The sequence below is a fragment of the Gracilimonas sp. genome (assembly GCF_040218225.1).
Classification (GTDB): Bacteria; Bacteroidota; Rhodothermia; order Balneolales; family Balneolaceae; genus Gracilimonas.
Genome location: NZ_JAVJQO010000004.1, coordinates 288357 through 346027 on the forward strand (window position 1 = coordinate 288357; position 57671 = coordinate 346027).

The 57671-nt window shown below is 42.5% G+C and carries 54 protein-coding genes and 2 tRNA genes (2 of these 56 cut by a window edge); 34 read left to right on the top strand and 22 right to left on the bottom strand.

Features of this window, described 5'->3' with window-relative positions; genetic code table 11:
• From RIB15_RS05245 to ribB, 6 genes are all read left to right on the top strand, one after another.
• On the top strand, nucleotides 1–575 hold the final stretch of the coding sequence (locus tag RIB15_RS05245; protein ID WP_350201099.1) for an acetyl-CoA C-acyltransferase. It extends 733 nt beyond the left edge of the window; only the last 575 of its 1308 coding nucleotides appear in the window; its start codon lies beyond the left edge, outside the window; it ends in the stop codon at nucleotides 573–575.
• Nucleotides 576–773: 198 nt separating this feature from the next.
• Complete coding sequence (gene fadJ, locus RIB15_RS05250) at nucleotides 774–2891, top strand: fatty acid oxidation complex subunit alpha FadJ (protein WP_350201100.1); 2118 nt, start codon at nucleotides 774–776, stop codon at nucleotides 2889–2891.
• 305 nt (nucleotides 2892–3196) lie between these two features.
• Nucleotides 3197–4816, top strand: coding sequence for a BCCT family transporter (locus RIB15_RS05255; RefSeq protein WP_350201101.1), 1620 nt, complete (start codon nucleotides 3197–3199; stop codon nucleotides 4814–4816).
• Between the two features lie 11 nt (nucleotides 4817–4827).
• Complete coding sequence (locus RIB15_RS05260) at nucleotides 4828–5739, top strand: universal stress protein (protein WP_350201102.1); 912 nt, start codon at nucleotides 4828–4830, stop codon at nucleotides 5737–5739.
• A gap of 358 nt (nucleotides 5740–6097) precedes the next feature.
• On the top strand, nucleotides 6098–6418 hold the full coding sequence (gene yajC, locus RIB15_RS05265; RefSeq protein WP_350201103.1) for a preprotein translocase subunit YajC: 321 nt from the start codon (nucleotides 6098–6100) through the stop codon (nucleotides 6416–6418).
• A 101-nt stretch (nucleotides 6419–6519) separates the two neighbouring features.
• On the top strand, nucleotides 6520–7719 hold the full coding sequence (gene ribB, locus RIB15_RS05270) for a 3,4-dihydroxy-2-butanone-4-phosphate synthase (RefSeq protein WP_350201104.1): 1200 nt from the start codon (nucleotides 6520–6522) through the stop codon (nucleotides 7717–7719).
• Here the strand turns inward: ribB and RIB15_RS05275 are convergent.
• The 3 genes from RIB15_RS05275 to ileS are packed head-to-tail and all read right to left on the bottom strand — an operon-like array spanning nucleotide 7716 to nucleotide 11893.
• Complete coding sequence (locus RIB15_RS05275) at nucleotides 7716–8312, bottom strand: signal peptidase II (protein WP_350201105.1); 597 nt, start codon at nucleotides 8310–8312, stop codon at nucleotides 7716–7718. The genes ribB and RIB15_RS05275 overlap by 4 nt on opposite strands.
• 10 nt (nucleotides 8313–8322) lie before the next feature.
• Nucleotides 8323–8724, bottom strand: coding sequence for a TraR/DksA family transcriptional regulator (locus RIB15_RS05280; RefSeq protein WP_350201106.1), 402 nt, complete (start codon nucleotides 8722–8724; stop codon nucleotides 8323–8325).
• A gap of 10 nt (nucleotides 8725–8734) precedes the next feature.
• Nucleotides 8735–11893 carry an isoleucine--tRNA ligase gene (gene ileS, locus RIB15_RS05285; RefSeq protein ID WP_350201107.1) on the bottom strand — a complete coding sequence of 1053 codons (3159 nt, stop codon included), beginning with the start codon at nucleotides 11891–11893 and terminating at the stop codon, nucleotides 8735–8737.
• Between the two features lie 194 nt (nucleotides 11894–12087).
• On the opposite strand from ileS, the gene RIB15_RS05290 reads away from it, so the two are divergent.
• Genes RIB15_RS05290 through RIB15_RS05310 form a run of 5 tightly spaced genes read left to right on the top strand, consistent with a single transcriptional unit; the run spans nucleotide 12088 to nucleotide 15535 of the window.
• Nucleotides 12088–12603, top strand: coding sequence for a low molecular weight protein-tyrosine-phosphatase (locus tag RIB15_RS05290; protein WP_350201108.1), 516 nt, complete (start codon nucleotides 12088–12090; stop codon nucleotides 12601–12603).
• Between the two features lie 3 nt (nucleotides 12604–12606).
• A complete protein-coding gene (locus RIB15_RS05295) occupies nucleotides 12607–13461 on the top strand; it encodes a fructosamine kinase family protein (RefSeq protein WP_350201109.1) in 855 nt (284 codons plus the stop codon).
• Nucleotides 13454–14194 (top strand): helical backbone metal receptor, encoded by a 741-nt coding sequence (locus tag RIB15_RS05300; RefSeq protein WP_350201110.1) that lies wholly within the window; start codon nucleotides 13454–13456, stop codon nucleotides 14192–14194. The genes RIB15_RS05295 and RIB15_RS05300 overlap by 8 nt, the downstream gene beginning before the upstream one ends.
• 43 nt (nucleotides 14195–14237) lie before the next feature.
• A complete protein-coding gene (locus RIB15_RS05305) occupies nucleotides 14238–15155 on the top strand; it encodes a carboxylesterase family protein (protein ID WP_350201111.1) in 918 nt (305 codons plus the stop codon).
• On the top strand, nucleotides 15155–15535 hold the full coding sequence (locus RIB15_RS05310) for a DUF1801 domain-containing protein (RefSeq protein WP_350201112.1): 381 nt from the start codon (nucleotides 15155–15157) through the stop codon (nucleotides 15533–15535). The genes RIB15_RS05305 and RIB15_RS05310 overlap by 1 nt, the downstream gene beginning before the upstream one ends.
• Before the next feature lie 14 nt (nucleotides 15536–15549).
• On the opposite strand, the gene RIB15_RS05315 is transcribed toward RIB15_RS05310, so the two are convergent.
• Complete coding sequence (locus RIB15_RS05315; protein WP_350201113.1) at nucleotides 15550–15819, bottom strand: hypothetical protein; 270 nt, start codon at nucleotides 15817–15819, stop codon at nucleotides 15550–15552.
• A 142-nt stretch (nucleotides 15820–15961) separates the two neighbouring features.
• Here RIB15_RS05315 and RIB15_RS05320 point away from each other — a divergent pair, with 142 nt between their 5' ends.
• The gene (locus RIB15_RS05320) at nucleotides 15962–16360 is read left to right on the top strand and encodes a response regulator (protein ID WP_350201114.1); all 399 of its coding nucleotides are present in this window, start codon (nucleotides 15962–15964) and stop codon (nucleotides 16358–16360) included.
• Between the two features lie 102 nt (nucleotides 16361–16462).
• On the opposite strand, the gene RIB15_RS05325 is transcribed toward RIB15_RS05320, so the two are convergent.
• From RIB15_RS05325 to RIB15_RS05335, 3 genes are read right to left on the bottom strand one after another with little or no spacing between them, the layout of a single operon-like run.
• Nucleotides 16463–17467 carry a YhdH/YhfP family quinone oxidoreductase gene (locus RIB15_RS05325; protein ID WP_350213998.1) on the bottom strand — a complete coding sequence of 335 codons (1005 nt, stop codon included), beginning with the start codon at nucleotides 17465–17467 and terminating at the stop codon, nucleotides 16463–16465.
• Nucleotides 17464–18831 carry an aldehyde dehydrogenase gene (locus RIB15_RS05330; RefSeq protein ID WP_350201116.1) on the bottom strand — a complete coding sequence of 456 codons (1368 nt, stop codon included), beginning with the start codon at nucleotides 18829–18831 and terminating at the stop codon, nucleotides 17464–17466. The genes RIB15_RS05325 and RIB15_RS05330 overlap by 4 nt, the downstream gene beginning before the upstream one ends.
• Nucleotides 18831–19652 (bottom strand): SDR family oxidoreductase, encoded by an 822-nt coding sequence (locus RIB15_RS05335; protein WP_350201117.1) that lies wholly within the window; start codon nucleotides 19650–19652, stop codon nucleotides 18831–18833. Before RIB15_RS05335 ends, RIB15_RS05330 begins: the two co-directional genes overlap by 1 nt.
• 117 nt (nucleotides 19653–19769) lie before the next feature.
• Between RIB15_RS05335 and RIB15_RS05340 the strand changes: the two genes are divergently transcribed.
• From RIB15_RS05340 to RIB15_RS05370, 7 genes are all read left to right on the top strand, one after another.
• Nucleotides 19770–20852 carry a Kelch repeat-containing protein gene (locus tag RIB15_RS05340; protein WP_350201118.1) on the top strand — a complete coding sequence of 361 codons (1083 nt, stop codon included), beginning with the start codon at nucleotides 19770–19772 and terminating at the stop codon, nucleotides 20850–20852.
• Between the two features lie 128 nt (nucleotides 20853–20980).
• Nucleotides 20981–22636 carry a M28 family peptidase gene (locus RIB15_RS05345; protein ID WP_350201119.1) on the top strand — a complete coding sequence of 552 codons (1656 nt, stop codon included), beginning with the start codon at nucleotides 20981–20983 and terminating at the stop codon, nucleotides 22634–22636.
• Nucleotides 22637–22863: 227 nt separating this feature from the next.
• Entirely contained in the window at nucleotides 22864–25110 is a 2247-nt protein-coding gene (locus tag RIB15_RS05350; RefSeq protein WP_350201120.1) for a PAS domain-containing sensor histidine kinase, read from the top strand.
• Entirely contained in the window at nucleotides 25107–25505 is a 399-nt protein-coding gene (locus tag RIB15_RS05355; protein WP_350201121.1) for a response regulator, read from the top strand. The genes RIB15_RS05350 and RIB15_RS05355 overlap by 4 nt, the downstream gene beginning before the upstream one ends.
• 141 nt (nucleotides 25506–25646) lie before the next feature.
• Nucleotides 25647–26870 (top strand): MFS transporter, encoded by a 1224-nt coding sequence (locus RIB15_RS05360; protein ID WP_350201122.1) that lies wholly within the window; start codon nucleotides 25647–25649, stop codon nucleotides 26868–26870.
• Between the two features lie 87 nt (nucleotides 26871–26957).
• The gene (locus RIB15_RS05365) at nucleotides 26958–27596 is read left to right on the top strand and encodes a DsbA family oxidoreductase (RefSeq protein WP_350201123.1); all 639 of its coding nucleotides are present in this window, start codon (nucleotides 26958–26960) and stop codon (nucleotides 27594–27596) included.
• Nucleotides 27597–27773: 177 nt separating this feature from the next.
• Nucleotides 27774–28910 (top strand): DUF2911 domain-containing protein, encoded by a 1137-nt coding sequence (locus tag RIB15_RS05370; RefSeq protein ID WP_350201124.1) that lies wholly within the window; start codon nucleotides 27774–27776, stop codon nucleotides 28908–28910.
• Nucleotides 28911–28957: 47 nt separating this feature from the next.
• Here the strand turns inward: RIB15_RS05370 and RIB15_RS05375 are convergent, their stop codons facing one another.
• On the bottom strand, nucleotides 28958–29332 hold the full coding sequence (locus RIB15_RS05375; protein ID WP_350201125.1) for a DUF2784 domain-containing protein: 375 nt from the start codon (nucleotides 29330–29332) through the stop codon (nucleotides 28958–28960).
• Nucleotides 29333–29353: 21 nt separating this feature from the next.
• Nucleotides 29354–30112, bottom strand: coding sequence for an enoyl-CoA hydratase/isomerase family protein (locus RIB15_RS05380; RefSeq protein WP_350201126.1), 759 nt, complete (start codon nucleotides 30110–30112; stop codon nucleotides 29354–29356).
• A gap of 173 nt (nucleotides 30113–30285) precedes the next feature.
• On the opposite strand from RIB15_RS05380, the gene RIB15_RS05385 reads away from it, so the two are divergent.
• Nucleotides 30286–30945: a phosphoadenylyl-sulfate reductase gene (locus tag RIB15_RS05385; RefSeq protein WP_350201127.1), complete on the top strand. Its 660-nt coding sequence runs from the start codon at nucleotides 30286–30288 to the stop codon at nucleotides 30943–30945.
• 80 nt (nucleotides 30946–31025) lie between these two features.
• Nucleotides 31026–33209, top strand: coding sequence for a T9SS type A sorting domain-containing protein (locus RIB15_RS05390; protein ID WP_350201128.1), 2184 nt, complete (start codon nucleotides 31026–31028; stop codon nucleotides 33207–33209).
• 18 nt (nucleotides 33210–33227) lie between these two features.
• On the opposite strand, the gene cutA is transcribed toward RIB15_RS05390, so the two are convergent.
• Complete coding sequence (cutA, locus tag RIB15_RS05395) at nucleotides 33228–33569, bottom strand: divalent-cation tolerance protein CutA (protein ID WP_350201129.1); 342 nt, start codon at nucleotides 33567–33569, stop codon at nucleotides 33228–33230.
• Between the two features lie 153 nt (nucleotides 33570–33722).
• Here cutA and RIB15_RS05400 point away from each other — a divergent pair.
• The 5 genes from RIB15_RS05400 to RIB15_RS05420 all read left to right on the top strand — a co-directional run bounded on the left by RIB15_RS05400 (nucleotide 33723) and on the right by RIB15_RS05420 (nucleotide 38533).
• A tRNA-Leu gene (locus tag RIB15_RS05400) sits at nucleotides 33723–33806 on the top strand.
• A 67-nt stretch (nucleotides 33807–33873) separates the two neighbouring features.
• Entirely contained in the window at nucleotides 33874–35157 is a 1284-nt protein-coding gene (gene tig / locus RIB15_RS05405) for a trigger factor (RefSeq protein ID WP_350201130.1), read from the top strand.
• An 18-nt stretch (nucleotides 35158–35175) separates the two neighbouring features.
• Nucleotides 35176–35829, top strand: coding sequence for an ATP-dependent Clp endopeptidase proteolytic subunit ClpP (clpP, locus tag RIB15_RS05410; protein WP_350201131.1), 654 nt, complete (start codon nucleotides 35176–35178; stop codon nucleotides 35827–35829).
• 28 nt (nucleotides 35830–35857) lie between these two features.
• Nucleotides 35858–37114, top strand: coding sequence for an ATP-dependent Clp protease ATP-binding subunit ClpX (gene clpX, locus RIB15_RS05415; RefSeq protein ID WP_350201132.1), 1257 nt, complete (start codon nucleotides 35858–35860; stop codon nucleotides 37112–37114).
• An 81-nt stretch (nucleotides 37115–37195) separates the two neighbouring features.
• Nucleotides 37196–38533 carry an ATP-binding protein gene (locus RIB15_RS05420; protein WP_350201133.1) on the top strand — a complete coding sequence of 446 codons (1338 nt, stop codon included), beginning with the start codon at nucleotides 37196–37198 and terminating at the stop codon, nucleotides 38531–38533.
• Here RIB15_RS05420 and RIB15_RS05425 read toward each other — a convergent pair.
• The 7 genes from RIB15_RS05425 to porQ form a co-directional block, all read right to left on the bottom strand.
• Nucleotides 38518–39093 carry a sigma-70 family RNA polymerase sigma factor gene (locus RIB15_RS05425; RefSeq protein WP_350201134.1) on the bottom strand — a complete coding sequence of 192 codons (576 nt, stop codon included), beginning with the start codon at nucleotides 39091–39093 and terminating at the stop codon, nucleotides 38518–38520. The two genes, RIB15_RS05420 and RIB15_RS05425, sit on opposite strands and share 16 nt — an antisense overlap.
• A gap of 152 nt (nucleotides 39094–39245) precedes the next feature.
• Nucleotides 39246–39971, bottom strand: a complete 726-nt coding sequence (locus RIB15_RS05430) for a CPBP family intramembrane glutamic endopeptidase (RefSeq protein WP_350201135.1) — start codon at nucleotides 39969–39971, stop codon at nucleotides 39246–39248.
• Nucleotides 39964–40959, bottom strand: coding sequence for a LysM peptidoglycan-binding domain-containing protein (locus tag RIB15_RS05435; protein WP_350201136.1), 996 nt, complete (start codon nucleotides 40957–40959; stop codon nucleotides 39964–39966). Before RIB15_RS05435 ends, RIB15_RS05430 begins: the two co-directional genes overlap by 8 nt.
• Nucleotides 40956–41288 (bottom strand): tetratricopeptide repeat protein, encoded by a 333-nt coding sequence (locus RIB15_RS05440; RefSeq protein WP_350201137.1) that lies wholly within the window; start codon nucleotides 41286–41288, stop codon nucleotides 40956–40958. Before RIB15_RS05440 ends, RIB15_RS05435 begins: the two co-directional genes overlap by 4 nt.
• On the bottom strand, nucleotides 41285–42469 hold the full coding sequence (gene aroC, locus RIB15_RS05445; RefSeq protein WP_350201138.1) for a chorismate synthase: 1185 nt from the start codon (nucleotides 42467–42469) through the stop codon (nucleotides 41285–41287). Before aroC ends, RIB15_RS05440 begins: the two co-directional genes overlap by 4 nt.
• A 14-nt stretch (nucleotides 42470–42483) precedes the next feature.
• On the bottom strand, nucleotides 42484–43542 hold the full coding sequence (locus tag RIB15_RS05450) for a potassium channel family protein (protein ID WP_350201139.1): 1059 nt from the start codon (nucleotides 43540–43542) through the stop codon (nucleotides 42484–42486).
• 7 nt (nucleotides 43543–43549) lie between these two features.
• The gene (gene porQ, locus RIB15_RS05455; RefSeq protein WP_350201140.1) at nucleotides 43550–44527 is read right to left on the bottom strand and encodes a type IX secretion system protein PorQ; all 978 of its coding nucleotides are present in this window, start codon (nucleotides 44525–44527) and stop codon (nucleotides 43550–43552) included.
• A 91-nt stretch (nucleotides 44528–44618) separates the two neighbouring features.
• Between porQ and RIB15_RS05460 the strand changes: the two genes are divergently transcribed.
• The 6 genes from RIB15_RS05460 (at nucleotide 44619) to RIB15_RS05485 (ending at nucleotide 50819) form a co-directional block, all read left to right on the top strand.
• Nucleotides 44619–45377, top strand: coding sequence for an MlaE family ABC transporter permease (locus RIB15_RS05460; RefSeq protein WP_350201141.1), 759 nt, complete (start codon nucleotides 44619–44621; stop codon nucleotides 45375–45377).
• Nucleotides 45378–45380: 3 nt separating this feature from the next.
• A complete protein-coding gene (locus RIB15_RS05465) occupies nucleotides 45381–46130 on the top strand; it encodes an ABC transporter ATP-binding protein (RefSeq protein ID WP_350201142.1) in 750 nt (249 codons plus the stop codon).
• 20 nt (nucleotides 46131–46150) lie between these two features.
• A complete protein-coding gene (locus tag RIB15_RS05470) occupies nucleotides 46151–47074 on the top strand; it encodes an MlaD family protein (protein ID WP_350201450.1) in 924 nt (307 codons plus the stop codon).
• Between the two features lie 145 nt (nucleotides 47075–47219).
• Nucleotides 47220–48986: a SurA N-terminal domain-containing protein gene (locus tag RIB15_RS05475; RefSeq protein ID WP_350201143.1), complete on the top strand. Its 1767-nt coding sequence runs from the start codon at nucleotides 47220–47222 to the stop codon at nucleotides 48984–48986.
• 95 nt (nucleotides 48987–49081) lie between these two features.
• Nucleotides 49082–50209: a bifunctional diaminohydroxyphosphoribosylaminopyrimidine deaminase/5-amino-6-(5-phosphoribosylamino)uracil reductase RibD gene (gene ribD, locus RIB15_RS05480; protein ID WP_350201144.1), complete on the top strand. Its 1128-nt coding sequence runs from the start codon at nucleotides 49082–49084 to the stop codon at nucleotides 50207–50209.
• Nucleotides 50210–50213: 4 nt separating this feature from the next.
• Entirely contained in the window at nucleotides 50214–50819 is a 606-nt protein-coding gene (locus RIB15_RS05485) for a riboflavin synthase (RefSeq protein ID WP_350201145.1), read from the top strand.
• Here RIB15_RS05485 and RIB15_RS05490 read toward each other — a convergent pair.
• Genes RIB15_RS05490 through RIB15_RS05500 form a run of 3 tightly spaced genes read right to left on the bottom strand, consistent with a single transcriptional unit; the run spans nucleotide 50816 to nucleotide 54811 of the window.
• The gene (locus RIB15_RS05490) at nucleotides 50816–53488 is read right to left on the bottom strand and encodes a putative LPS assembly protein LptD (RefSeq protein ID WP_350201146.1); all 2673 of its coding nucleotides are present in this window, start codon (nucleotides 53486–53488) and stop codon (nucleotides 50816–50818) included. The two genes, RIB15_RS05485 and RIB15_RS05490, sit on opposite strands and share 4 nt — an antisense overlap.
• A gap of 12 nt (nucleotides 53489–53500) precedes the next feature.
• Nucleotides 53501–54445 carry an ROK family protein gene (locus tag RIB15_RS05495; protein ID WP_350201147.1) on the bottom strand — a complete coding sequence of 315 codons (945 nt, stop codon included), beginning with the start codon at nucleotides 54443–54445 and terminating at the stop codon, nucleotides 53501–53503.
• A gap of 60 nt (nucleotides 54446–54505) precedes the next feature.
• A complete protein-coding gene (locus RIB15_RS05500) occupies nucleotides 54506–54811 on the bottom strand; it encodes an FtsB family cell division protein (RefSeq protein ID WP_350201148.1) in 306 nt (101 codons plus the stop codon).
• A 121-nt stretch (nucleotides 54812–54932) separates the two neighbouring features.
• Here RIB15_RS05500 and RIB15_RS05505 point away from each other — a divergent pair, with 121 nt between their 5' ends.
• On the top strand, nucleotides 54933–56825 hold the full coding sequence (locus RIB15_RS05505) for a phospholipase D-like domain-containing protein (RefSeq protein WP_350201149.1): 1893 nt from the start codon (nucleotides 54933–54935) through the stop codon (nucleotides 56823–56825).
• A gap of 84 nt (nucleotides 56826–56909) precedes the next feature.
• Here the strand turns inward: RIB15_RS05505 and RIB15_RS05510 are convergent.
• Both RIB15_RS05510 and RIB15_RS05515 read right to left on the bottom strand, forming a co-directional pair.
• A tRNA-Lys gene (locus RIB15_RS05510) sits at nucleotides 56910–56982 on the bottom strand.
• Between the two features lie 60 nt (nucleotides 56983–57042).
• Entirely contained in the window at nucleotides 57043–57597 is a 555-nt protein-coding gene (locus RIB15_RS05515) for a thioredoxin family protein (RefSeq protein ID WP_350201150.1), read from the bottom strand.
• Between the two features lie 8 nt (nucleotides 57598–57605).
• Here RIB15_RS05515 and RIB15_RS05520 point away from each other — a divergent pair, with 8 nt between their 5' ends.
• Nucleotides 57606–57671: the beginning of an HIT family protein gene (locus tag RIB15_RS05520; RefSeq protein WP_350201151.1), read on the top strand. The gene runs 333 nt beyond the window's last position; only the first 66 of its 399 coding nucleotides appear in the window; it begins with the start codon at nucleotides 57606–57608; its stop codon lies off the right edge, out of view.

The window sequence follows — 57671 nt, forward strand, 5'->3', positions numbered from 1 at the left end:
CGATGGAAAAGCTCAGCAAACTCCGTCCTGCTTTTATCAAGCCACACGGGACGGTTACTGCAGGAAATTCTTCGTTTTTAACGGATGGTGCTTCTGCCAGCTTCATCATGGAAGAACAGACAGCGCTGGACTTAGGCCTCAAACCTAAGGCGTACATCCGAGAATATAATTTCGTTTCTCAGGATCCCGGGGAAGAGCTTCTGCTGGGACCGGCTTATGCCATCCCGAAAGTACTGGATGTGATGAATCTTGAACTTGGAGATATGGACGTAATCGAACTTCACGAGGCATTTGCCGGACAGGTTCTATCCGTCCTCACTGCGCTGAATTCCGACAAGTTTGCAAAAGACTCGTTAAACCGGGATCAGAAAGTCGGCGAAATCCCTATGGACAAACTGAATACGCTGGGCGGCTCCCTTTCTTTAGGGCATCCATTTGGAGCTACCGGAGTCCGGCTTGTGACTACAGCAGCCAACCGGCTGATCCGTGAAGACGGAACTTTTGCGCTGGTCTCGGCATGTGCCGCCGGCGGACAGGGACATGCCGTGGTGCTGGAGAGGTACCCTGACAAATAGCAGTCATTCCTGCGAAAGCAGGAATCTCCAGAATTAATTCGATGCCCATAATAATTGTTGAGAACTTTAATTAAACACTAAAGCTTAAATCCATCATTTCCGACCTCTTTTGTTTTCTCCTTGGTAAGGAGGAGGACTCGTTGGTAAGCAATTTTACAGTAAATCGAATAAGGAAGAAACCCTTTATAACCTGACACCATGAGCTACCTACAAATCACACAAAAAGATTCTGTTGCCATCATCACGCTGGATTTACCTGGTGAGAAAGTGAATAAACTAAATGAATCAATGATGGAGGAGTTCTCGGAATTCCTCGATGAGCTCGAAAATAATAATGAGCTCAAAGGAGCCGTGCTCATTTCCGGGAAGAAAGATAATTTTATTGCTGGCGCGGATATCGACATGTTTCAGGCTCGTGATACAGCCAAAGAGATAGAGCAGCTCAGTAAAGATGGCCATAAAATCCTGAACCGTATCGCTGATTTTTCCAAGCCTATCGCCGTAGCCGTTCATGGCAGTTGTATGGGCGGCGGACTGGAACTCTCTCTCGCCTGTCATTATCGTGTTTGTTCGGATAGCTCCAAAACCGTTTTTGCTCTTCCTGAAGTTAAGCTGGGCATTTTGCCCGGAACCGGGGGAACTCAGCGGCTACCACGCTTAATCGGCATTCAAAATGCCCTTCCCTATATGCTGACCGGGAAAAATATATATACACGCCAGGCTAAACGGATGGGTTTGGTGGATGAAGTCACTCATAAAGACGCCATTGAAAAAGCTGCGATTAAGGGCGTGCATAAAATATCGGAAGGGAAGTTTGACCGAAAAGATAAAAGGCCGTTTCTGCATAAACTTCTGGAGGGAAATCCGCTGGGTCGAAAAGTCATCTTTTCCCAGGCCCGTAAGAAAACAGCAGGCCAAACCAAGGGGAACTACCCGGCTCCTCCTAAAATCATCGATGCCGTTGAGTATGGATACAAGCATGGCCTCGAAAAAGGACTGGAAAATGAAACCGTTCTTTTTGGGGAACTGGGCGCTACACAGGAATCCCGAAATCTGGTCAATCTGTTTTTTGGGATGACCGCCTCCAAAAAAGTCCCCAACTCTGATTTGGTAAGAGAAGTGAAAAGAATCGGTGTTCTGGGTGCCGGACTTATGGGTTCAGGGATTGCCGAAGTCAGTATTGATAAAGGTGATTACCGGGTCCTGCTCAAAGACCAGACCATTGAAAATGCCGCCGAAGGAGAAAAAGAGATTTGGAAATCTTTGGATGAAAAAGCCCGGAAGAGAATTATCACTGAGTTTGAAAGGGATAAGACGGCCAGTCGTGTCACCGGTGTGGATTCCTACGATGGATTCAGCTCCGTTGATTTAGTGATTGAGGCGGTATTTGAAGATCTGGAACTCAAACAAAACATCGTCCAGCAAGTCGAGTCGAATACCCCCGATCATACTATTTTTGCGTCCAACACTTCTTCACTACCGATTTCAAAAATTGCGGAGGGTGCACAACGGCCGGAGAATATCATTGGGATGCATTACTTCTCACCGGTTCAAAAAATGCCGCTGTTGGAAATTATAACCACTAATCAAACCGCTGACTGGGTTACTCAAACCGCTTATCAGGTTGGGGTGAATCAGGGCAAGAATGTGATTGTCGTCAATGACGGGCCTGGTTTTTATACTACTCGGATTTTAGCTCCTTATATGAATGAAGCGTTAGTATTGCTGGAAGAAGGCGCATCCATTGAATTCCTCGACAAAATCATGAAAGACTTTGGCTACCCTGTGGGACCTATGGCTCTTTTTGATGAAGTAGGCATTGACGTGGGAGCTCACGTTGCTGAAACGATGGCCTCTATGTTTGCTGAACGTGGAGTGGAATCCACCAACAAAGCAGATGAGCTCTTGGAAGCCGGTTTCCGCGGACGAAAAAATAAACGCGGGATGTACAAATACAACGCCGGCAAAAAGAAAGAAGTAAACACCGAGATTTATAAGTACTTCGGAGGTTCAAACCGAACCAATCCTGACAAGGAAACGGCCCAGCGGCGTATGGCCCTTACCATGATCAATGAAGCAGCCTGGTGTCTGGAGGAAAACATCCTGAAATCTCCGGGCGACGGAGATCTCGGAGCCATCCTCGGACTCGGCTTCCCGCCTTTCCTGGGGGGCCCTTTCCAGTATATCGACCAAAAAGGAATACAAAACGTGGTAGACCAGCTAAATGAATTCACCGAAAAATTCGGCCCGCGTTTTAAACCTGCTAAGATATTAGTGGATTATGCCAAAGAAGGGAAGACGTTTTATGGGGATTAAGAATTGATCATATCTGGCATTGGATTGCCCCAACTTGATAATCCCCCTCTTTTTCGGTAGCCTTTCGTGAGCTATTGAACGATATCCGCTTTCAATTAGGTTAAGTTGTTTCATAAGACTAAACCTAACTACCAATTATTAATCTCCGAAACCGGAGAACATGAAGTCATCGAAATTCGCAATTTGGGAGTACTTCAACACAAGCAGATTATTTTTCCTGCTGCTAAGCCTTTCAATGTGTGCCGTCCTGACAAACGCTTATTCATGTAAAAGCGAGTCAATTTTAACTTATTAAAAATTACATCATGGGAATTCGAGGAGAAGAAAAAGAGCCTGCTAAAAAAACAGGCATCAATAAATATTTTGATATCCATAAGCCTGTTTTTTGGCCTTCTGTTGTGTTAATCACAGCAATGATTGTAACTACTTTATTATTAGGCGACCAAGCCGAAACCATTTTTAGCGCTATCCAAACTGCAATCACTGACAATGGAGGATGGTTTTTTGTGATCGCCGTAAATGTTTTCATCATCTTTTCTTTATTCATTGCCTTCAGTCGATTTGGAAGTATTCGCCTGGGTGGGGAAGATGCCGAACCGGATTTCAGCACCCTCGCTTGGTTTGCCATGTTATTCAGTGCTGGCATGGGGATCGGTATCATGTTCTGGAGCGTTGCTGAACCCATTTTCCATTATCTCTCCCCGCCAATGGCTGACGCAGAATCTGTAGAGGCAGCCCAGCAGGCTATGAACCTGACTTATCTTCACTGGGGATTTCATGCCTGGGGAATTTATGCGGTGGTTGGGTTATCACTTGGGTTTTTTGCCTTCAACCGTGGTTTACCGCTTTCATTTCGGTCAGTATTTTACCCTCTCATCGGAGACCGAATCAAAGGATGGATAGGAGATGTCATTGATATCCTGGCTGTTTTAGCAACTTTGTTTGGGCTTGCAACTTCCCTCGGATTGGGTGTTCTGCAGGTCAGCGCCGGACTGGATCATGTATTCGGATTGCCGGATAACATCTATCTGCAGGTTGGAATAATCGTGGCTATTACAGGCGTCGCCACAGTTTCGGTGGTGCTGGGTATTGACAAAGGCGTTCGGGTTTTAAGTGAAATGAATGTCCGTATAGCAGCCTTATTCTTAGTCTTTGTGATTTTAGTCGGCCCAACCATTTTCATCTTCGATTCCTTCATTCAAAACTTTGGCGGATATCTGAATTCTGTTGCTACTTTTAGTTTTTGGACTGAATCTTATGCCGGCACTAACTGGCAAAGTTCATGGACTATTTTTTACTGGGCATGGTGGATTTCATGGTCACCGTATGTTGGAATGTTTATCGCCCGGATTTCCAAAGGACGATCTGTTAAGGAATTTGTACTCGGCGTATTAATTGTGCCAAGCATCATCACTTTTCTGTGGATGTCTGCTTTTGGAGGTTCGGCCATCAACCTTGAAATGGGAGGAATTGGAAACATAGGTGATGCTGTAAACGAAAATGTAGCCACAGCGCTGTTTGTATTTCTTGAGCAGTTCCCGCTTGAGATGGTTACTTCTATCATTGCTATCGTACTTATCCTGAGTTTCTTTGTTACCTCATCCGACTCTGGCTCCCTCGTAATTGACGGACTAACCAGCGGCGGTAAGCTGGATGCTCCTGTTGGCCAGCGTATTTTTTGGGCTCAAACCGAGGGACTGGTAGCCGCTATATTACTGGTTGGCGGTGGATTAAGCGCCCTTCAAACAGCATCCATCAGTACCGGATTACCATTTGCCCTCATACTTTTGGTTATGTGTTATAGCCTTCACCGGGGATTGAAACGTGAATACAAAGAGAATCAGCAAAAGGTAAAAGACAAAGAACGCGATTCGTATAAAGAACTCGTTAAAGACGCCATCAACAATCAAAAACAAGAGGATTAAGGAGTCTTATTATGAAGAATTTCGATCATTGGTTTGTATGCTTAGACTTATCCAAAATGGACGATATCCTGATTGGATATACTAACTTTCTGACATCCGTTATTGAGCCAAAAACGATCTCTTTTCTGCATGTGGTGGAATCCGGAAATGTAGCCAAGGAAATGGCCAAATTGTTTCCAAATATAGAAAGTGATCAGGATTTCGAAGATGTAATCAGAGATGAGCTGAACGATAAAATTAAAGATCATTTCGGCGATACAGATATTGAAATCCGTCTTATCATAAAAGAAGGCCGGCCCACCGACCAAATCATCGAGCTCATGAATTCCATAGATCCTGATCTATTACTCATGGGTAAAAAAACCGGTTATGTTGGGGAAGGAGTAATCGCACGCAGAATCGTAAAATACGTTCCGGCTTCTATTCTTTTTGTCCCCGAGAACAGCCGTTATGCCATGAATACCATACTAACGCCTGTTGATTTTTCCTCACAATCAGCTAATGCGGTTAAGCTGGCCCGAAACCTCGTGGAACCCCAGAGTGGATCTGTTCAGGCCCAGCATATTTTTAAATATCCCTCACATTTTTTCCCTTATATGCCCAGCGAGGATGAAAAGGATAAAATCAGAAATCATATAAAGGATCAAAAAGAAGCATTTGTTTCTGAATATGAGCTTCCTGATGACGTGAAATTTACTCTTACCCTTCATAAAGAAGGACGTATTGGGGATGAAGTGTATGACGAAGCTGTTAGAAATCAGGCCGACCTTATCATAGTTGGCTCCAAATCGGATAAAAAAATCACCAGCATTTTGAGGGATGACTTCACCGATAAAATGACGTACTACTCTTTCGGCATTCCCCTGTTAATCGTCAAGAACAAAGAGAAACACCAGAAATTCCTGAAGACGTTGTTTAGTTAAGAGCTGACTGTTCGGAAAGCAACCGCAGCGAGCAAATACCCTGGTAATGTTACTGAACCTTATCAGGGAGATCGCTTCGTCGAAAAGTTAATGAACCTATCTAACTGAATATTCTCCTCGCGATGACCATCTTACCTCTCAGTATTTCTTTTCTCTGCTACGTTGCAAATACTGCAACCTCTGTCATTCCTGCGAAGGCAGGAATCCGGTTATTACATTAGCGAATAATCAAAATAAAGAACTACTTCTCTTTGTAAGGGAATGACAGGAGAATGGGAAAACGTTTTAATATCGTCATTGAATACAGGAATTCGTATCTTCGTCCCGCAATAATTTAATCGCACATTAATCAACGACTATGCAATTTTTACCACTTTTTTTAATGGGTAACCCTGACGACCCAAATGCTGGCATCATCAACCTGGTGTTTCTGGGTGCTATTTTCCTGGTATTCTACCTTTTCATCATTCGCCCGCAGAGCAAACGACAAAAAGAAATTAAAGAGAAAGTTGAGGGCATGAAAAAGGGTGATAAAGTTGTTACCTCATCAGGCATCATTGGTATTGTTGATAAAATTGAGGAAAGTGAGTTTCTCCTTGATATCGACAGCGGTACTAAAATCCGCATGTTGAAATCAGCCGTAACCGATGTAAATCCACATAAACAAGAAAAAGACTAAACTTGTCTATTTCGACCTCTTTTGTTTTCTCCTTCAACAAGGAGAAAGACGCGCTGTTAAAGAGACGGAATTGTGATTAGATCAATTTCAATTAATAAACCATGAATCAGGAATTCCGCTTTAATACTATCCCCGAGGCCATTGAAGATATCAAAAATGGCAAAATGGTCATTGTTGTAGATGACGAAGACCGGGAAAATGAAGGCGATTTTCTGATGGCGGCTGAAAAGGTTACCACTGAAGCTATCAATTTAATGGTAACCCACGGCCGCGGATTGGTTTGCGCTCCCATCACCAAAGAAAAAGCAGATAAGCTGAATCTGCGACACATGGTACAGGAGGGAGCCGATCCTGACGAGGCGAATTTCACTATCTCCATCGATCACAAGCGGCAAACCACCACCGGCATTTCCGCCGCCGATCGTGCCAATACCATTCGGGAATTGGCTAGTGATGAATCCAAACCCGTTGACTTCCGGCGCCCCGGACATGTTTTCCCATTACTTTCTGCTGAAGGAGGTGTACTTCGAAGAGCCGGACATACCGAAGCGGCCATTGACTTAGCCCGACTTGCAGGCTTAAAGCCGGTAGGTATTATTTGTGAGATTATGAAGGAAGACGGGGAAATGGCCCGAGTACCCGATCTGATCAAAATGGCGGATGAGTTTGAGATGAAGATCATCACCATCAAAGATCTTATTGCATACCGGAATGAAAATGAGACACTGGTTCATGAGGTGATGGATGTGAATCTACCCACCATGTACGGCGACTTTAGTCTGCGCGCTTTTAAAGAGAAGCTTACAGGCGACATCCATCTTGCCTTGACAAAAGGCAGTTGGACCAAAGAAGAACCGGTGCTTACCCGTGTACATTCCTCCGATTTGATTGGAGACATTTTTGGTGCCCGAAATAAAGACACCAGTGAGCAACTTCATCAGGCGATGCTGCAGGTAGAGAGAGAAGGAAAAGGGGTGGTTTTATATATGAACCGAAATCAGCGTGGGTCCGTGCTGGTTAATCAGCTGAAAACCCTGAAGGCCCTGCAACTAGGTAAAATGGAAGATAACGAAGAGGACATTTCCCCTCGCGGTGATGCACGGGATTATGGTGTCGGTGCTCAGATTCTTCGTTCGTTGGGCATCCGAAAGCTGAAATTGATGACCAACAACCCTGTCAAGAGAATTGGGATAAAAAGCTTCGGACTGGAAATAGTGGATCAGGTTCCTATCGAACACAACTTTGATTTTTCTGCTCAGAAATATCCTTTTGAAAAAGAAGAACAAAAGTCAGAAAACTAAATTATCCCTTCCTGTTTGGCAGGCTCTTCTAAATGTACATCTTCCATTTCTTCGGAAGAATCAGACTCTGAATCTGCTTTCTGTGTGATAAAGAATCGCTTATTAAAAAGCAGCAGCAGAATAATAGAGCAGGAAATGGCGATATCAGCCACATTAAAAATGTATGGGAAAACGGTCCAGTCGCCAATTTGAAGAGAAAAATAAATAAAGTCGACTACATGACCTTCCAGCATCCCCCCATAATCCATGATTAATCCCATAAACAGGCGATCTGAAATATTCCCGAATGCTCCGCCTACTATCAATCCCATGCAAATTAAATAACCAACGCTGGCTTCTTGAAGATTTTTCAGGATATAGATCAAAATTCCGGAGACGGCTAAAATAGCTATGGCACTTATTACAGGCGTAGAGAGTACATCTATGCCCAGGGCCATCCCGGGATTTTTTGTGAAATAGAATTGCAGCCATCCATCAATCAGGACTTTATTCTGCAATTCAGGGGTCGTCCGGATCAACCACTTCGTAATCTGGTCTATAACCAGCACAACGGAAGCCGGAACTAATAAAGCGAGCAGTTTTTTTCGGGTCAAACCAGCTGGATTATCTGCGTTTCAGTTTAGCTTCGATACTCAGCTGAGTATGCGGTACAGCTTCAAGACGTCCTTTGGAAATTTTATTTCCGGTAACCTTACACACGCCATACGTTTTATTGTCGATACGCTTGAGGGCATCGTCCAGATATTTGACAAACTTTCGTGTTCTGTTAAAGAGCATGTATGTTTTTTCGCGCTCCTGCGCGTCTGTGCCAGCATCAGCCATATGGTAAGAATAGGCCGATTCATCAGAAGCATTTTCCATGCTTTCACGCAAAGTTCGCTGAAGAGTGTTCAGCTCTTCTTCAGCTTCTTCCATCTTCTTGATGATGATCTCGCGGAAGTATTCCAGTTCTTTATCACTATAAGGAGATACTCTTTCGTCGTTTTTTGTTTCTTTTTCTGCCATAGCTGCTAGGTTATGAATTAATATTTCTTCGTATGGAGATGGTGCACTCTTCCTCTCCAATTTCCCAGGTTTTAGTGAAGTCTGAAACTTCGAGTTCTGAGATTTGAATTTCTTCCGCCAGTGTTTCTTTCTTAATATAATCACTCATAGAAACAACGGCCTCTTTAATATTGTCGGCTCCGGTAAAACCTATCGAAATCCGATCGGTCACATCGAAGTTTGCTTCCTTTCTCATGTTCTGAACTCGGTTCACAAACTCCCGGGCCATTCCTTCCTGAATCAGTTCTTCGCTAAGATCGGTGTCAACGGCTACACTTAAGCCACCTTCGGTTTCTACCGTCCAGCCTTCTAATCCGGTTCGGATAATTTCCAATCCTTCAGAATCGATACGAATGGTTTCACCGTCAACATCCAGATCAATCCAGCCATTTTTTTCAAAGCCGGTGATTTCCTCTGTCGTCAGTTTACCAATTCGGGCAGCAACCGCCTTCATTTTAGGTCCCAGTCTCTTACCGAGCACTGGATAGTTTGGTTTCGCTGATTTTCGGACAATTCCAGAATCGTCATCCACAAACTGGATATCTTTAACGTTCACCTCTTCTAATATTATGTCCCGAACCGATTCAATCGCCTGGCGTTCACTTTCATCTTTTATAGGAAGAATAATTCGCGACAAAGGCTGGCGGACATTCATCTCTATTTGATTACGAACACGCAACACAATGTAGGAAATCAACCTGGCCATTTCCATTTTGTGCTCAAGTGCCTTATTGATCGCTGTTTCTTCCACTGTTGGGAAAAAAGCAATATGGACTGATTCCTCATCCTGCTGCGTCACGTTATTCAGTTTTTGATACAACCATTCGCCAATAAATGGAGCAATAGGGCTAATCAGCTTACTGAGGTTACTCAGGCATTCATAAAGTGTTTGATACGCAGCTGTTTTATCCAGCGTATTTCCTTCTTTCCAGAAGCGGCGTCGGTTTCGACGTACATACCAGTTACTAAGTTCTTCCACAAAGCTTTCCAGTTCGCGGGCCGCTTTGGTAGGTTCATAATCTTCGTAGTACTCTTCTACCAGCTTAACAGTAGAGTTCAGTTTCGAAATCACCCACTTGTCAATTTCTGGTCTGTCAGCAATTGGAATAGCCGTTCCGGAGAATGTAAACCCGTCAATATTTGCATACATCGCAAAGAAAGAATAGGTGTTTACTATTGTGTTGAAAAACTTTCTCTGAACTTCTTTAAGTCCGTCGTCGCTGAATTTCAGGTTTTCCCAGGGAGATGAGTTACTCATCATATACCAGCGAACCGTATCAGCTCCATATTCCTGAATCACTTCAAAAGGATCTACGGTATTCCCTTTCGACTTACTCATCTTCTCGCCGTTTTCGTCCAGAACCAATCCGTTTGAAACAACATTTTTGTAAGCCTGCTCATTAAAAAGCATGGTTCCAAGGGCATGTAATGTATAGAACCACCCGCGGGTTTGATCTACACCCTCTGCAATAAAGTCGGCCGGGTAGTTATAGCTGAATTCATGGTCGTTATCAAAAGGGTAGTGCCATTGTGCAAAAGGCATGGCGCCGGAATCGAACCAAACATCCAGCAAATCCGGAATACGGCGCATAGTTGCCCCATCAGGGCCTTCCCATGTCAATTCATCTATATAAGGCCGGTGAAGATCGATTTCTTCATCTTCTTCGAGTCCGGCTTTTTCACGAAGTTCGGCCATACTTCCGATACACTCTACATAATCCGGGTCTTTATCACTCACCCAGATCGGAATTGGTGTTCCCCAGTATCGCTGACGGGAAACGGCCCAGTCTACATTATTTTCCAGCCAGGTTCCAAAACGACCGGTTCCTGTACTTTCAGGCTTCCAATTGATCTGCTTATTAAGCTCCACCATGCGATCTTTTACTTTGGTGGTTTCGATGAACCATGACTCTACGGGGTACGACATTAAAGGCGTGCCTTTTCTCCAGTCGAATGGATAGTTGTGAACCATGGTCTCATGTTTATACATGAGGTTCTTTTCCTTAATGGCTCTGGCAATATCTTTGTCGGCCTCTTTAAACCACTGCCCCTGGAAATCAGGTGCTTTATCGGTGAATTTGCCATCCCGGTCAATAGGGTTGAACATCGGGATATTTGCTTTCTGGCAGGAGTCAAAGTCATCCGCACCAAAAGCAGGAGCGGTATGAACCACTCCGGTACCATCTTCAGTAGTAACATAGTCTGCTGGAATCACTTTCCACGCTTCAGACTTATCAAACTCTTTGGAGGCAAAGTCAAAAACCGGCTCGTACGTACGATGCAAAAGCATGGAGCCCTTCATTTCTTCCTGAATGATATAATCTTCACCCAGAACCTCTTCCACACAATCTTTAGCCATAATGAATGTCTCATCAAAATGGCCCACTTTTACGTAATCCAGGTTTGGGTTCACCGCCAGCGCCATATTAGATACTATCGTCCATGGGGTGGTAGTCCAGGCAAGGAAGTACGTATTTTCTTCGCCCACAACCGGAAACTTCACATATATAGATGGATCCTGAGTCTCTTTATACCCAAGGCTTACTTCATGAGAGGAAAGTACCGTTCCGCTTCCCGGAGAGTACCACTGAATTTTGTAGCCTTTATAAACCAGATTTTTTTCGAAAAGCTTATTAAATGCCCACCAAACTGATTCAATATAGTTATTCTCAAAAGTGATGTAAGGATTGTCCTGGTCTACCCAATAGGCCATACGGGAAGTCAATTCATCCCAGAGATCTTTATACTTGAGTACACTTTCTCGGCACTTGGCATTATATTTTTCAATACCATACTCTTCTACCTGAGCACGGCCTTCTAATCCCAGTTCCTTCTCAACTTCAATTTCTACGGGGAGGCCATGCGTATCCCAGCCAGCCTTACGTTCTACCCTGAATCCCTTTAATGTTTTATAGCGGCAGAACATATCCTTAACGGTACGGGCCATCACATGATGAATACCCGGCTTACCATTAGCCGTGGGTGGACCTTCAAAAAAGGTATAGGGAATCCCATCCTCACGGGTTTTGAGGCTTTTTTTAAATATCTGATTATCCTTCCACCAATTCAGGGTTTCAACTTCTGACTTGGGAAAGCTTAACTGCTTTATTTCTTCGAATTTTTTTGCCATAAAAAACTTAGTTCCGGCGAATCATTAATAAGCCTCAAATATACAAAATATCAGAGAAAACCATGTATTCAGTTCGCTCAAAAAAATCTGCAACTTGTAGCTAACGCCAAGCATGTTTTCTGAACACTTAAATGAAAAGAGATGAAAAGCTGTTTATCAACACATACCTTTGGAAAAAAATTAACTCAATTACTGTGACAGAAACATATCACCGCACCATTTCTAAAGAAAATCCTTATAAACTCGTATTTGTTTGCCTGGGCAATATTTGCCGAAGTCCGACTGCCGAGGGTATCTTTATTCATAAAGTTCGGGAGGCCGGATTGGAAAATTATTTTCATATCGATTCGGCGGGCACCGCCGCTTATCATGTTGGAGAATCGGCCAATAGTAAAAGCCAGGCTACCGCAAATAAGCATGGTATTCACCTGCCTTCTAAAGCCAGAAAATTTGAATATGCGGACCTGGAAGAGTTTGACCTTATCCTTGCCATGGACTCCGAAAATCATAGAAATATCATAGACTTAGACCGAAAAAATCGTTTTTCAGAGAAAATAAAAATGATGCGCGAGTTTGACCCCAGTCCCGGAGATGGCGAAGTCCCCGATCCTTATTATGGTGGACTTCAGGGATTTGAAAATGTATTTCAGGTTTTAAACCGCAGTTGTGAGACTTTGCTTAAAGAATTAGAACCCCATATCAATAAGTAAATCATGCTTTCCGAAGCCATTCAAGAACAAATCCGACAAGAGCTGAATGTTGAGATCCAATCCCTGCAGTCAGTCCATGGTGGTGATATTAATCAGGCTGCCAAAATTTTGTTAGATGACGGGAAAGAATTGTTCGTAAAGTGGAACAGCTCTGCTCCGGAAAACATGTTTGAAGCCGAGGCAAAGGGGCTTCAATTACTGAATTCAGCAGACACTGATCTTCAAATTCCCTCACCGGTTTTAATCAAAGAAGATTTTCTTGTTCTTGACTGGATTGAGGAAGGTGGCGGAAAACAACACTCCGCTCGGGATTTCGGCAAAGAGCTGGCGAAGCTTCACAAACAAACAGCCAATCATTTTGGGCTGGATCATAATAATTATATTGGAAAGCTTTCCCAGTCTAACTCCCGGCATTCCAACTGGGCCGACTTCTTCGCCCTGGAACGAATTGAACCTCAGGTACGCATGGGAATTGAATCCGGAAAACTGACCCGGACGATCCTGAAGAGTGTCGAGGGGTTATATAAAAAACTAGGTTCTGTTTTTCCTGCTGAAAAACCAGCCCTTCTCCATGGCGACCTTTGGAGTGGGAATTATATGTTCACAAAAAATGGAAACGCCAGCATTTATGATCCTGCTGTCTACTATGGGCATCGTGAAATGGATCTGGCCATGACCCGATTATTTGGAGGTTTCTCAGCCAATTTTTATGATGGTTATAATGAAGAATTTCCTCTTGAAGGAGGCTTTGACAGCCGGGTTAACATCTGTAACCTATACCCGATCTTAGTTCATGCCAATTTGTTTGGTGGAAGTTATTGTCGCCAGGCAGAGAATATCATAAATCGCTATGCCTGACTTACCCTATAAAAGAATCGTTTCTTTAGTGCCCAGCCTTACGGAGCTTTTGGTTGACCTGGGATTAAAAGACCAACTGATTGGGCGCACCCGGTTTTGTATCCACCCTAAGGGAATTGAAGAAATTGAAATTATCGGCGGAACAAAAAACCCCAATCTGGAGAAGATTGTAGAACTTGAACCAGACTTCATTCTTACCAACAAAGAAGAAAACCGAAAAGAGGATGTCGAACTTCTTGAAAAATATGCTCCGGTTCGTGTTACAGAAATTGACTCCATTCAGGATGCTATTCTTGAAATAAGCTCATTGGGAGAAGTCCTGGGGGTTAAGGAACAGGCCGGTGTACTTGTTAAGAAAATAACGGCTCTTTTAAATGACCGGCCAGCAAAGCCTCCGCTTTCCGTGGCCTATTTCATTTGGAAAGACCCCTGGATGACCGTTGGAAATGACACTTACATTCATGATGTCCTTCATAAATATGGACTGGATAATGTGTATGGGCTTCATAAAAGATATCCCAAAACCACCCTGAAGGAAGTTGCAGAACTTCAGCCAGAACTTCTTCTGCTAAGCAGTGAGCCTTATCCATTTAAAGAGAAACATATCGATGAAATCAAAGCGGTTTGTCCTCAGTCAGAGATAAAACTGGTTAATGGAGAATGGTTTAGCTGGTATGGCTCGCGCATGATAAAGGCATTTTCTCATCTAAATAAATGGCGGGCTTCTCTTTAGTACTGAATCTGCTATATTCGGAAAAAGCAATTCAACCTCTGCCATGTCTTCCACTTTGATTTTTCCAGCTCTTTTCACATTCTCAGTCATATTTCTGTTTGCATCAGGTTGCCAAACCGATAAACTGGAACGCGTCTCCTATACCAGCCAGGTAGCCGGAGAAGAGCGTGACTTTTATCTGTATCTTCCAAATGGCTATAAATTCTCTGATAAAGACTGGCCGGTGATGATGTTTCTTCACGGAAATGGAGAACGTGGAAATGGTAAAAATGAACTCGATTTTGTTCTTGGCCATGGCCCGCTGAAAGAAGCCTGGATCTATAAAAAAGACCTGCCATTCATCATCATTTCCCCGCAGCTTCACATGTTTGGAATGGATGAGCATACTGCTTACCTGCAAAACCGGGATACCACTTCATTTCCAAAAAGACTGGAAGAGGGGGTTCCTGAACGTGCACCCTTCTTTGACACACCGGAAAAGATGACTGGTGCAGAAAGTGAACTGGCTGATTACCTAACATTACCTAATGGCTGGGAACGGGTAGAAAGAGACCTGATAGACATGATTGATCATGTGATCGAGAATTACAGAGCTGATTCAAATCGGGTTTATGTAACGGGATTGAGTTACGGCGGTTTTGGAACCTGGCATTTAGCAAGCTCATATCCTGAGCGCTTTGCAGCTATTGCCCCTGTAGCAGGTTGGGGTCATCCGGATCTCATGAGTCCTATTGCAGAGCATAAAATTCCGGTTTGGGCATTTGCAGGTGGCAGAGATCCTGTTGTTCGGGCTAAACATTTTTATCCCGGGCTAAATAAACTGGAAGAATTAGGCCATCAGCAAGTTCGGTTTACCAATCATGAGGATCTGGGGCACGATACCTGGAAACGAGTGTACCGGAGTGATGATTTATATACCTGGCTTCTATCCCAAAAACTTGACAGGACTGCCTCAAAATAATGGATGATGTCAGGAACTTTATACTTCGTCAAGAAGGAGATCAAAGAGAAGTGATGCTATACTTTCATAACCTGCTAACTTCCTTTCCTACGGTTTCCTCAGCCATAAAATACCGTATTCCATTCTACGACCAAAAAACCTGGGTGTGTTATCTGAATCCTCTTAAAAATGGCAAGGTTTCGCTATGTTTTCTTCGCGGATATGAATTATCGAATGAGCAGGGGTTACTGGAAAGTAAGGGAAGAAAGCAGGTGCTAAGTGTAGATTTTGGCAGTGTTGATGAAATCCCAAAAGACACCATCCGGGAAATTATCAATGAAGCACTGTTTCTGGATGAGGCGGTTCCCTACAATCCAAAGGGGAAAAGCATTACGAAATAAAGTGCCGGTTTTTGTTAACACACTTTGCCGTTTTTGGGGTTGATATAGCACCCATCTCCACTCAGAGACCGCTGCCATTTTAATTGTGATTCCAGCTCCCTCAGCCACATCTCAATCTCTTCATCACTTTGAAACTGCCTCCCATCCTCCTCGATATATGGATATGGACGGTTCTCAGCTTTCCTTTCATGATTAATAGTTTTGAAAGAAATAACCAGCTTATTCAACTTTTCTTCTAACCGATCAGATTCTGTGTCATCTCTTTTTCTGTGAAGAATGATCATTTCCCTTCCTATTGTTTGTTTTTTGTACTCTAGTTTTAACTACCCTTCAACCAAAAAAATTTCACCAGACACATTGACCCTATTAAAATTTTCTAATATATTAACATTAGAAGTTTTTAATATAAATGCATTGGGTATAACAGTGATCACAAGAAAGGTAATGATAGTTGAAGACGATCCGCTGCTTTCGATAGTAGAAGAGAAGCTGGTTACCAAGCTTGGGTATGAAGTAGTTGGTAAGGCTAAAAGCGGTGAAGAAGTGCTCAGCATTATTGCAGATATCAATCCTTCTATTTTGCTCATGGATGTACAACTTTCTGGTGATCTTGATGGCATTGAAACAGCAAAAAGATTACGCTCAGACCACATTGATATTCCAGTGATATTTTTGTCGGGCGACGACAGCCCCATGGTTTTAAAGCAAGCCAAAGACATTGAATACATCGACTTTTTATTGAAGCCTGTAACTAAATCTGATTTATCTAACTCCCTGAGTAAGGCGGAAAACAAGATCAACTCAGAATCTCAGTACGCAGCATAAGAACTTAGATCAAACAAATACCCATAACCCACATAAAGCAGTTTGATCGCTGCTTTATTGTTTTCCTAAAGCCAGCCCAATGATTGGGCTGGCTTTTTTTATTCAGCTTGTTTGATGCTGTACAATCACCCTTCCTGATTGTTCTCCTTTCAAAGTAGCATCGATTTCGGGCTGTAAATTTTCCAACTCCACTATTTTCGCGAAATTACCCGGCAGCTTGTCATGATTCCTTGCTGCAATGCTTTCCCAAATTTTAAGACGCATTGGCATTTTGCAAATAGCCGAATCAATGCCCAGCAAACTTACCCCGCGAAGAATAAATGGGTATATATTTGTATTTAATTCATGGCCCAAGATATTTCCACAACAGGCAACCGCTCCGTCATGATTGGTTTGGCGGATTACCGCATCCAACATATTTCCACCCACCGTTTCGATTGCCCCATTCCATTCCCGGCTCAGTAAAAAGCTTTCCGTTACATTCGTGATTTCATCACGATGTATCACTTCTTCAGCCCCAAGCTCCTTCAGAAATTCTTTCTTATCCAATTTGCCCGTTGCAGCCACAACCTTATATCCTAGTTCTGAAAGAAAGAATATGGCCAGTGAACCTACACCTCCTGTAGCTCCTGTAACCAATATCTTTCCATCCTCTGGCAAAATGACTTCTCGCTGCAATCGCTTAACTCCATACATCGCAGTAAAGCCTGCTGTTCCATATTTCATGGCTGTTTCCAGCTCTAAACCTGAGGGTAATTCTACTACCCAATCTTTGGGTACGCGAATCAATTCACCATATCCTCCGGATGTATTGGAACCTAAATCACGGCCGGTAACCACTACTTTTTGCCCTTCTTTAAATGTACCCGATGCATCTTCAATAACTACCCCGGATGCGTCTATTCCCGGAATATGAGGATAGCTCCGGGTCACCCCTTTATTACCGGAAGCAGATAGAGCATCTTTATAATTCAGTGATGAAAAGTGAACCTTTATTAACACCTCATGATCCGGCAAAAACGAAAATGGGACTTCTTCTATGGATGACGAAAACTCCCCTTTGAATTTCTCTTCAACATAAAATGCTCTGAATGTTTCTTCGCTCATTTTAACACTCGTTTTATCCATTTTAATTTTCCTTTATATGGCGCATACCGAAAGGGGATATCCAGCCAAAACGGTTTCTTCATGATGCTCTTGGTGTGAGAAAAAGTATCAAAACTTTGTTTCCCGTGATAAGCCCCCATTCCGCTGCTTCCCACACCTCCAAACGGCAGGTGGTGATTTCCTAAATGAGCCAGTACATCGTTTATTGCTCCGCCGCCAAACGAACATTTTTCTATAATCATTGACTCTGCCTCCTTGTTTTTTGAAAACAAATACAGTGACAATGGCTTACTCTTTGAGTTTATAATGTTAACAGCCTCGGGCAGTTCTTCATAGGTCAAGACGGGTAGAATGGGACCGAAAATTTCTTCTTCCATTACACTGCCCCCTTTTTTGATGTCCACCAAAACGGTTGGTTCAATATATAGCTCATTCCGGTCTGTTTTCCCCCCGCAGAAGATCTTTCCTTCTTCCAGGTAACTATTTAACCGATCAAAATGAGACTCATTCACAACCCGCGGGTAATCCGGGCTCAACTTTGGATTCACTCCATAAAAATCTCTAATCGACTCTTTGAAATACTCAAGGAATTGATCTCTTATACCGGATTGAACCAGAAGGTAGTCTGGCGCTACACAGGTCTGACCTGCATTCACAAATTTTCCCCATGCAATACGCCGTGCAGCAGTTTCAAGATCAGCGGTTTCATCAACAATACAGGGACTTTTACCCCCCAGCTCCAGCGTAACGGGAGTTAGGTTTTTAGCTGCAGCTTCCATCACAATCTGTCCAACCCGGGTACTTCCGGTAAAAAAGATGTAGTCAAAATCCTGAGCCAATAAATCCTGATTGGTGTCAACACCACCTTCCACCACGGCTATAAACTCTTCCTTAAACCATTTCCCTAAAATTTCCTTAATGGCTTTTGAAGTGTGAGAGGTTATTTCTGATGGCTTTAGAACCACCGTGTTTCCAGCTGCAATAGCTCCAACAAGAGGCAGCAACGCCAACTGAACCGGGTAATTCCATGGCGCAATAATTAAAACAGATCCGTAAGGTTCAGCAACTGTATAATTTTTAGATGGAAAATTGACCAGCGTTCCGGACACTTTTTGGGGCTTGGTCCATTTTTTGAGCTTCTTCAGTACATAGCTAATTTCATTATGAAGAATCCCGAGCTCGGTTGCATACATTTCCAGCTCTGGTTTTTTAAAGTCTTTATAAACTGCCTGGTTAAACTCGTCTTCATGCTCTTTTAGCAGCTTCTTCAATGTTTTAAGCTGGTGAATTCTAAACTCCACCGACTTCGTAGCTCCAGACTTAAAATAAGTCCGCTGACGCTCCAACAATTCTTTTCCGTCCATTAGTCATCTGTTTTTCTGCCAATAAAAGTATTCATGGAATCATAAACACCAAAAATCTTACCCGCCACAAAATCATATAACCTGGCCGGGAGTATCCCTCTGATAAAAGGCGTTAATTTTACCATAAATGGTTCTCTTAATCGCTCTTTTTCGCGCTCTACAGCATCCAGTATTTTGGTTGAAATGTCATCAGGGTCCAGAAGGGGCATCAGTAAAGGAGTGGTAACTCCCGCAAACATTCCGGTGTTAATATAGCTGGGCATCACAGTTAGAACTTTAACGGGATCTCCATTTTTCCGCAGCTCCAGATTCAATGACTCTGACCAACCCACCGCCGCCCATTTACTAGCTGCATATACGGTCATACCGGGATTAGGGGTAAGCCCTGCCGCCGAGGCAATATTGATGATATAGCCATATCCATTTTCTATCATGGCTGGTAAAAAAGCACGGGCTACATACATCAACCCCAGACTGTTAACATCCATGGTTTTTTTGATGTGCTCCAGGGAATGATCCTCAAACTTTTTCCCGACTACAACTCCTGCATTATTAAACAGCATGTCTATTGAGTCGTGCTCGTCGAGCACTTTATTTGCGGCCTGCTGCACCTGTTTCGGATCACTAACATCTACAACATCCGTTTCTACAGAATATCCTTGCTTAGTCAATCGCTTTCCTGCGTCCAGCAATTTGTCTTCATTCATATCCCAGATAATCAATTTTCGGGCTTCTCTTTGCAACGCTTTTTCTCCCATCAGATAGCCAATACCGCTGGCACCACCCGTTATTAGAACAATTTTATTTTTAAAAGAAGACATATAAAAGCTGTATCTTTAAAGCTTGAAATTAAACAAATACCGAACACTAATGTTGTTGCTAATGTGCAAGTGTTCGGGCAAAATTAAAAATCAGACTATAAGTCAATTATTTATACAATGAAAAGAATATTATTACTCTTCACCCTTTCTATTCTGGTAGCCTCTTGCCAGCAAGCACCTCAAAAGGTTGCACTAAACTGGGAGGAAGCAGAATCGTTGCCTATGGGAATTTCCAACAACGCAGTTTCAGCCACTCAGGTTAACGGAGACTGGTTTGTTTATACCTTTCTCGGGTTAAAAGAAGGCAAAACACATGCAGATATAAGTGATTTTGCTGCTCGTTTTGATGTTAACAAAGGAACCTGGGAACAGATCCCCGGCGTACCTGATCAAACCGGGCGACTGGCAAGTACTATCGAAACCGTAAATGGACAAATTTACATCTTTGGCGGATATACTGTAGACGAAAATGGAACAGAAGTATCCACAGAAGAAGTGTTTAGATACGACCCTGTAGCAAACACTTATGAGCAGGTTGCAGATATGCTTCTTCCTGTTGAAGATGCTGTTTCCCTTGTTTACCAAGACCGATATATCTATCTGGTTAGTGGCTGGACCAATACAAATAACGTTTCCAATGTACAACTGTATGACACTCAGACGAATTCATGGTCACACGCCACTCCTTACCCCGGACCTCCGGTATTTGGCCACTCAGGCGGAATTGTTGGTAATACCATGGTTCTATCCGATGGAGTTCAAACCGTTGTTGATGAAGGCGAAAAAATATTTATGATGTCACCCGGCAGTATCAAAGGTCAAATCAATGCTGAAAATCCTGAAGAAATTCAGTGGAACCGTATTAAGCAACATCCTGGCCAAGCAAGATACCGCATGGCTGCCGTTGGAGTTGAATCTCCCGTGGAAATGGTCGTGTTTGTTGGAGGTTCTACAAATCCTTATAACTATAATGGTATTGGTTATAATACTAAACCGGCCTTTGCAGAAAGCACGGTCTTTGCTTACCGCCTTGATACTGAAGAATGGGTTGAGCTTGGCGAAATGCCAACCGCAAGTATGGATCACCGGGGTATAGCAGAAGCCGGAAATGAATTCTACCTGGTTGGTGGCATGGTCAATGACCAAAGAGTTACCGATCTGGTTCAAAAATTCACAATAGAACTGGAAACGACTAACTAATTCTGAATAGTTTTTCATTTTTGCTAAAGCGAAAGGTGTAAAAAAGTTTTTAAAGCACCTTTCGCTTTTTTTATTGCATCTTTTTCTGAGCTATTTTAAGCACAACAGACAAGCCTAAATATTCGACCATGAAATCAATTCACCTGCTTATTACTTCCCTTATACTGCTAGCCGCGTGCAGTTCTTCTCCCGCCGACCAGGCAGCACAAACCATCAACAAAGATTCATTACTAAGACACATCGAAACGCTGTCTTCGGATGAGTTTATGGGGCGTGCTACCGGAACCGAAGGTGAGCAAATGACGGTTGAGTACCTGGTTTCAGAATTTGAGGAAATGGATGCTCAACCCGCAGCTGATGACAACAGCTACATTCAGGAATTCCCTCTTCTGGGACAAACCACCTCAAATGCAGAAATGTCGGTTCGTACAGATGGGCGTTCTCCATTTGCCCTTCAATATTATGATGAGTTCATGGCATGGCCTGCTAATCAGTCTGAGGAAGTAGACATCCGCAATGCAGAACTGGTGTATGTGGGGTATGGGATTCAGGCTCCGGAAGAAGACTGGGACGACTTCAAAGGCGTTGATGTTGAAGGAAAAATCCTGGTAATCAAAAATAACGATCCGGAATTTTCTCCTGATGTTTTTGCCGGTAAAACCCGCTTGTATTATGGCCGGTATTCTTACAAATATGAGAAGGCTAAAGAGAAGGGAGCGCTTGGTGCCATCATCATTCACACAGATGAAACTGCGGGCTATGGCTGGAATGTAGTCGCCAATGGATGGAGCCGCGAACGGTTTTATCTAAAAGGAGCGGGAGACGCTACAGCTTCACCAACAAAATTCAATGGATGGCTTACCCAGCAGGCAAGCCGTCTTTTGTTTGAAGAAGCCGGACTGAATTTAAACGAACAGCTTGAAGCCGCTGACAGTCGTGACTTTGAGCCGGTTGAGCTTTCTGGCGTCAGCATGAATATGAGCATGGATGCTGATTACAGGGAAATTGAATCCCAAAACGTAATTGCGAAAATCGAAGGAAGTGACCCGGAGCTGAAAGACGAATATTTAGTACTTACGGCCCACCTCGATCACCTCGGAATAACGACTCCAGTTGACGGAGATTCCATCAACAATGGTGCTTCTGATAACGCGGCTGGTGTAAGCGCCCTTCTGGAAATGATGGAAGCCTACAAATCTATTCAACCTGTAATTAAGAGAAGTGTATTGGCGGTAGTTGTAAGTGCTGAAGAAGTGGGCTTGCTCGGCTCCCAATACTGGGCCGAAAACCCAACCGTTGATCCCGGAAAAGTGACTGCAAACATCAACCTTGATGGCATGAATGTGTATGGAAAAACGCGGGATGTCGTAGTAGTTGGTTATGGAAGAACTTCGCTTAGTGATTTATTGGAAGAAGAAGCTGAAAAACAAGGGCGAACTGTAAAACCCGACCCATACCCTGAGCGCGGCTATTTCTACCGTTCTGATCATTTCAATATGGCCAAAGTTGGAATCCCCGCTATTTTTCCAAATCCTGGAACAGAGTACACCGACAAGGGAGAAAACTTTCTTGCTCTACGCGACAGTGTGGCTGATGCTAATTATCACACCGTTAATGATGAAGTCAACGAATATTGGGATCTAAGCGGTGCCGAAATTGATACCCGGTTGTTTTTCATGACCGGCTATAGAGCCCTCAATGCTGAGGACCTTCAAACCTGGGATTCCGGAGATGAGTTCGAAGCAACCAGGCTTCGTATGCTGGAAAGGCTTGAAGATCAATAGTAATTAATCCGCTATTTATTTGTTACTTAATAGAGTTCTGATCACAGAATGCAGTTTTTAATTATTTCTGTGTGTTTATAAAAACCTGTTGCACATTAGCTTGCCAACAAATCAGGACTCTTTTATTCCGTTTACTATTTTGTACTTTGAAAAAATAAAGTTTGCTGATTATATCCCTAAAACCACTTAACGGTGTCAATTAATAATCTCCGTTAATATCACAAAAAATGAACAGTCTGGAATTAAATGTTAAGAGAGAGGGTGAGTATGCTTTCTGGTCTTGGAATCTTAAGACTGACGCTTTAAAACTCGGAACAACATTTGCCAATTTTTTTGGCTGTTCCGCAGATGATTTCCCCTCTACTTTTGAAGAGGCCAAAGTCCTTTTCACTAAAAAAGACCTGCAAAAAATCACCAAAGCCTTTCAGGATCATACCAAAAGTGAAGGAAGCACCAACTTTACGGCCGAGACTTCTCATCACACCATCAATAAAGAAGATTATTTTAAACTGGTCTGGGAAGGGGAGATTATTCAATGGAAAGACGACAAGCCTGTTTTAGTTGTAGGTCAGGCCCGCAGAGTATTAGAAGAGAATGGATATGGACTATCGGCCAGTGAACGAGCTGACCTGTTCAAGAAGCTGATGAACCACCTTCCTGACAGTATCTTTTTTAAAGATAAAGAAAGTCGTTTTATAGCCATAAATAATGCCTGTGCAAAAAAGTTTGGCCTCCAAAATCCGAAAGAAGCCATTGGTAAAACCGATTTTGATTTTTTTGATGACGAACATGCTCAACAGGCCCTTGAGGATGAAAAGCGGGTCATGGAAACGGAGCAACCCATCATAAATAAAATCGAAAAAGAGGGCTCTCCACATAGTAAAGAAGCTGAGCACTGGGCCTCAACCACAAAAATCCCTCTTTATGACTATAGCGGAAAGGTTATTGGAACTTTTGGAATAACCCGGGATATATCAAACCAGCGAAAAGCTGAGGAAGTACTTAAGAAAAAAGATGCTACTATCTCCAGGCTATCTGAGCAAGTGCCCGGTTTCTTTTATCTGTTCCACTACCTTTCTGAAGGTAAAGCATGTTTCCCTTATGCAAGTGCTGGTATCAGAGACATTTATGAATTGGAGCCCGAGGAAGTAAAAGACAGTATTGAGCCGGTGATACAACGTATCCACAAAGATGACATCAATCGTGTGATACAATCCATTCAGAATTCCTCAAAAAACCTGACTACATGGGAAATTGATTATCGTGTTGTGTTGCCCGAAAATGGGCTAAGGTGGGTTCGTGGAAAGGCAAAGCCTGAGAGGCAGCCCGACGGTACTACTATCGGATATGGATACGTAACCGACATCACAGAGGAAAAAAGAAGATTTGAACATATTGCCAGACTGAGAAGGCAGCTTCAAAAAGTTATTGACTCTGCTCCAAATCTTATTTTTGTAAAAAATCTTGACGGGGAATACCTGATGGCCAATAAGTCGGCCGCCGGTTTTTTTGGCCGAACTCCGGAAGAAATGGTTGGAAAAAGGGACGTGGATATTGGTGTTCCTAAAGATAAAGCTCTTAAGTTCCTTGAAGCAGACAAAGAGGTAATCAGCAAAAACGAGCCACTATTTATCCCTGAGGATAAAACGATTTTACCCGATGGCACCGAGGCGTGGCATCAAACTATTAAGGTTCCTTTTCCCGATACCGATTCCGGCAAGGCTGCGGTTCTTTCTATCGTAACTGATATCACCAGAAGAAAACGGAATGAAATAGAGCTAAGAAACAGCCTCGATATTATCGGGGAGCAAAATAAACGGCTAAAGAATTTTGCTCATATCGTTTCTCATAATTTGCGCAATCATGCTGGAAATATTTCTATGCTGTTGTCTCTTTACGATATGGAAGAATCTCAGGAAGAAAAAGAAGAGTTGCTCAGCCACCTGGGTGCTGCCTCCAAACGACTCAATGAATCTATTGCTGACTTGAATGAAATTATTGATCAGCAATACAAAAAGAGCAGCAACTTCAAGGAGCTAAATCTTCAGGAAACTATTGAACGAATTAAAGAGATTCTAACAACTGAAATTCTCGCAAACAATGTTAAATTTGAAGAAGAAGTGCCTGAAAATCTTTCTTTTGAGTATAATCCGGCTTATCTCGAAAGCATCTTGTTAAACCTTCTTTCAAATGCTATTAAGTATCGGCATCCTGAAAGAAAACCCAGAATTAATATTGATGCATGGGAAGAAAATGATAAAGTATTTCTTCAAATTTCCGATAATGGTTTAGGCATAGACTTAGAAAAGCATGGTGATGAATTATTTGGCATGTATAATACCTTTCACGGAAATGAAAATGCCAAAGGTATCGGATTGTATATAACTAAAAATCAAATAGAGTCTATGGGGGGTTCCATAGAAGTTGACAGTATTCCCGGAGAGGGAACAACCTTTAAGATATTATTAAAATGAGTTCATTGAAGAGTATTTGTATTATTGACGATGATAAGATTTACACCTACGGTGTTTCGAAGATCATTAAGAACTACCTCCCCGGAAATGATATTATGTCGTTCGAAAATGGCCAAAAAGCGCTTGAGGCCATCAAGAAAATGGAGCAAAACAACGACAACCTGCCTGATTTAATCCTGCTTGATATCGATATGCCGGAAATGAATGGCTGGGATTTCCTTAATGAGTTCCAGGCCATAAGAGATAAAGTGAATAAGGACATCCAGATTTTTGTGATAAGCTCTCGGATTGACAAGAAAAATCAGGAACTGTTTAGGGTTGAATGGGACCAAAAGGTAGACGATTTTATCCAGAAGCCTGTAGAAATTGAGGCCCTGAAAAACTTACTGGGCTAAACTTCTCTAAACGAAGCGCTTACATAGAGTTAGTTTATATTAAGGATAGAATAATACTGTCTTTTCTTAATATCGGGTTATTTGAAATAAGGGTATCTTTGGGTTCACTCACTGATAACATTTTTACAGAACCTCAGATTATTGAATTACATAAGTTTCGTTCTTCGAGAGAGAAAAGTACTTAGCTTTGGATTGTCTTTTACTTTCTTTTCAAGCTTTGGGCAAACATTCCTGATTTCCCTTTTCGTGCCTTTTTTCCTTGCAGATTTCAACCTTTCTAACGCCGCTTTTGGCTCCATTTACTCAATAGCAACATTATCTAGTGCAGCTATACTGCCCTATATGGGAAAATGGATTGATCATCTCCCTATCAGTAAATACAGCTTGTATGTTGCTTTGGGGTTGCTAACCGCCGCAATCACGATGTCCCTTTCATGGCACATTGGCTTCCTGTTTGCCGGTATTTTAATGCTCCGGCTTTCCGGGCAGGGTTTGAGCGGCCATACGGCAGAGACAGCAATGGCCCGCTATTTTAAGCTTCAGCGAGGCAAAGCTCTAAGCGTTTCCAGTTTAGGATACCCACTTGGAGAAGGCATTTTACCTTTGGCAATGGCTGCTTTACTCGCTGTTATGAGCTGGCGAAGTGCCTGGGGATTAATTGCAGCCGTCATCGCCTTTCTGTTTATCCCTTTCATTCTGATTGTACTTAATAAAACAGAAATGGAGAAAACGAATCAGGAAATAAAAACCAAAGATGATACCGACCAAAACACAACTTCTGCAGTTTATAAAAAAATACTCGGTGAGCAGCGTTTCTGGTTAATTTTACCCGCTGTTCTACTCCCCCCATTTTGGATTACCGGGCTATTCTTATATCAGGTTTCTATAGCTGAGCAACTTGGCTGGACAGCCGCCATTATTGCTTCCGCTTTCGTCTTTTTTGCAGGAACCCGCATCGTGAGTTCTTTGGGTGTTGGCCCTCTGATTGATAAGTGGAGTGCTTCATCGATATATCCCTTTTATTTGCTACCTATGGGATTAGGTTTATTTGTAGCATTTCTTCATCCCGGAATTTGGTCTGCCTTCGTCTACATGGCTCTGATAGGCATAACGATGGGGCTCGGAAGTACCATCAAGTCCGCCCTTTTAACCGAACTGTATGGCGAGAATGTGATAGGAACTGTTCGGTCACTTTTTGCTTCTATCATGGTGTTCAGTACAGCTATAAGTCCTTTTTTGATGGGATGGATGCTTGATCAACAAGTGGCAATGGAATCTGTTTTTCTGACCGCCATTGTATCTGTGGTTATAGCTACCGGCATGGCTTTTTTGGGATTGTATACCCTTCAGCAAACAAACGATTAGTAACTTTCTTCATTTTCTCTTCAGGATGAACCTTCTGCCTGTGGGAAAAGTTATACCCTGTAAAGCATCACACAATAATTTATTCGGATGAAAATTGAAGTTTGGTCGGACGTTGTTTGTCCATTTTGTTATATCGGTAAACGGCACCTCGAAAAAGCCCTGGAGCAACTCCCTGATCTGGATGTGGAGATTATATGGAAAAGCTTTGAGCTTGACCCGAACGCTCCTATAAATTCTGATCTTGATATCTATGATACGCTTGCCAAAAAGTATGTCCGCGATCGTGAATGGGCGCAGCAAATGAATGCCAACATGGTTAAAATGGCTTCCAGTGCCGGCTTGGATTTTAACATGGATGAAGTTAAACCTACTAACTCTTTTAATGCTCATCAGCTAATTCATCTTGCAAAAGAACACGACAAACAGGACGAGATGAAAGAAGCCCTGCTCTCGGCTTATTTTATTGAGGGAAAGCATGTAGGCGATATAGATACTCTGGTTGAAATAGCGTCTGATGCTGGTCTCGATCGTAATAGAGCAAAACAAGTATTAGAGAATAACACCTATTCTAACCAAGTAGTAACCGATGTGGAAGAAGCTCACCGGATTGGTGTTCAGGGAGTGCCCTTCTTTTACATCAATGAGAAGTACGGCCTTTCAGGAGCACAGCCTGTAGAAGTTTTTGTAGAAGCGCTAAAGAAAATCTCTGAAGAGAAAGTCACCTAATCCCTTTAGGCTTTCAATCATTCAGGGTGCTTCCGTCAAATGATAGAAGCGTAATTTATGTTCAATAAATACTATAGATCGAACAGACGGATCTCTTTTTTCAAAGTTTAATCTGTAGATGTTGTCAATGCGAACTTTTTAAAATAGATTTTTGCATCACAATAAAAATATAGACCTATGAGAAACTTATTAATCACTTTTTTAACGGCCACATTATTTGTGGCTTGTAGCACTGAAGATCCTAACAAAGGGGCCTTTGTTACCTTGTTAGGTAATGATACCCTTGCTGTTGAACAATTTGTAAAAACCGACTCAAGCATTACAGCCCAGGTAATCTTAAGAAGCCCTGAAGTTCAAATTTCTACCTACATATTACACTTTGATGAACTGGGTGGAATTGAAAGCATGGTACAGACCGACCACTCTCCGGTTAATGGTTTTCAGGAGGATGGCGCAACCGTTCGTAACATTACCAAAGTTGGAGATAGCCTGTCGGTCAGGGTTCTCAGAGATGAAGAGTACATCACTTATCGTGCTCCTTTTCAGGAAGGATTACTTCCTTTTATAGACATGGTCCACTGGCCCTATGAGCTGGCATTCAACAAGGCTGCTGAAGCTAATCAGGATACTGTAATTCAGCCATTGTTATCCGGCAACCGGATCATGGATTTCACCATCGCTCAAATTGAGGGCGACTCTATGACAATCCGCCACCCTTACCGTGGAGTGATGGGTGTACACGTAAACAGAGACGGTGATATTCAGCACTTAGATGCCGGACTGACTACACGAAAACTCAAAGTGTCGCGAACAAATGCACTGGATATGAATGCTTTAGCTAATCAGTTTGGCAATGAGCCAGTGGGTGAGCTTTCAGGAGCAGTAAGTGCCGAATATTCATTTAAAGGAGCCAACTTCCGTGTTGATTTCGGCTCACCCAAAAAACGAGGCCGTGACCTATTCGGAAACATTGTTCCATGGGGTGAGCGATGGAGAACCGGAGCTAACAGAGCAACTCATTTTTATACCTCCGAAGATCTGATGTTCGGCGACCTTGAAGTACCAGCTGGAGAATACACCCTGTTTACCATTCCTGAACAAGATGGCGGTACTTTAATCATAAACAAGCAAACCGGACAGAATGGGCGCTCTTATGATGAAAGTCAGGATTTAGGCCGTGTCCCGATGGAGATTTCGACTACAGAAGAAGTGGTAGAAGCATTTACCATTTCTGTTGAAGAGACAGAAGAAGGTGGAGAGTTGAATCTTGCCTGGGGCAATACCGTTTTCAAAGCTGACTTTACAATCCGGTAATTAATCAATATCTAATTTATTTAAGGCGCACTTTGAAGTGCGCCTTTTTATTTGCCTCGATTTTTCCAATCCCGGTAATTCATCCAGGCAGAAATAAGCAGCGCCCCGATCCCCAGCAAGGCGACAAGCAAGTCTACTACAACAGGGTTCCAGGAGAACCCAAAAACCGCGTCCAGATAATACTTCACATAGGAAGCCGGCAGGTCAGTCTCCCCTAATTTTCTTTTAACCTGCCAGTGCCAATCGGTGCAGGGACAATAACCCAATCCATAAATTGCTCCCAAGCCTACCCACGATAAAATTGTTGCTGAAATAGCATACAAGTGGAGCTTTCTCGTTTTTGACCAAACCCAGCCCGTCAGATTAAAGGCAATCAATGAGAAGTGAAAAACGATAAAGAACACATCCAAAAACGGATACATCTTCAATTTTATAATTAAATTTTACTGCTTCTTGTTCATAAACCGCTCAACCCTTTTGATGTGTTTATCATCAACCCAGAGTTCAGCAAAAGGCTCTATTTCTGCTTCAAGTGCTTCTTTTCTTTGTGGTGAAAACCTTGATGCTCCTTCTTTGAGGGTTTTAATAAACTTTCGGTCATTTTTGGTGAGCTTTTCTGTCCATTCAAGAACTTCCGCTTCCATGTCTTCACCCCTTAACATATTTTCGATTAATCCATGTGCCAGCACACTGTTGGCTGAAAGAACTTCAGACTTCCCGCACCACTGCATGGCTTTCGCTTTACCAACTTTTTCTACGAGTCTGGTTAATCCCCCCCAGCCGGGCACTAAGTAAAAACGCCCTTGCGTAAATCCAAACTTTACTGTCGGAACCGATACCCTGAAGTCGAAGGCCAACATCAGCTCTATACCTCCGCCATAAGCATCGCCGTTTATACAGGCAACTGTCCAACAAAGCAGCTGTTCAATCCGGTTGAAAATATCATGCATTCGCTTCGACATCTCCATCGCTTTTTCCCTGGATTGTATGGCATGAAATTTTTTAAGGTCTCCCCCGGCTACAAATGACTGCTCTCCTGCGCCGCTTAAAATAAATACCCTGATTTCCTCTTCCTCTTCCAACAACTCAACCAATTGTTCCAGCTCTTCCATCACATGAAAGTCGATAGCATTTCGAGCGGCCGGCCTGTCGATGGTTGCCCATAAAATATGATCAGAAATGCGTTTTTGTGTAATACTCATGTCGCCATTTTTGCTTCAAAATAGAAATAATTGGGAATCAGGGAGTAATCCATTAAAAAAAATTTAATTCATTTGTAAGCCAAGCCTTCAAAAAAGCGCTTACAGAAGTCTGGTGCTTTTTTTCTACGCCTAAATGATTGAAAAATCCTCAGGAATATGGGATAATTCAGGCTATGGAAACTCTCCAAAGCAAAAAAATAAACAAGACGCTTTCGTCCGCTCATAACGATGTACGCATTGCTCACATCCTGAACAAGTATCGGGATAAGGTGCTCATTACCACGTCATTTGGAACTACATCAGCATTACTTATCCATATGATAAGTCGTATCCGGCCTAATCATCCTATTCACTTTATAAATACCGGATATTTATTTCCGGAAACTCTGGAATATAAAAACCAGCTTATTGAGCGGTACGGTGTGAATGTGATAGACCATATTCCGGATGAAGAAAAGCACCGTATTTCCCAAGAAAACACAATGTGGGAATCAAATCCGGATTTATGCTGCCACTACAATAAAGTTGAGCCTTTAGATAAAGTTAAAGAAGGTCACGAAGTGTGGATATCTGGATTAATTGGATATCAAAACAGCTACCGCAGTGGTTTGGAGATTCTGCAGAAAAGAGATGACCTCCATCGCTACTACCCGCTTATCGACTGGACAGCTGAAATGGTTGATGATTACTTTGAAAGCTATGGCATTCCACGCCACCCTTTAGAACGCTTTGGATATGATTCGATTGGCTGTACCCATTGTACTAAAAAGGGTGAGGGGCGTGACGGCCGCTGGGGAGATTCTGGTAAAACGGAGTGTGGCCTGCATTTGTAGCAACCAGCCCTTTTGAGCCTTTATTCGTTCAGCTATCGTATCAAATGGTACACAATCCAAATATACGCTAACTGATACAAATGAATAACGAAGCCAAAAAGACTCTTGTTTCTAGCTTTATATCTGCAACTTTTTCTGTGCTGCTTCTCCTGCTGTTATCAAGCTCCATTCTTGCCCAAACCACAATTCTCAAAGACCTTAACCCGGGAAGTAGTGACGGTTATATTGAGTATATGACCGTTGTTGGAGACACTATGTTTTTTGTGGCCGATAATGATGAAGATGAGGGAGAGTTGTACATAACAGATGGTACTAAGGCTGGAACCAAAAAAATTACAGATTTGGCTCCTGATGACGACTATCCTGATATTGAAGAAATTACTCCATTAGGAGATAAAATCATTTTTACGGCTGTAACTGAAGAATACTCAGATGAAGTATATGTTTCTGATGGAACAGCATCAGGCACCTACATGCTTAAAGACATTTATCCGGGTGATTATTCTTCAGATGCCGAACACTTTGGAGTTATGAATGGAAAAGCTTATTTCCCTGCTGAAGATGGGCGCTATCCTGAAGCCAATAACGGCGAAGAGCTTTGGGTGACAGATGGAACAGCATCAGGAACGTACTTGCTCAAGGACCTTGATCCCGGACAATATTTCCAGGAAGAATGGAGTACAGAAGAGACAAATTACAGCTCTCGTCCCGATCGCTTTTTTGCCCACAATGGCACTATGTACTTTTCTGCCCGTCACCATAATTACGGAGAAGAACTTTGGGCAACAGATGGAACCGCTGAAGGCACATATATGGTAAAGGACATCTTTCCCGGGAAATATGAAGACTCAGATGACATAGAAAATAGCAGTTCACCCAAAAACTTTACCTCCATAAACGGAACCGTGCTGTTTAACGCCGAAAGTGATTCTTCCTATAAGGAATACTTATACACTACCGACGGCACCGAAGAAGGAACCAGGAAATTTCTGGATGAAGAAATTTATGTTGAAGAAGAGCCCGTTGAATTCAATGGGAGCTGGTACTTTATCTCAGATGCCAAACTTTGGAAAAGCGATGGCACCCCTGAAGGAACATCCCTTGTTATTGATATGACTGTAGATAATTATGTGATTGAGGATGGTTCTGATTTAAGTCCAAAGATCTTTAAGCTTAATAATCAGCTTTATTTTTTCAGTACGTACACTCTTTGGAAAACAGATGGCACTAAAGCCGGAACTGAAAAAGCGGTAGAATCTCTTTTTAATCTGTTTGATTATCACCATACAGATTTTGCAGCGGTATATAATGGACGCATATACTTTGTAGCTTCAGATGATGGCTACGGTCAGGCTCACATTGCGGGCCGAGAACTTTGGATGACAGATGGCACTCAGGATGGCACCATGTATGTAGCAAACCTGCGTACAGGTATAGATCGCGGTGAACCAGATGGCTCAGACCCTGAAGATCTGCGTGTTCTAAATGGAAAGCTATACTTCACTGCTGAAGGAGATTCTTTGGGAAGAGAAATATGGATGACTAATGGCATACCTCAGCGATACGCTCAAATTGAAGACACCCTGAGACTGGCAGAATTTCCAGACCTTGGCGCAACAGTAAACTTTACTGAAATGGATCAGCCACTTACAATCAATGCAACCCTGAATTCTGATGCTAACGCTGGTCAAATCGGCATTCCTGATTCCCTTACCATGGCCTCAAATAAGCTCTGGACCCTCCATATCGAAACTGCCTCTGATTTTAGTGCTGAAGTTTGCCTCTCGCTAAATCAAGTAGATTTAACAAACTTTGATAGTGAGCTGTTATCTGTAGCAAAAAGAGAAAATCCGCAATCAGATTGGAGCGTCTTATCTGCATCAGTTACGGAAAATGAGGAATCAATTTGTGCTTCAGGAATCACCTCTTTCAGCGATTTCATTATTGTAGAACGCCCGCAGCAAAACACTGACGTCTCAATTGAAGATGATGGACAGCCAAAAACATTTACACTAAAAAATGCTTACCCCAATCCATTTAACCCCACTACAACTATAGGTTACACAATCCCTGAGAGCAGTAGTGTGCGAATAATTGTTTATAACTTAATGGGGCAAAAAATTTCAACCCTGATTAATGAGAAGCAATCTGCCGGAACGCATCAAATCGACTTTGATGCAAGTCAATTATCCAGTGGGATCTATTTTTATCGGCTGGAAGCCGGAAATCAGGTGCGTGTTAAAAAAATGACCCTGCTTAAATAGAAATGCTTTGGGAAGTATTTAAAGCTCGAAAGGCTGCTTTGAAGTTTGCTCCAGCCATTCCAGGTATTCCGGGTTCCCTTCATCTTCTGTAATAGTAAATGAAATGACACAGGGTACTTCATAACTATGCATTTCATTTACACGGCGGGTTACCTTTTTTACTCTGGAGTAATGTGTTTTAACAATCAAAACACATTCGTCTTCTTCCTTTATTTCTCCTTTCCACTTATAAATAGAATTCATGCCATCGATGATATTGGCACACGCAGCAAGATTCTCTTCAACCAGGGCGCGACCAATTTTTTGGGCTTCGTCTTTATCCGAAGTAGTGATGTAGAGGAGGCGGAGATTTTTATACATAGTGATCCAAAATTCAGTATTTCAGTTTCCAAATTCCAATGCTTTTTTACCTGAGTTTGTAAAACCTTAAGAAGTCTTTTTTGTGAGTACTTTATATAGGTAAAAAGTTGAATTCAGAAATTGAAACCCTTATCTTTGCAAGCTCTGAATTTTGCGAGAGTGGCGGAATTGGTAGACGCGCTAGATTTAGGATCTAGTATTTTAACCGATGTGGGGGTTCGAGTCCCCCCTCTCGTACTTCCTTCCTAATCAAAATTGTAATCCTGTTCATTTATTGAATACTAGTAATTAAAGCGGAGAACACGTGGACATTTCTGTTGAAGAGCTCACATCTGTAGACAAAGAAGTTACCCTGAAAGCAAAAAGAGAAGATCTTCAGGAAGATTTCGACAAAGCATACAAAAAATATAAAGATCAGATTCAGCTGCCTGGATTCCGGCCGGGGAAAGTTCCAATGGGACTTGTTAAAAAACGGTTTGGAAAAGAGATCGAACAAGAAGAGATCAGCAATATCATTCAAAAGGTATTTGAGAAAGAAGTAGTGCCTGAATACGAGCCGGTAGGTGAAACCGAAATGGTTGACTTTACCTGGGAGAATGATGAGCTGGAAGTGAAGTTCAAAATCGGCTCAAAGCCAGAAATCGAAATAGCTGACCTGTCCAAGATTGAAGTGAACAAAATGGTTCACGATGTAACCGACGAAGAGGTTGAGGAAGAAGTAGAGAGAACCCTGGAGCGGGAAGGTAATTGGGAAGAAATTGACGAGCCAGCTTCGGAAGAAACTCAGGTATTAGTAGATGTAGTTTCAAAAAACCACGGAGACGAAGACAAGGATCAGCGCATTGACCTCAGAAAAGATGATGCATCCGAATTTCTTGAAGCCCTGAAAGGCAAAAAGGCCGGAGACGTTGTTGAAATGACGATCCCGCACGGTGATCATGAAGATGAGCTTGAAATCACCATTAAGAAAGTTCAGAAAATGCATAAAGCTGAACTTTCCGACGACATTATCAAAGATCAAAGTAATGGCGAGGCGGAAAACCTGGATGAGTTTAAAAGCTACATCAAGAGCCGCATGCAGCAGTATTACGATCAAACATCTGATGACTTGTTCAAGAATGATGTAGCCGATGCTCTTGTTGAAGCACATGACTTTGAAGTACCGGAAACATTCGTTGCTCAGGTTCAGGGTTCTTACGTAGACCAGTTGAAGCAGCAACAAGGAGGAGAGCTCCCGGAACACTTTGACGCTGAACAGTATAAGGCTGGAATGAAAGACCGTGCCGTGCGTGAAGCCAAGTGGTCATTTATCAGCCAAAAATTGCAAGAAACATTTGAAGATATCGAAATAAAACCCGAAGATATCGACGAGCATCTTGCAGGTCAGGCAGCACAGTACGGCATGCCTGTAGATCAGCTGAAGCAATATTATGCACAGCAGCCTCAAATGCTTGAGCAACTTCGCAGCAGCATCCGCGAAGAGAAAGTGTTCGATATATTGCAAGACAAGGTGAAGATCAAAGAAATTGGTAAAGAGAAGTACCGAGAATTGCAGGAAAAGAAAGACGACAAGAAGAAGAAAAAATAACCGATCATCCAGGACATTATGATTACTGATCAACCTTTATTTGAAGACCCAAATTTAAACTCTGTTCAACCCGTGCAGAACAACCTGGTTCCTATGGTTGTGGAAACCACTAGCCGGGGCGAACGTGCTTATGATATTTACTCACGTCTGCTTAAAGACCGGATTGTAATTCTGGGTTCTCCGGTTAACGACGCCGTTGCCAGCTCAATCATGGCTCAGCTGTTGTTTTTAGAATCAGAAGATCCTGAAAAAGACATTAATTTCTACATCAACAGTCCGGGTGGAGTCGTTTCTGCTGGCTTGGCTATTTATGATACCATCCAGCATATTAAATGTGATGTTGCCACTACCTGTATGGGAATGGCTGCAAGTATGGGTGCTGTATTGTTAACAGCTGGAACAGCGGGGAAAAGAAGTTGCCTGCCTCATTCACGAGTAATGATTCACCAGCCTTTAGGCGGAACTCGTGGACAAGCCAGTGATATTGAGATTGAAGCCAAAGAGATTATCCGTGTTAAAAAAGAACTGAGCCAAATTCTTGCCGACCACAGCGGTAAATCTGTTGAAGAAGTGATGGAAGATTCTGATCGTAACAAATGGATGACAGCTCAGGAAGCAAAAGACTATGGACTGGTCGATACTGTGCTGACCAAGTCTACAGATTCCAAATAAGCGGTATTTTCATTAAATTTAGCTTGTTATGAGCGACAAAGATAAAAATAGTGACATTGTACACTGCTCATTTTGCAGCCGTTCGAGCCTGGAAGTGAACAGTATGGTAGCCGGTCCCGGGGTTTATATTTGTGACCGGTGCGTAGAAGACGCATCCAGCATCATCCAAAGTGATTTAGCCTCTTTAGCCCGACGACGGGAAAAAAGCTACAAGCCGATGCTTAAGCCTGTCGAAATTAAAAACAAGCTGGATGATTATGTGATCGGTCAGGAGCTTGCTAAAAAGACGCTTTCTGTAGCCGTTTATAATCACTATAAACGCATTTCTGCAGAAACAGCCGAAATCGATGACACCCAGATTGAAAAATCCAACATCATGTTGCTTGGGCCAACCGGAAGTGGTAAAACACTTTTAGCCCGTACATTAGCACGAATAATTGATGTTCCTTTTACTATCGCCGACGCTACCGTACTTACGGAAGCTGGTTATGTTGGTGAAGATGTTGAAAGTATTTTAAGTAACCTGCTTCAGGCTGCCGACTACGATGTGGAACGTGCTAAACGAGGCATCGTATATATCGATGAAGTGGATAAGGTAGCCCGTAAGAGTGATAACCCCTCCATCACACGAGACGTAAGCGGAGAGGGCGTTCAGCAGGCTTTATTGAAGATTTTAGAGGGAACAGTTGCTAACATCCCGCCAAAAGGCGGGCGAAAGCATCCCGAACAGAGTTTTATCCAGCTGGATACAGCAAATATACTGTTCATTTGTGGTGGTGCCTTTTCTGGATTGGAAGAGATTATTTCCCGCAGACTTTCCACAACCGTGATGGGTTTTAACGCCTCTTCTGACCAAGTCAAATTCAACAAGGAAGATCCCGAAATTTTCACCCATGTTGAACCGGAAGACCTTCAGCACTTTGGATTGATACCTGAATTAATTGGTCGGTTGCCGGTTATTTGCGGATTGCACGAGCTTTCTGATGATGCTATGCTGGACATTCTTCAAACTCCAAAAAACGCCCTCGTCAAGCAGTATAAAAAGCTGTTTAACATGGAAGACGTGGAGTTGGAAATTGAAGAAGAAGCACTTAAGGCCATCGTTAAAAAAGCAAAAGCCCGTAAGACCGGAGCACGAGGGCTACGCTCCATCATGGAAGCAGCTATGCTTGATATTATGTTTTCACTTCCATCAATGAAGAATATAGCGCGATGCGTAATCACTGAGGAGACCATCGAAAAACAAGCTCCTCCGGTTTATGAGAAGCAAAAAGCATCTGCCTAGAACATTTAGCCTCTCTTTTTAAGAGAGGCTTTTTTGTATCTGCTCCTTTCCTATATTTAGCCAAAGGATTATTCTCCGCTTATGAAACTTTTCGTTCCTTCCAACAGGATCAAGCTTATACTTGTGCTGCTGCTCATTTTCCTGGGCGTGGGATCCGTGGTTTATAACCAGTATCTGGTCACCAAGATACTTGAACAGGAACGCGCCAGTGTTGAATTATGGACCAGGGCTATTGAGTTTAACAGCCAGCCTGTAGATGAACAGGCAAGCACCATGTTACTCAAAGCTATCAACCTTCTTGAGAACATCGAAGAAGTACCCGACAGTGTTATTAGCTTGATTGAAGACGCTGAGTCGACCCGAAATTCTTCTGACTTCGTTACCGAGGAGATTATTCTTGAAGACCGCTTTAAAATACCCACCATTGTAATTGACTCACATGATGTCATCCTTCACCAGCGCAATATCGATTCCCTGACCATGGCATCCGAAAGCAAACGGGAAGAACTTGTACGTGAGTTCAAGAGCCTGAATAGCCCTATCGACTTTGTGATTGGCGATGAGAAAAGGCAAATGACCCAATTCGTGTATTATGGGGAAAGCCCAACGGTTCAAATGCTGCGCTATTTTCCTTACATCCAGATTTTATTGCTTGGGTTATTGCTTGGAATAGGATATACAACGTACCGAAGTATCACGCGTTCGGAACAATCAAATTTATGGGTGGGAATGGCCAAGGAAGCCGCTCACCAACTGGGGACACCTATCTCCAGCTTATATGGATGGCTTCAGCTGTTGAAAGATGAATACCGGTATGAAGAAACCGCAACTAATATTGCCAACGAAATTGAAAAAGATATTCAGCGACTTCGGGGAGTGGCCGAGCGCTTTGGGAAAATAGGTTCTGAGCCCGAACTAAAAACCATGGATATTCAACCCATACTCGAACAGGTGATGGTTTATATGGAGCGCCGGCTGCCACGTCTGGGTAAAGCTATCGAGGTCCGGAAAGAATTAAGCGCCACTGCAAAGGTAAAAACCAATCCGGAATTGCTTCAGTGGGCAATAGAGAATCTCGTTAAAAATGCGATGGATTCCTTAAAAGGCATCGAAAAAGAAGCCTATATCTCGATTACCTCCAAAGTTCAGGAAGGAGAAGTAATTATTGATATCGAAGACTCTGGAGGTGGCATTGAAATCCAAAACGTAAAGAATATTTTTAAACCTGGATTCAGCACCAAGAAAAGGGGTTGGGGACTTGGTTTAAGCCTGACTAAGCGCATCATTGAAGAATACCATAGTGGAAGCGTGTTTGTGTTGCGGTCAGAATTGAACGAAGGCACCACAATGCGGGTAACACTAAATATTCAGAAAAACGAGGATGAAGCTTATCCTCTGCTGGATCAATCGCCCGTATAACCACGCTTTTTTGCGTATTCGAGTAGTTCTGTTTTTAACAAATTCCGGCCACGATGTAACCTTGAGCGAATGGTGCCTATGGGAACATCCAGCATGTTGGCAATCTCTTCATAAGTATAGCCATCGACATCACAAAGCAACACAACCGTTCTGAAGTCTTCCGGTAACCTCGTTAGTGCATTAGACAGATCATCATCCATCATTTCCCGAAACATCAGATTTTCTAAATCCGATGTTTCCGTACGTTCTGCTCTAATTGATTCGTAATAGGATGAGACCTCATCATAATCTACCTGAGAAGGCTTTTTTGAGGTTTTCCGGTAATTATTGATAAAGGAGTTCTTTAAAATACGGAACATCCATGCTTTTGCATTGGTCCCTTTCTCATAACTACTAAAAAAACGATAGGCTTTGACAATAGTATCCTGAACGAGATCTTCTGCATCGTTGGGGTCAGTAGTCAATCGAAGGGCAAAATTATACAACGCATCCATGTGAGGTATAATCTCTTCATCGAAATCCTTCTGCTTCTGCTTTTCATCTCTCGTTAACTGAGACATTTATCCATCCCTTATTACTTCAATAACTATCCGCGCGTTTATTTTATTATTACTACTACGCTTCTTTATCCTCATCGGATCTACAATACTACCCAAAGAATGTTTTAATGTTAAATAGATTGTATTGATAGACTCATTAATCAATAACTTATTTACGACAAAAAAGCTATTACCATGACGTCATAAATAGCGTGAGTCCAAGCCGCGACACCAAATCCTCTCCAAACATAAATTCCATTAAGTATTAAACCAAATAAAAAGCGATATAAAAAAGACCCCAATGTAAACGCATCGCCCATCGAGCCAACATAATGTACCGCAGAGAATAACAGCGCTGATAAAACAACAGCGGCAGTTACACCCGCCCACTTTTTCCCTAAAAGTTTTGTAAAAAGGAGTATGAACAGTGTGACAAGAATCACCCTAAAGAACAATTCTTCGTACAAACCGGCTCCCAGAGAAAGGGCTATTATTTGCGTTAGAGATAAGCTATTGATCGGATCAGAGGCTGCAATGTTCAACACCAGAGAAACCAAAGACTGACTTATAAAAGCTACAACTATGGCATACAATGTAGACTCAAGAATCAGAACGGGAAAATAAGAAAAGCGAAGTGTTTTGAGTCGATCCCGCTCTTTATACACAATAAAAAGTCCAATTAGCACAACAACCAACAATGAAAAAGAGACCGCATTTACCCCCAGATACGCAAACAAACTCTTGATCCATACATCCACACTAATACGGACTATAGAATCACCTGTAGGCTGTGAAATAACAATCAAAAGTTCATAGAGAAGAAACAGAGGTAAACTTACCAGAAAACTGTAGAGTAAGGTATTGGTATTGTCGAGATATGATTTAACCGGGTTATTCATTCATTTCTGTATAAATAGTTACAACAGGCTGGGTTGACTGTCCGAGCCTGAGTGTACTAAATGCATTCCCTGAAAGTTTCAACCCTGAACCGGTTATACGGTCGTTTACCCTTACATATACTCCATTCCCGGTTTGAGTGTTTTCAACGAAAATGATACTCCCCAAAGCAATATTGGAGTGAGCAGCAGTCAATGATTCCGGATCATAAAGTTCTCCGTTAGTTGTAGTCTCACCCACTTCAGACTCATCATACCTCATAACATTAACCTCTCCAAGATCCTGCAGATTTGCCTTTTGCAGATACGGGTTCTCATACTTCCGGGATGGTGGAAGCAACACCGTTACTTCCTGCCCTTGTGCCAGCAAGTTTGGTTGAAGCTCCGGATTCAGTGATTGAAATTCTTTTTCCGTCATCTTAAACTTTAAAAGCAGACCTGATAAATCCTCTCCCTGCTGAACTTCATAAATCGAAAAAACCCCTTGTGGAGAAGATTCTTCTGAAAATTTTGACACCGAAGGTGCCGCACTAACTTTCTTTTTCACAGCCAGTCGCTGACCAATACTCAGATTTGAGCCTGAGATATTATTCAGCTCTCTAAGCTGATCAACCGTCATATTGTGGTCTCTGGCAATTTGATAAAGTGTATCTCCACTCTTTACGATATAGAATACATTTTGTGTGTCTGAGGATTGATTTACCAGCGGATTAGAGTTTTCATCTTCCGTTGGGGGAGTGGTTTGAGAATCTTCTTGTTGCGGAATGAAGTAGACTAACTCCTGGCCAAGCTTGATTTCATTTCCTGCCAACTCATTCCATTGTTTGAGTTCAGCGATTGTTACATTCAGCTTTTTCGAGATTCCATACAACGTATCCCCCTGCTTAACCTGATATGTTGCTCTTTCCTGGGCCAGCAATCCTGCACTGGTAATAACCATAAAAACAAAAAGGGCGGAAATTATTTTCAGAAAGCGCGACTTATTTTTCATAACTGATCTTCTAATTCAATTTCAAGATTCAACAATGCAGCAGATAACTCTGATTTTGTGTGATTATCATTCTGGAGTTCTGCTACTTTGATTCCCTCTTTATAGGTCTCAAGGGCTTTTTTGTTCTCTCCCAACTCCTTGTAAAGTTTTGCCAGATGATAATATACACCCACATAGTCAGGGTCATTGTTTCGAATGGCCTCAAATATCACCCTCGCTTTTGAGGTTTCATCTATTTTCAGCATTTCCAGCGCCAGCGTAAATTTATAGAAAGAATCATCGGGATTTTCTTTCACCTTTTTCGCTAACGTTGAAATTCGGGAGCTCATTGCGTTGCGTTTTTAAAATTCGCTTCAATTTCTGCTATAGAATCACCACCAAATTTATCCAGAAATGCATTCGCAATAACGGGAGCTACTACACTCTCTGCTACCACTACTGCCCTTGGGAGAGCACAAACATCCGACCGTTCGTAACGAGTCTCTGTTTCTTCTTTGGTCTTCATATCTACCGTGCTGAGCGGATTTAGCATCGTTGGAATAGGCTTCATAATTCCTCGAAGAATAATGGGCATTCCGGTACTCATTCCGCCTTCGATGCCCCCCATGCGATTGGTTCGGCGTTTGAAAGAACCCTTTTCATATGCGATCTCATCATGAACCTCATGGCCGGGCCGGTGACCGGCTTCAAAGCCAAGCCCGATTTCCACGCCTTTCATCGCTTGTGTTGCCATAATTACCTGAGCAAGTTGCCCATCCAGTTTTCTATCCCAATGTACATAGCTTCCCAAACCAACCGGAAGACCGGTAATTACAATCTCATAAATCCCGCCCAGAGATGAGCCTTCTTTCCGGCGAACTTTAATCTCTTCTCTCATTCGTTCAGATAACTCTTCATCCAAACAGCGAACATCCGACTCATCTGCGGCTTTATATATGGCTTCGGCTCCTTTTTCTGCCAGCGGATCTGCGATTGATCTAACCTCATCCCATCCATTGAAACCAACGGAACCAATTCGAAGCACGTGTCCGCCAATTTCTATTCCAAAGTGTTTTAAAAACTGCCGGGCAATACTGCAGCAAGCCACACGCATTGCTGTTTCACGAGCACTTGAACGCTCAATTACCGGCCGGATATCATCAAAATTATACTTCTGGGCACCCACCAAATCAGCATGGCCGGGACGGGGAAGAGTTATTTTTTCGATCCCCTCCGCTTCTTCTTTTTTATTCATCACCGTAGGCCAGCCCGCGTCGTCTTTCTCAAAAGCCCGGTTAGGCATGCTCATTGCAATTGGCCCGCCCATCGTTTTGCCAAACCTGAGCCCTGAGCTAATGGTAGCGAAGTCTTTTTCAAAAGCCATACGTCCACCACGTCCATACCCCTGCTGCCGACGCACCAAATGAGTAGCAATCTCGTCTTCGGTTAGAGGTAATCCTGCCGGAACTCCTTCCACAATTCCCGTTAATGATGGCCCATGTGATTCACCGGCTGTTATATATCTTATCATTCCTTTATTTATATCTATTGAATTTGTTCTGCTCGTTCCGAAAGCGTGCGAAAGTCTTTACATACTTCGGTTCTGAATTTCTGAATTTTACCAGGGTCGCCTAAGATAATCATAGAATCGCCCGAATGGATAACAGAGTTACTTTCGGGATTAAAATTCATGTTTCCATCGTCCGTTAAAATAGCCACGATTAAAACAGAGTATTTATTACGAACGTTGACTTCTACCAATGTTTTTCCTGCAAGGTCTGAGTCTTCTCCAATGAGTACTTCCTCAAAAGTATGATCCTGAAGATCTCCGCGCGTCATCCGGTCTATAAATTGATCTACATTGGGTCGGAGTATAACATTTGCCATCCGGTCGGCACCAATATCATATGGAGATATTACTTTGTCAGCTCCGGCTCGTAATATTTTTCGGCGGTTTTTCTTTTCATTGGTTCGAACCAGAATAAAAATATCGGGGCGAAGCTCTCTGGCTAAAAGAGTAGTAAATACATTATCCTGATCACTGGATAGGGTACAGATCAATCCTTTTGCTTTCATAATACCTGCTTCCAATAACGATTCTTCGTCCTGAGCATCGCCCTCTACATAGGCTAATCGGTCGCGCTTGATTCTCTCGATACTTGAGTTACGGTTCTCAACAATTACCAGCGGCAGGTCTGCTTCACTTAAATCTTCAGCAATGCGATGACCAATTCTTCCATATCCGCAAATAATGTAGTGATTATCCATTTTCTGTAATTGTTTTTTCATTGCCCGTTTAAAGAACAACTCACTTTCAAAAAGCAGCTGTGTTGTTTGTGATGCAATGTAAGAAATAACACCAATGCCCATCACAAAAATTACAACAGTAAATACTCTGCCATCAACCGATAAATTCTTGATTTCTGTGAAGCCAATGGTTGAGATAGTAATAAAGGTCATGTAAAATCCATCAAACCAACTCATTGCTTCCAAATAATGATATCCGGTTGAGCCGATCACAAAAATCAGAATCATGATAAGCGAAGCAATGCCAATGCGAACCAACGCCGGATTCTCGACACCGTATGAATAGAACCGTTTCATGATACCTTCAGTCTAAGTCGGTCTTCAAACTTAATCTTGTAACACCACCCAGCCGGGAATAAGAACTTCGGCTCAAATCAATCACTATCGACCTGATGTTTATTCCCACACCAAAAGCTACACCAGCCAAATCAAAATCCTGACCTGTTTGAGTTTGCTCATGTAAATAATGGTCGTAGCCTAAACGCACCGTAACATTCTCTCCAAAGTAAGTTTCTCCACCAAAAATCACATGCCGAAACGCATTATCAATAAAGGAAGGGCGATCAGTTTCTCCAAATACCCGCAAATCCCAGTCATTGAGTTTTGTTAGGGTAAGACTAAGCTGAAAGGGAAATGCTTCGGGTTTCTTGGTAAATCCAATTGAGACATCCAGGGGAAGCGGCTCCCGGTCATCATCGTAAGCGGTAATTTGACCACCGAGGTTTCGAATAGACAAACCTGCACTAAAATGACTAGCGGTATCCTGGTAAAAAACGCCTCCGGAAAAAGCCACTGCACTCGATTTGTAAGAGGCGTAGGAAGAGTGGATAAAATCGATGGCAGCACCTGCTGTAACCTTGCTTACAACCGGAATGCTGTATGCCCCGGTAATGGCAATATCGTTAGCATTGAAGTTCCCCAGGTCGTTACCGCTTTCGTCCAGCTGGTCAAATTCACCGTATCCCACAAAACGAATTCCTGCAGCAAAAGTCCCAATCTTTTCAAACTCATAAGCCCCACTGGTAAAACCCATATTGGCATCGGCAAAAAAGTTCAGATAAGAAGCTGATATTGAACCTGAGGCATTGCTGTTTAAATATGCCGGGTTAAGATGAATCAGACTGAAATCCGCATTGTAAAGTCCTACATGATTCCCTCCCAGAGCGGCTGTTCGGGCAGTTGGAGTTACATCCAAAAAACGAAATACACTTGATGTATTTGACTGGGCTGCTGTACTTTGAGCAGCGACATAAAACACCAACATGGCTATTAATATGCGCACGTTATTTAACTATTTATAAATCACAATTGGCAAAAATCTTTTGTAATATAATCAAATGCTTCGGCAATACGTCAAGATTATTGATTAAGAAATGATTTCCAACTTTCCAGGTGCGGCTGGCTTAAAACAATTTGGCCAGTACGCAAAGCTTTTATACCAGGCATTACGTTCATCTACCGAGTTTAGTACTTATCGCAATAACCTTTTCCAGGAGTTTGTGAAGGTAGGATATGAGTCTATACCCATTATTTTTCTGGTGGGGATTTTTACCGGTGCTGTACTTACTCTGCAAACCGCACATCAACTCGATACAGACATTTATCCCAGCTCTATCATTGGCTCTATTGTTGCACAGTCTATTGTTATTGAACTGGCTGCCGTAATAAGTGCTCTTGTTTTAGCAGGAAAGGTGGGTGCCCGAATATCCACGGAATTGGGAACCATGCGCGTTAGTGAACAAATTGATGCGCTGGAATCGATGGGTTTTAACTCGGTTTCTTTTTTGGTGGTTCCACGTATTTTGGCTGGATTGCTGATGTTTCCTGTGCTATACATCACCGCAGCTGTTTTTGGAATTATTGGTGGTGTAACAGCCGGAGCTATGGATGGGATACTGCCTGCCGCGGAATTCATGGAAGGTGCGCGTGCGTTCTTTTTTGAATCAGATATTATTTTTGGGTTTATAAAATCTGTGGTGTTCGGATTTGTGATTACCTCTATATCTTGCTTTAAAGGTTATAATGCTTTTGGTGGAGCAGAAGGCGTGGGAACTGCTACTACACAAGCAACGGTTTTAAGTTGTATCTTTGTGCTGCTAGCCGATTTCGCATTAGCCGCAATATTATTGTAGATCATGATTGAGATTAAAAATCTTACGAAGAGTTTTGGCGATAACCTGGTTTGGAGCGATGTTAGTTTCAAAATCCAGGACGGAGAAACTACGGCTGTCATTGGGAAATCCGGTTGTGGAAAATCAGTATTACTAAAACATCTCAACGCTCTGCTTTATCCTGACGAAGGTGAAGTTTTAATCGATGGTAAATGTGTTTTTGAGCTCAGTTATTCTCAGCTTAGAAAAGTTCGGCAGCGGTTCGGCATTTTATTTCAGGGAGGTGCTTTGTTTGATTCTATCAGTACTTTCGAAAATGTAGCTTTCCCGCTCCGATATTTTACAGAGCAAACGGAAGAGGAGATAGAGCATAACGTAATGGAAGCTCTGGGCATGGTAAATCTTGAACAAGCCGGAGATAAATCAACTTCCGAGCTTTCCGGAGGAATGAGAAAGCGTGTGGGCCTGGCTCGCGCCATCATTCTAAAGCCGGATTACTTACTCTATGATGAGCCTACTTCCGGCCTTGACCCACGCACATCTGAGGAGATTAATGAGCTGATTAATACCATGGCTGATAACCTTGAGATAACTTCTATTGTAATTACCCACGATATGCACAGCGTACTTGAGGTTGCTGAAAAAGTTGCCTTCTTAGATGAACAAAAACTAAGCTGGTTTGGTAAAACAGAAGACATGAGGCACAGCGACAATAAAAATTTGATTGATTTCATTTCAGCAAGTGAATATCAAATAACTAAAAAAACTGCATAGGAGAATTTGTTTTGGCAAAAGTGTCCAACGAACTAAAAATAGGACTCACGGTAGTAGTGGCTATCATTGTAGCTTTTATTGGCTATCGGATAATGAAGGATATCCCTCTTTTTCGTACTTCAACCACTATCTACACTAAGTTTGATCAGGTTTATGGCCTGATCCCCGGCAATGTAGTTAATGTGAAGGGCTTCAAAATTGGAAGTGTAAAAGAAATGGAATTGTTGGTTTCCGACTCTACCCTGGTAACTATGAATATTGAAGAGGGATATCAGATTCCCAAAGGCTCCATTGCAGTGCTCAAATCCAGCGGTGTACTTGGAGGGAAGTTTATAGAAATTCAAAAAGCTGACTCTACCGAGATGGTTCCGCATCAGGGAACTATTGAAGGTGTTTTTGAGCAAGGGATGATGGATACTTTTGCTGAAGAAGGAGAAAAGCTTAGTAACGATATCTCTGCCTCCATCCGCGGGGTTGAAAGATTGGTTACCAGCCTGAATGAAACAATGAACGAGAAGAATAAAGAGAATATATCAGGCATCATTCAAAACCTGAAATCAAGTACTGGTTCATTAAATCAGCTCATCCAGAAAAAACAAAGCGACCTGGATGCTATGATCACATCAGCAAAAAATACCATGCAAAACATGGACGACCTCAGCTCTGAAAACAAAGAGAAGCTGAGTTCACTCATTGATAATTTGGAGGTAACCAGCGCTGAGCTTGAAACGTTAAGTTCCGGACTAAATGAAACCAATCTTACGCTGAATGAGGTCTTAACAAAGATAAACAACGGGGAAGGTACCCTTGGTAAAATGATCAATGACCCCTCGCTTTATAATAATGTTGACAGCTTATCTTTTAATTTAAACCGGCTGATCAAAAACATGAATGATGACCCCGGAAAATATTTGAAGCACATGAGACTTATCGAGGTATTTTAACCCCGACCTTATTGTTTAATTTGCTTTCAATTCCTCGGGTATTCACTTATATTTCCAAGCTTACTGCTAGAGGTTAAAAAGACACCTGCAGTATTCAAATCGCAATTTAATTAATGTTTTTTAGAGGTAACCTTTTATGGGTGTAATGGAAAAAATGAGAAACAGCACCGGTGTCATCTTGTGGGTGCTGATTGGATCTTTTGGCCTTCTTTGGGTTTTATCTGATGTAAACTTTTTTGAAGCCATGCAGGCCGGACCAAGTTCATTAGGTAGTGTGAATGGTGATAAGATCTCAAATGAAGAATATCAAAGCCGTATCCAGTATTATTCAAATGCTTACAGCCAGCAAACCGGAAATTCTTTAACCCCGGAAATGCGCGCTTTTTATGAAACACAAGCCTGGAATGAGCTGGTAAACTCCCGGTTGCTTCGCCAAAAAATGGATGAATTGGGTATCACTGTTTCCGACCAGGAAGTTCTTGACATGGTTTATGGAGACAATCCCGCACCCGTCATCCGACAGAATTTTACCCGGGAAGACGGGACTATTGACCGCGCAGCTGTTCAGCAGGTTTTATCTTCAAGTGAGTTTTCTCAGCAGGCAGTAGCCCTTGAGATGCAGCTCCGCGAACAACGCCGCCAGCAAAAACTGAATAATTATATTTCTGCCGGACTTCAGATAACCGAAGGAGAAGTTGAAAGAGAATTTGTTAAAAATAACAGCACAGCAAATGTTAATTACATTCGCTTCCCTTACAGTGAAGTAACTGAGCAAGAGCTTGAAATTTCTGATGCTGAGCTTCGCGAGTATTACAACAACAATAAAGAGCGTTATAGCCGTGACGAAAGTTACCGTATTCGATATGTTACTTTCAGCAAGCTGCCTACAGCTGCCGATACAGCTCAGATTATGGAAGACATACGTGAATTGAGAGACCCTTTTGCCAATGCGCAAAATGATTCCCTTTTCCTTACCCGCCAGGGTTCTTCTACGGCGTATAGAAATGCTTTTGTTCCTGAAGATGATATCCGGGAAGAATATAGCCCCGTTCTTGATCTTGAAGTAGGAGAAGTCTCCGATGTTTTTATGACTGCAAACCAAGCTGCTATTATTAAGAAAACAGCAGAGCAGGGTAATGAAATCAAGTTCCAGATCATGAGTTACAATATTCAGGCATTGCCATCTACTATTGATGATGCCAATGAAGCTGCTTCAGACTTTGAGTTCTTTTCTTCAGAAGAAAGCTCTTTCGACGAAGAAGTTGAAACACGTGGGCTGGATCTAAAAGAAGCTTTTGCTACTAAAGGAAATGACTTTATTTCCGGACTTGGAAGCAGTAAACAAATCATGAACTTTTTGGAATCTGCTGACGAAGACGACATTTCGAACGTAATTGAACTAAGCTCAGATTTCGTTGTTCTGCAAGTCGAAGAAATCACACCGGAAGGTTACCGACCGTTTGATGAAGTTAAATCTCAGGTAGAAACACTCGTTAAAGTTGAACGCCGTAAAGAGCTGACCGTGGAAAAAGTTGAAGAGCTTTTAGCTCAACACCAAACACTGGCTGCTTTAGCTGAGAGTACCGAAAAAGAAATTCAAAACGAAGATAACCTTCGTGCGAGTGCAACCGTTTTACCAGGAGCTGGAAGAGAACCCCGTGTAATCGGCGCTGTTTTCGCACTGGACGAGGGAAAAACTTCGGGTGTAATTGCTGGCAATAGCGCTGCTTTCGTTGTTGAACTGATAAGCAAAATGGAAGCTGATTTGGCTAACCTGACTCCCAACCAGCGACAAACTATTCGCCAGCGTTTGGAGCAACAGAGAACACAGGAGTTCACTTCTATTTGGTTAGAACAACTCAGAGCCTCAGCTGATATCGTAGATAACCGCGATCGCTTACTTCGACAGTAATTTTTTTAGCATTTTGACTATTGGGGTGAGAAGTTTCTTCTCACCCTTTTTTGTTTATACCCTATTCGGTTAATACAAATCCCTTACATTTATATATGTCCAAACAGACCTCACATAGTGATGAATACTGGATGCAACAAGCTCTGGATTTAGCCAAACAGGCTAAAGGACACGTTGCCCCAAATCCACTGGTGGGGTGTGTAATTGTATCGTCGGATGGGAAACCCATTGGGCAGGGCTATCACAAAAAATTTGGTGAGGCTCATGCAGAAGTACATGCTGTGGAATCCGTCAAAAACAAAAAAGATTTTAAAGACGCTACGGTTTATGTAACACTGGAACCATGTTCGCACCAGGGTAAAACCCCTCCCTGCGCCCCAATGCTGGCTAAACTTCCCATCAAAAAAGTGGTAATTGCCATGAAGGATCCGAATCCGGATGTGGACGGAAAAGGAATTTTGCACCTTCGAAATAATGGAATTGAAGTAGAGGTCGGTGTGCTTAAAAAAGAAGCTGAAAAGCTCAATGAGTTTTTTATCCACCATCAGTCTTTTGGCCGGCCTTTTATTACCCTGAAAATAGCACAAACAGCTGATGGATACCTTGCCGCTGCCGATGGGGAGTCGCAATGGATTACCGGAGACCAGTCCCGAAAACTGGTTCATAAATGGCGTTCAGAATATGATGCTGTATTGGTGGGAAGGACTACAGCGATGGTCGACAACCCCAGCCTCACGGTGCGTCACGTTACCGGCCGGCAACCTAAACGTATTGTTATTGACGGGCCTTATGAACTTCCCAAAGAATTGAATCTTTTCTCGGATAAATTTGAGGAAAAGACTACAATCATCACCTGGAACAAGGAAGCTTCTGCAACCGATGCCGACCCTATGCTCAAAGTGATGCAGCAAAACTATTTTCGGGGTGAAGTGTTGCAGGTTTCCAAAGTGGATGGCCACGTAGATCTGCGTCAGTCTTTTAAGCTGCTTGGAGAAAAGGGAATTTCTTCGGTTTTAGTGGAGGGCGGCCAGCAACTTTCCTCAGCCCTGATACGGCAGGGACTCGTTGATAAGCTCGAACTATTTGTAGCACCAAAGCTGTTAGGAGCCGGAACGCGATCACTGATTAACATTGGTATCAATAAAATGAAAGAAATTGCCGAACTTAAGGATGTCTCCTGGAAGCAAGTCGGCGATGATATGTTACTAACCGGATATTTCTAAAATTATGTTTACTGGAATTGTTCAGGAAATTGGAAAGATAACAGACACCAAGTCACTGAATGGCGGCGGAAAAGAATTAAAAATCTCTTGTTCTTTTGCCAGTACTTGTCATGAGGATGAGAGCATAGCTGTTAATGGAGTTTGCCTGACGGTTACTGCATTTGATGAAGAAACTTTCACCGTTCAGGCCGTCGAAGAAACACTCCGCAAAACCTCTACTGGTGATCTGGAAAAAGGAAGCCCGGTAAATCTGGAACGCTCACTTACCCTTCAAAAAGGCATCGAAGGGCATTTGGTGCAGGGACACGTAGATACCACCGGCACTATCACCGAGATCGAAAAAGAAGAAACCGGATGGCTGATTTCCGTGGAATACCCTGATGAATTCACCAATATGATTGTGGGCCGTGGCAGCATCACAATGGAGGGAATCAGCCTTACTGTAGCACGTGAATCGGACAATAAATTCACGGTGGCCATCATTCCTTATACCTGGGAACACACCAATCTCAAAGAAAAGTCTGTGGGTGATTCTGTCAACCTTGAGTTTGACGTAATCGGAAAATATGTGGTTAAGTATCTGGCTAAAATAGGCCGGGATTCTCTTTAATACCCATATCCTGCACCGGTAGGACTTGAGCTTCTTTCCAAGTTCTTCAGTACCGGAAGCTTCTGGAACAAGCTCTGAATTTGTGAACTGTTCACGGTTAAGCGGAAGAAATAATACTGAAATTCGCCGAATGGATTAATCTGAAAAGAGAGATTCCAGCATTCCAGGTTTCGGGTTAATGAAAACTGTGATGGCGTAAATTCCTGGGCTATAAAGTCATACCCAAGATTCGTATTAAACTTCCATTTTGGAGTTAGATTAAACGAAATGCTGCTTGCCCGAATGGTTGCTCTCTTTTGTGGGCTTTGGTTAAAACGATAGTTCCAGCTATAGCTGAAATTAAGGGATACACTCCAGGGCGACCTGAAATCAGGAACCGGCTCAAGCCCAAACCGCGAATCAACCGGATGAAATATGGATTGATTATAAGGGTCGTATCTGCGGCGATATTCAGGAGTATAAACCTCAATCCCATTCCCACCCCGAAATGAAGTGCTTGCACTAAGCGAGAAAGACTGAAGCTGAGCCAATTTATCTCCGTCTTCAATTAGAAAGCGGTTTATTTCTCGACCGGAAGAGTCCGTTTCATAAAAAGAAAAATTGGCACTTGCACTCAGGTTTAAACCCGAAATGGCATTAGAGCTAACGGATGTATTAAGCCTGCTCAGGTTCAAACTATCGGCGGCAAAATTATAGGACGCACTTAAAGACAGGTTATCAATAAAGCGCAGGTTATTTTCAGAAACCTCACCAGTGCTATCTCGTTTTACAATTTTAGTTTCAAACACATTTCGGATGGAAAAATTGATAGAGCGCTGTTCACCTCGACCCGGACCTGAAAATATTTCATCTTCGAATATCGAATAGCGCTGAGTATTACCCGCACTATCGGTTTGAACCGTTCGGTAATACCCCCATCTTTCCGCGCTAAAATCCGGACGATACGTAAAGCCAATAGACGGCCGGGCTGTATGCCTGAATCCTTGCAAATTTCCAATACGCATATTTGAAATCCCATATAATGTAGTACTGAAGTTTAGTCCGGTATTAAAGTCCCGGGCTGCTTCAAATCCATAAACTTTATCTGTCTCTACCCGATTAGAATCCGCGTTATAAGATTTTCGAATTGTAGATGGATACCAGTATTCATTTCCGCTTATGCTGGCAGATATATTTAAAAACTGACTGGGAATAAGCTGCCCGATTTGCAAACTCGCTGATTGCTGGAAACCGGCCTGAATATAATTTTGATTTCCTGTAGCCTCCTCATATAACTCCCTGTCCGTCAAGGCTTCGAAAAAAGTAACTTCCGCACTGTCGGCGTCGATGGGATCATAATTAAAACGAGAACGGAGCGTATTGTTATAGCTGATGTTAATACTTTCATACCAACGCTGTTGACCCGATCCAGATGAATTATTCTGAAATGGAGAAAAGGTCTTCAACCTAAAATTGGCTGTGGGCCCACTTAGTCTGGTCGAATAATTACTAAAATTCTGGTTTAGCTGAGCATTAGTACTGAACGTAAACAGGTTTTCAGGGTGGTTATAATTATAAGCCATCGTTGACCGTGAATTCGTCTCTGCCCGGTCATTAATATCATAGGAATTTCTTCTCAGATAATCCTCCGTTCTCAGATTTACATTTGCCGAAACGGAAGCGTATGGTGAGATCGTTTGATTGTGCTGGATACCAATTGACTTTTGGACCCGCTCTTCAAAATCAGGGTCGGTTGGCTCCAGCCCCCGGTCTTTAGAATATCCAATATTAACAGACCCGTTATACCAGTTTGTCTTCCGATATTGCATTAATCCATTCAGGTAAAAAGTTCCGGATGTGTAAATATCACCATCCACCTGACCAGTCAGGTAATCGTTGAAATACTGAAACCAACCCACATTTTGGAGTCCCAGCCCCCGGTTGTTTTGATTTTGAAATGCATAGGTTGGAGTTAAAAGGCCTGATCTCTTTTTCTCTATATCTGTAGGCACATACCCAAATGGAAATATCAGTGGATAAGGTATGTCAAGTATATATAACCGTGCATTGGTAAAAAATAACTCATCCTGATCTACCACTTTCATTTTCTTAGCCTTAATATAGTAGTAAAGATATTCCGGTGGACAGGTAGAATAAATCCCGTCTTCTATAAAGACTTCGCTTTCGTTAATGTTTTTGATTTTTGAGCCCATTAAATGCCCCTCTGAAACCTGAACCTGGGCTGCTTCAAACTTTCCCTTCTTAGTTTTATAGTTGAAAAGAATGCGGGTGCTCTTTATTTCATCCTGGTCCCTGATTAAAACCGGTCTCGACAATGTGTCTTCTGGGGTAAGAGTGGTTGCTTCCACTGTAGACCTTTCAATGTCCATATTTATCTCTCCGGCGTTCAACTCTCCTGAAGGGTGTTTTACCTGCGCTGAACCAAACAAAAATGCTTTTTTGCCTTGCGAAAAATCGATGATTAGAGAATCTGATGACTGAAACTGAACGGCATCATCAGGAACTGGCTCACTTCCTCCTGGAGCTGAAGAAACAGGTTGTATGCGCGAGGTGTCAGCAGCCGTTGAAGTAGTATCCGCCTGCTGAGCAGCAAGAGGTACCGTCATCAAAAAACACAGGCAAATACCCGTTATGTATTTGCCCATATGTGTCTTAGTGACGATAAGCATGTGAATATTTAATTAGGAAAACGAGTCGAAAGCCAGTCCTGCAGCCCCTAACAGTGCACTGTCGTTGCCAAGATCTTCATAAACAAGCTCAAATCCTTCTTTAAACGGTTCCATCATATGTTTTCGTACAATCTCTTTAGCTGGCTCAAATAGAAATTCGCCGGCTTTGGACACACCGCCACTTACTACAATTTTTCGGATATCCATCATGTGTACATAATTAATGATTGCATACCCGAGTCGCTGCCCGCTTTTGGCTAATATTTCAACGGCCAGCTCATTGCCTTCTTTAGCGGCATTGGTTAAATCTATAGGCTCCAGTTTCTCGAAGTCGTTGGAGAACTTTTTGTATAAATCATTTGATGGGTTCTGGGTAATCATATCTGTGGCAAACCGGCTCAAAAAACGCTGCCCCAAATACGCTTCAACGGTACCACGTGTTACGCTATTGGATAATGGACCATGATAATCGATAATCACATGTCCAAGCTCCCCGGCCATTCCTTCAGTTCCTTTATAAAGGTTTCGATCTATGATTATACCTCCGCCTACACCTGTTCCGAGGGTAATCATTATAAAGCTATTGTAGTTTCTTCCTACTCCAAAGTGCAGTGAGCCAAGTGCCGCGATATTAGCATCATTCTCAATCTTACAGGGAATATCTGTTCTTCTGGTGATCTCCTCTGAAGCATTCACTACCGTCCATCCGGGCAGGTTCGGCGGGCTTTTTACCGTTGTCTGATCTTTTGAAACCATTCCCGGCAAGCCCAGACCAATTCCTATAATTTCGTTTCTTTTTTTTAGGTCTTTGATGGTTTCAGCAATCCGATCCAATAAACGATCTTTTCCAAGATTAGCTTGTGTTGGAGTGGTTACCTGTTCTACAATTCCTTTTTCCTTATCAACAACGGCGGCTTTAATGTTGGTACCACCAAGATCAACACCAATGGCTTTCATTCAATTTTGTTTAGAATCTTAGGGTTCTGACACTTAGAGATGATAATGGGCTGACCACCACTATTTCTCGCGTTTAACTTTATATACGGTTTCTCCAGGTTTTCTCATCCCATACTCTTCCCGTGCTATTTTCTCAAGGAGTGCTGGGTCTTTATCCAGGTTCTCAATTTTGGTTTTAAGTTCTTCAGATCGCTCATTGAGCTCGGCCGTACGTTCTTTTAGCTCTTGTTTCTGAGAATATAAATCCCACCTTGTCTTCAGGCTGTATGAGTCAATAAAAGCAAACCATGCCACTACAAACGCTGTAAGCAAAAGTGCGAGAAAAGACTTTTTCCAGCGTAACGGATTTAAAAATTGTAGGTTCATAAATAAGCCTGTAGATTTTTATTAGCGCTCCAAAATACATTAATTTGCCTATTAAGTACAATTCAGTGTTTTGCATTCTATGAAAAATTCATTCCCTTTAATATCAACACTTGTGTTGATTGTGAGCTGTTTTCTGAGCCGCCCGCTTCAGGCCCAGAACGAAGAATGGATCCATGTATATTTCAACATGCCGGCCGACCACACTGTAGCCTCCCAGAATAATCTAAGTAGCAGTAACTGGGATTTAATTGGAACCCTTGAAAACCTTATAGATTCAGCCAAAACCAGTATTGATTTTTGTATTTATGATTTTGAACATCCCCGAATTGCTCATGCTTTAGTTCGCGCAAAAAAGAGAGGTGTTCGTATCCGGCTTGTTACCGACAATCATAACCGTACGGATGGAGGAGATTACGACCTTCAAATCTGGAAAATTCTCGCTCTGGGCGGCATTACTTCCATTGATGACGATGGAGATATTTATAATACGGATGGAAGCATAACGGATAACGATCTTGTAAATGATGGGTCCGACATGCACAATAAATTTGCCATTTTTGACTACCTCAGCACTTCCCGGGATGATGATCACGTTTGGACCGGTTCAACCAATATGACTTACACCGGGGCCTTCAACACCAATCATACCATCGTAATAAAAGATTCGGAGGTCGCAAAAGCTTATACCGAAGAGTTTGAACAAATGTGGGGTAATTCCGGGGATCTCCCGGACGCCAATCGGGCAGTTTTTCATAAAGACAAGGTAAATGTAAGCCAGAATGTTTTTGATGTGGGAGGAACCAGGGTTGAAGTCTACTTTGCCCCGGTTAACCGCGACCGCTCCAAACCCAGTGTTAGCGAAAGGTTAGTCACTTTGATTCAGGATGAGGCGCAACACGATATTAATTTCCAGGCTTTTGCAATCACACCGGAAATTCCTATTAGTCAGCAAATGTGGAATCAAACTTCCAGTGGACAGGTATTACTTCGCGGAGCTATTGACCGAAGCTTTTACAGCCGATACCAAAGTGCCGGTCAGATCTGGGGAATTGATTCCGCCCGAATGAACAACCGGATGATTTTACCGGCCAATGAACTTCGGAAGCTACATCATAAAGTAATTCTGTTAGACACCGAGCACCCCGACTCTTCCGATATTGGAGTAACCGTTGCCGGTTCCTATAACTTTTCCATGAATGCGGAAATGAATAATGATGAGAATACGATCATTATCTATTCAGATAAAATCACCAATCAATTTTATCAGGATTTTATGGGGGTGATGAAGCGCGCTAAAGAAGAGACTTTTCCGCCAGCCCCGCCCATAGAAACAGACCAGTGGTACGAGGTGTATTCTATTACTGATGGTAGTCGGTTTGAAATTGAAATCGCTCCCGGATTTGGATATGGCGTTCGGTTCCTCGGAGTTGATGTCCCATCAATTTACGCTGGCAGAGATTCGGCCGAATATTATTCAGGTGCTGCTGCCGACTACTTACAAAATTTGCTGGAAGGGCGAAGGGTACGCCTCCGTGGCTTTGATGGAGGAAAACCGGAAGCCCGGTACAACTCTTTTCAGGCTTATGTTGATATGCAATACGATGAAGGGCATGTGAGCCTGAATAGAATACTACTGGAGGAAGGCTTTGGAACAACCTCCGTTTACTATCGGCAAAATGAAGACTCTGTTGCTGCTTTCGAAAGCTATGAAGCGTCTGCGAAGACAAAAGAAAAAGGGATGTGGAAAGCTCCTGATAAAATCGGCTCAAAAACATTAAGAGCCGAAGAGGTAGATACCGGAAGTCCCACAAATGTAATGTTTCCCATAAATATTAATACCGCGGACGAAGCTACGTTACAGCTTTTACCGGGAATTGGGCCTGCATACTCCAAAAGAATCATCCAATATCGAATGGAAAATGGAAGTTTTAAGAGTGTGGATGAGATTACTAATATCCGGGGAATAGGGCCAAAAACACTTCAAAAATTACGACCTATTATTACCCTGGAATAGCCAAAAATAAAAAACCCCATCCGAGATCAATCGTATGGGGCTGGTCAAGAGAGAGTCTTAAAAAAAAATTTAGTAAAATCGGTGTGAATCGGGAGGGGCTCGAACCCTCGACCCACGGCTTAAAAGGCCGTTGCTCTACCAACTGAGCTACCGATTCTCAAATAGATTCCAAAGATAAGGCATTTATCAATTAGAGTACAAGGAAAAAATGAATTTTCTACTCCTTTTTTTCATTGCCTGACTCCAGAATCTGAACTAAATCAGTTTCGATCAGTTGGTGTGGTTTTTCTTCAATTCGTCCTAACTCCTTATTGCCTTTTAAAACCAACACGCTCGGAATATATTTGATATCAAACTTTTTTAAAAATGATTCTGGAATTTTTTTTTGCCGGTCTACGCCAATGTATTGAATATCCATATTAGCAGCCCCTGAAAGCTCTATCGTTTTCATCAATCCCGGAATATACTTTTTGGATTCGCGACACCAGCTCCCAACAAATACCATCAGCTTTACTGAATCCTGATAGGCTGATAAATACCTGACCGCTTCCTCGTTGGGCTCATACCGATCTATGTATATTTGGTAAATCCGGTCGTTAGCTAAAATTTCCTCTTTTACAACCGGACCAATCAGGTCATTCTGCTGTGCCTTAACATCCCTTGACGATATCAACCCAGCCAAAACTATTGCTATAAATAAAAGCCACCTTGCAGAGTTCATAAGGATTTCTGTTTTTTGGATAGTATCTTCAGTCAAATTACCATCTTTCATAGTTAATTATGCCAAGCATTTTCACGAAAATTATTGAAGGAGAAATCCCAAGTTTTAAAATAGCAGAGGATGAG

Coding starts and splice junctions, on each gene's coding strand:
- fadJ (WP_350201100.1), top strand. CDS start 774: ATGAGCTACCTACAAATCACACAAAAAGATTCTGTTGCCATCATCACG.
- RIB15_RS05255 (WP_350201101.1), top strand. CDS start 3,197: ATGGGAATTCGAGGAGAAGAAAAAGAGCCTGCTAAAAAAACAGGCATC.
- RIB15_RS05260 (WP_350201102.1), top strand. CDS start 4,828: ATGAAGAATTTCGATCATTGGTTTGTATGCTTAGACTTATCCAAAATG.
- yajC (WP_350201103.1), top strand. CDS start 6,098: ATGCAATTTTTACCACTTTTTTTAATGGGTAACCCTGACGACCCAAAT.
- ribB (WP_350201104.1), top strand. CDS start 6,520: ATGAATCAGGAATTCCGCTTTAATACTATCCCCGAGGCCATTGAAGAT.
- RIB15_RS05280 (WP_350201106.1), bottom strand. CDS start 8,724: ATGGCAGAAAAAGAAACAAAAAACGACGAAAGAGTATCTCCTTATAGT.
- ileS (WP_350201107.1), bottom strand. CDS start 11,893: ATGGCAAAAAAATTCGAAGAAATAAAGCAGTTAAGCTTTCCCAAGTCA.
- RIB15_RS05295 (WP_350201109.1), top strand. CDS start 12,607: ATGCTTTCCGAAGCCATTCAAGAACAAATCCGACAAGAGCTGAATGTT.
- RIB15_RS05300 (WP_350201110.1), top strand. CDS start 13,454: ATGCCTGACTTACCCTATAAAAGAATCGTTTCTTTAGTGCCCAGCCTT.
- RIB15_RS05305 (WP_350201111.1), top strand. CDS start 14,238: ATGTCTTCCACTTTGATTTTTCCAGCTCTTTTCACATTCTCAGTCATA.
- RIB15_RS05310 (WP_350201112.1), top strand. CDS start 15,155: ATGGATGATGTCAGGAACTTTATACTTCGTCAAGAAGGAGATCAAAGA.
- RIB15_RS05315 (WP_350201113.1), bottom strand. CDS start 15,819: ATGATCATTCTTCACAGAAAAAGAGATGACACAGAATCTGATCGGTTA.
- RIB15_RS05325 (WP_350213998.1), bottom strand. CDS start 17,467: ATGAGCGAAGAAACATTCAGAGCATTTTATGTTGAAGAGAAATTCAAA.
- RIB15_RS05330 (WP_350201116.1), bottom strand. CDS start 18,831: ATGGACGGAAAAGAATTGTTGGAGCGTCAGCGGACTTATTTTAAGTCT.
- RIB15_RS05335 (WP_350201117.1), bottom strand. CDS start 19,652: ATGTCTTCTTTTAAAAATAAAATTGTTCTAATAACGGGTGGTGCCAGC.
- RIB15_RS05340 (WP_350201118.1), top strand. CDS start 19,770: ATGAAAAGAATATTATTACTCTTCACCCTTTCTATTCTGGTAGCCTCT.
- RIB15_RS05345 (WP_350201119.1), top strand. CDS start 20,981: ATGAAATCAATTCACCTGCTTATTACTTCCCTTATACTGCTAGCCGCG.
- RIB15_RS05350 (WP_350201120.1), top strand. CDS start 22,864: ATGAACAGTCTGGAATTAAATGTTAAGAGAGAGGGTGAGTATGCTTTC.
- RIB15_RS05355 (WP_350201121.1), top strand. CDS start 25,107: ATGAGTTCATTGAAGAGTATTTGTATTATTGACGATGATAAGATTTAC.
- RIB15_RS05365 (WP_350201123.1), top strand. CDS start 26,958: ATGAAAATTGAAGTTTGGTCGGACGTTGTTTGTCCATTTTGTTATATC.
- RIB15_RS05370 (WP_350201124.1), top strand. CDS start 27,774: ATGAGAAACTTATTAATCACTTTTTTAACGGCCACATTATTTGTGGCT.
- RIB15_RS05375 (WP_350201125.1), bottom strand. CDS start 29,332: ATGTATCCGTTTTTGGATGTGTTCTTTATCGTTTTTCACTTCTCATTG.
- RIB15_RS05380 (WP_350201126.1), bottom strand. CDS start 30,112: ATGAGTATTACACAAAAACGCATTTCTGATCATATTTTATGGGCAACC.
- RIB15_RS05385 (WP_350201127.1), top strand. CDS start 30,286: ATGGAAACTCTCCAAAGCAAAAAAATAAACAAGACGCTTTCGTCCGCT.
- RIB15_RS05390 (WP_350201128.1), top strand. CDS start 31,026: ATGAATAACGAAGCCAAAAAGACTCTTGTTTCTAGCTTTATATCTGCA.
- cutA (WP_350201129.1), bottom strand. CDS start 33,569: ATGTATAAAAATCTCCGCCTCCTCTACATCACTACTTCGGATAAAGAC.
- clpP (WP_350201131.1), top strand. CDS start 35,176: ATGATTACTGATCAACCTTTATTTGAAGACCCAAATTTAAACTCTGTT.
- clpX (WP_350201132.1), top strand. CDS start 35,858: ATGAGCGACAAAGATAAAAATAGTGACATTGTACACTGCTCATTTTGC.
- RIB15_RS05420 (WP_350201133.1), top strand. CDS start 37,196: ATGAAACTTTTCGTTCCTTCCAACAGGATCAAGCTTATACTTGTGCTG.
- RIB15_RS05425 (WP_350201134.1), bottom strand. CDS start 39,093: ATGTCTCAGTTAACGAGAGATGAAAAGCAGAAGCAGAAGGATTTCGAT.
- RIB15_RS05430 (WP_350201135.1), bottom strand. CDS start 39,971: ATGAATAACCCGGTTAAATCATATCTCGACAATACCAATACCTTACTC.
- RIB15_RS05435 (WP_350201136.1), bottom strand. CDS start 40,959: ATGAAAAATAAGTCGCGCTTTCTGAAAATAATTTCCGCCCTTTTTGTT.
- RIB15_RS05440 (WP_350201137.1), bottom strand. CDS start 41,288: ATGAGCTCCCGAATTTCAACGTTAGCGAAAAAGGTGAAAGAAAATCCC.
- aroC (WP_350201138.1), bottom strand. CDS start 42,469: ATGATAAGATATATAACAGCCGGTGAATCACATGGGCCATCATTAACG.
- RIB15_RS05450 (WP_350201139.1), bottom strand. CDS start 43,542: ATGAAACGGTTCTATTCATACGGTGTCGAGAATCCGGCGTTGGTTCGC.
- RIB15_RS05460 (WP_350201141.1), top strand. CDS start 44,619: ATGATTTCCAACTTTCCAGGTGCGGCTGGCTTAAAACAATTTGGCCAG.
- RIB15_RS05465 (WP_350201142.1), top strand. CDS start 45,381: ATGATTGAGATTAAAAATCTTACGAAGAGTTTTGGCGATAACCTGGTT.
- RIB15_RS05475 (WP_350201143.1), top strand. CDS start 47,220: ATGGAAAAAATGAGAAACAGCACCGGTGTCATCTTGTGGGTGCTGATT.
- ribD (WP_350201144.1), top strand. CDS start 49,082: ATGTCCAAACAGACCTCACATAGTGATGAATACTGGATGCAACAAGCT.
- RIB15_RS05485 (WP_350201145.1), top strand. CDS start 50,214: ATGTTTACTGGAATTGTTCAGGAAATTGGAAAGATAACAGACACCAAG.
- RIB15_RS05490 (WP_350201146.1), bottom strand. CDS start 53,488: ATGCTTATCGTCACTAAGACACATATGGGCAAATACATAACGGGTATT.
- RIB15_RS05495 (WP_350201147.1), bottom strand. CDS start 54,445: ATGAAAGCCATTGGTGTTGATCTTGGTGGTACCAACATTAAAGCCGCC.
- RIB15_RS05500 (WP_350201148.1), bottom strand. CDS start 54,811: ATGAACCTACAATTTTTAAATCCGTTACGCTGGAAAAAGTCTTTTCTC.
- RIB15_RS05515 (WP_350201150.1), bottom strand. CDS start 57,597: ATGAAAGATGGTAATTTGACTGAAGATACTATCCAAAAAACAGAAATC.